This window comes from Pseudothermotoga hypogea DSM 11164 = NBRC 106472 (genome assembly GCF_000816145.1).
Classification (GTDB): domain Bacteria; phylum Thermotogota; class Thermotogae; order Thermotogales; family DSM-5069; genus Pseudothermotoga_A; species Pseudothermotoga_A hypogea.
Genome location: NZ_CP007141.1, coordinates 1,499,034 through 1,555,340, shown reverse-complemented (window position 1 = coordinate 1,555,340; position 56,307 = coordinate 1,499,034). Strand labels below are relative to the sequence as shown.

General features: G+C 50.0%; 61 protein-coding genes, 2 tRNA genes, 1 pseudogene and 1 riboswitch (2 of these 65 running past the window's edge). Of the genes and pseudogenes, 26 read left to right on the top strand and 38 right to left on the bottom strand.

Features of this window, described 5'->3' with window-relative positions; translation table 11 throughout:
• The 5 genes in view from AJ81_RS07640 to prfB are tightly spaced (at most 4 nt apart) and all read left to right on the top strand, a layout consistent with a single transcriptional unit that may run on beyond the window.
• Positions 1 to 861, top strand: the 3' portion of a protein-coding gene (locus AJ81_RS07640; RefSeq protein ID WP_144316864.1) for a hypothetical protein. It extends 555 nt beyond the left edge of the window; the window shows 861 of its 1,416 coding nt (coding positions 556–1,416); its start codon lies off the left edge, out of view; its stop codon occupies positions 859 to 861.
• A complete protein-coding gene (locus AJ81_RS07635) occupies positions 858 to 1,643 on the top strand; it encodes a TlyA family RNA methyltransferase (protein WP_231845466.1) in 786 nt (261 codons plus the stop codon). The genes AJ81_RS07640 and AJ81_RS07635 overlap by 4 nt, the downstream gene beginning before the upstream one ends.
• Positions 1,640 to 3,034 carry a hypothetical protein gene (locus AJ81_RS07630; protein ID WP_031504164.1) on the top strand — a complete coding sequence of 465 codons (1,395 nt, stop codon included), beginning with the start codon at positions 1,640 to 1,642 and terminating at the stop codon, positions 3,032 to 3,034. Before AJ81_RS07635 ends, AJ81_RS07630 begins: the two co-directional genes overlap by 4 nt.
• Positions 3,035 to 3,037: 3 nt before the next feature.
• Positions 3,038 to 5,626, top strand: coding sequence for a preprotein translocase subunit SecA (gene secA, locus AJ81_RS07625; RefSeq protein ID WP_031504166.1), 2,589 nt, complete (start codon positions 3,038 to 3,040; stop codon positions 5,624 to 5,626).
• 4 nt (positions 5,627 to 5,630) lie between these two features.
• Entirely contained in the window at positions 5,631 to 6,728 is a 1,098-nt protein-coding gene (prfB, locus tag AJ81_RS07620; RefSeq protein ID WP_031504167.1) for a peptide chain release factor 2, read from the top strand.
• A 49-nt stretch (positions 6,729 to 6,777) separates the two neighbouring features.
• Here the strand turns inward: prfB and AJ81_RS07615 are convergent, their stop codons facing one another.
• The 24 genes and pseudogenes from AJ81_RS07615 to AJ81_RS07510 form a co-directional block, all read right to left on the bottom strand.
• A complete protein-coding gene (locus AJ81_RS07615) occupies positions 6,778 to 7,809 on the bottom strand; it encodes an HD domain-containing phosphohydrolase (RefSeq protein WP_031504169.1) in 1,032 nt (343 codons plus the stop codon).
• An 11-nt stretch (positions 7,810 to 7,820) separates the two neighbouring features.
• Positions 7,821 to 8,264: a chemotaxis protein CheX gene (locus AJ81_RS07610; protein ID WP_031504171.1), complete on the bottom strand. Its 444-nt coding sequence runs from the start codon at positions 8,262 to 8,264 to the stop codon at positions 7,821 to 7,823.
• 3 nt (positions 8,265 to 8,267) lie between these two features.
• Entirely contained in the window at positions 8,268 to 8,744 is a 477-nt protein-coding gene (locus tag AJ81_RS07605) for a chemotaxis protein CheX (protein ID WP_031504173.1), read from the bottom strand.
• Positions 8,745 to 8,747: 3 nt separating this feature from the next.
• Positions 8,748 to 9,116, bottom strand: coding sequence for a response regulator (locus AJ81_RS07600; RefSeq protein ID WP_031504176.1), 369 nt, complete (start codon positions 9,114 to 9,116; stop codon positions 8,748 to 8,750).
• The gene (locus AJ81_RS07595) at positions 9,113 to 10,189 is read right to left on the bottom strand and encodes a protein-glutamate methylesterase/protein-glutamine glutaminase (protein WP_031504178.1); all 1,077 of its coding nucleotides are present in this window, start codon (positions 10,187 to 10,189) and stop codon (positions 9,113 to 9,115) included. Before AJ81_RS07595 ends, AJ81_RS07600 begins: the two co-directional genes overlap by 4 nt.
• A gap of 10 nt (positions 10,190 to 10,199) precedes the next feature.
• On the bottom strand, positions 10,200 to 11,672 hold the full coding sequence (locus AJ81_RS07590) for a chemotaxis protein CheW (RefSeq protein ID WP_031504180.1): 1,473 nt from the start codon (positions 11,670 to 11,672) through the stop codon (positions 10,200 to 10,202).
• Between the two features lie 3 nt (positions 11,673 to 11,675).
• The gene (locus AJ81_RS11115; RefSeq protein ID WP_456095378.1) at positions 11,676 to 12,776 is read right to left on the bottom strand and encodes a methyl-accepting chemotaxis protein; all 1,101 of its coding nucleotides are present in this window, start codon (positions 12,774 to 12,776) and stop codon (positions 11,676 to 11,678) included.
• Positions 12,756 to 13,226, bottom strand: a pseudogene (locus AJ81_RS11110) (methyl-accepting chemotaxis protein); the annotation flags it as partial. The pseudogene AJ81_RS11110 and the gene AJ81_RS11115, both read right to left, overlap by 21 nt.
• Before the next feature lie 438 nt (positions 13,227 to 13,664).
• Positions 13,665 to 16,067 carry a chemotaxis protein CheA gene (locus AJ81_RS07580; protein WP_031504183.1) on the bottom strand — a complete coding sequence of 801 codons (2,403 nt, stop codon included), beginning with the start codon at positions 16,065 to 16,067 and terminating at the stop codon, positions 13,665 to 13,667.
• Positions 16,064 to 16,444 (bottom strand): response regulator, encoded by a 381-nt coding sequence (locus AJ81_RS07575; RefSeq protein ID WP_031504186.1) that lies wholly within the window; start codon positions 16,442 to 16,444, stop codon positions 16,064 to 16,066. The genes AJ81_RS07580 and AJ81_RS07575 overlap by 4 nt, the downstream gene beginning before the upstream one ends.
• Positions 16,445 to 16,455: 11 nt before the next feature.
• Positions 16,456 to 17,292 (bottom strand): CheR family methyltransferase, encoded by an 837-nt coding sequence (locus AJ81_RS07570; RefSeq protein WP_031504188.1) that lies wholly within the window; start codon positions 17,290 to 17,292, stop codon positions 16,456 to 16,458.
• On the bottom strand, positions 17,289 to 18,335 hold the full coding sequence (locus AJ81_RS07565) for a HEAT repeat domain-containing protein (RefSeq protein WP_031504189.1): 1,047 nt from the start codon (positions 18,333 to 18,335) through the stop codon (positions 17,289 to 17,291). Before AJ81_RS07565 ends, AJ81_RS07570 begins: the two co-directional genes overlap by 4 nt.
• A gap of 13 nt (positions 18,336 to 18,348) precedes the next feature.
• Positions 18,349 to 19,839: an Hsp70 family protein gene (locus AJ81_RS07560; protein ID WP_051368755.1), complete on the bottom strand. Its 1,491-nt coding sequence runs from the start codon at positions 19,837 to 19,839 to the stop codon at positions 18,349 to 18,351.
• Position 19,840: 1 nt separating this feature from the next.
• Positions 19,841 to 20,143 carry a tetratricopeptide repeat protein gene (locus AJ81_RS07555; protein ID WP_031504191.1) on the bottom strand — a complete coding sequence of 101 codons (303 nt, stop codon included), beginning with the start codon at positions 20,141 to 20,143 and terminating at the stop codon, positions 19,841 to 19,843.
• Position 20,144: 1 nt separating this feature from the next.
• Entirely contained in the window at positions 20,145 to 20,915 is a 771-nt protein-coding gene (locus AJ81_RS07550; protein ID WP_031504194.1) for a ParA family protein, read from the bottom strand.
• Positions 20,916 to 21,170: 255 nt separating this feature from the next.
• A tRNA-Phe gene (locus tag AJ81_RS07545) sits at positions 21,171 to 21,246 on the bottom strand.
• Positions 21,247 to 21,253: 7 nt separating this feature from the next.
• A tRNA-Val gene (locus tag AJ81_RS07540) sits at positions 21,254 to 21,328 on the bottom strand.
• Positions 21,329 to 21,377: 49 nt separating this feature from the next.
• Entirely contained in the window at positions 21,378 to 22,316 is a 939-nt protein-coding gene (gene arcC, locus AJ81_RS07535) for a carbamate kinase (RefSeq protein WP_031504195.1), read from the bottom strand.
• A gap of 69 nt (positions 22,317 to 22,385) precedes the next feature.
• Positions 22,386 to 22,619: a 30S ribosomal protein S18 gene (rpsR, locus tag AJ81_RS07530; RefSeq protein ID WP_031504197.1), complete on the bottom strand. Its 234-nt coding sequence runs from the start codon at positions 22,617 to 22,619 to the stop codon at positions 22,386 to 22,388.
• A gap of 12 nt (positions 22,620 to 22,631) precedes the next feature.
• Positions 22,632 to 23,078, bottom strand: coding sequence for a single-stranded DNA-binding protein (locus tag AJ81_RS07525; RefSeq protein WP_031504200.1), 447 nt, complete (start codon positions 23,076 to 23,078; stop codon positions 22,632 to 22,634).
• 6 nt (positions 23,079 to 23,084) lie between these two features.
• Positions 23,085 to 23,429: a 30S ribosomal protein S6 gene (gene rpsF, locus AJ81_RS07520; RefSeq protein WP_031504202.1), complete on the bottom strand. Its 345-nt coding sequence runs from the start codon at positions 23,427 to 23,429 to the stop codon at positions 23,085 to 23,087.
• A 138-nt stretch (positions 23,430 to 23,567) separates the two neighbouring features.
• Positions 23,568 to 24,305: a hypothetical protein gene (locus AJ81_RS07515; RefSeq protein ID WP_039658581.1), complete on the bottom strand. Its 738-nt coding sequence runs from the start codon at positions 24,303 to 24,305 to the stop codon at positions 23,568 to 23,570.
• A 53-nt stretch (positions 24,306 to 24,358) separates the two neighbouring features.
• A complete protein-coding gene (locus AJ81_RS10835; RefSeq protein ID WP_157724364.1) occupies positions 24,359 to 24,517 on the bottom strand; it encodes a hypothetical protein in 159 nt (52 codons plus the stop codon).
• Between the two features lie 16 nt (positions 24,518 to 24,533).
• Positions 24,534 to 25,259 carry a hypothetical protein gene (locus tag AJ81_RS07510; protein ID WP_039658580.1) on the bottom strand — a complete coding sequence of 242 codons (726 nt, stop codon included), beginning with the start codon at positions 25,257 to 25,259 and terminating at the stop codon, positions 24,534 to 24,536.
• Between the two features lie 213 nt (positions 25,260 to 25,472).
• Between AJ81_RS07510 and AJ81_RS07505 the strand changes: the two genes are divergently transcribed.
• The 9 genes from AJ81_RS07505 (at position 25,473) to AJ81_RS07465 (ending at position 34,254) form a co-directional block, all read left to right on the top strand.
• Positions 25,473 to 26,477 (top strand): D-alanine--D-alanine ligase family protein, encoded by a 1,005-nt coding sequence (locus tag AJ81_RS07505; protein WP_051368754.1) that lies wholly within the window; start codon positions 25,473 to 25,475, stop codon positions 26,475 to 26,477.
• A 13-nt stretch (positions 26,478 to 26,490) separates the two neighbouring features.
• The gene (locus AJ81_RS07500; RefSeq protein WP_031504206.1) at positions 26,491 to 26,862 is read left to right on the top strand and encodes a CoA-binding protein; all 372 of its coding nucleotides are present in this window, start codon (positions 26,491 to 26,493) and stop codon (positions 26,860 to 26,862) included.
• Positions 26,863 to 27,224: 362 nt separating this feature from the next.
• On the top strand, positions 27,225 to 28,166 hold the full coding sequence (locus AJ81_RS07495) for a tripartite tricarboxylate transporter substrate binding protein (RefSeq protein WP_038059747.1): 942 nt from the start codon (positions 27,225 to 27,227) through the stop codon (positions 28,164 to 28,166).
• 61 nt (positions 28,167 to 28,227) lie between these two features.
• Entirely contained in the window at positions 28,228 to 29,748 is a 1,521-nt protein-coding gene (locus tag AJ81_RS07490; RefSeq protein WP_051368753.1) for a tripartite tricarboxylate transporter permease, read from the top strand.
• Positions 29,745 to 30,200: a tripartite tricarboxylate transporter TctB family protein gene (locus AJ81_RS07485; RefSeq protein ID WP_031504213.1), complete on the top strand. Its 456-nt coding sequence runs from the start codon at positions 29,745 to 29,747 to the stop codon at positions 30,198 to 30,200. The genes AJ81_RS07490 and AJ81_RS07485 overlap by 4 nt, the downstream gene beginning before the upstream one ends.
• 14 nt (positions 30,201 to 30,214) lie before the next feature.
• Positions 30,215 to 31,546, top strand: coding sequence for an NAD(P)-dependent malic enzyme (locus AJ81_RS07480; protein ID WP_031504214.1), 1,332 nt, complete (start codon positions 30,215 to 30,217; stop codon positions 31,544 to 31,546).
• A 10-nt stretch (positions 31,547 to 31,556) separates the two neighbouring features.
• Entirely contained in the window at positions 31,557 to 31,844 is a 288-nt protein-coding gene (locus AJ81_RS07475) for a UxaA family hydrolase (protein WP_031504216.1), read from the top strand.
• Positions 31,841 to 32,995, top strand: coding sequence for a UxaA family hydrolase (locus tag AJ81_RS07470; protein WP_031504219.1), 1,155 nt, complete (start codon positions 31,841 to 31,843; stop codon positions 32,993 to 32,995). Before AJ81_RS07475 ends, AJ81_RS07470 begins: the two co-directional genes overlap by 4 nt.
• 11 nt (positions 32,996 to 33,006) lie before the next feature.
• A complete protein-coding gene (locus AJ81_RS07465) occupies positions 33,007 to 34,254 on the top strand; it encodes a nickel-dependent lactate racemase family protein (RefSeq protein ID WP_031504220.1) in 1,248 nt (415 codons plus the stop codon).
• A 3-nt stretch (positions 34,255 to 34,257) separates the two neighbouring features.
• Here AJ81_RS07465 and AJ81_RS07460 read toward each other — a convergent pair whose 3' ends face one another.
• The 4 genes from AJ81_RS07460 to AJ81_RS07445 all read right to left on the bottom strand — a co-directional run bounded on the left by AJ81_RS07460 (position 34,258) and on the right by AJ81_RS07445 (position 36,731).
• Positions 34,258 to 34,920 (bottom strand): sensor histidine kinase, encoded by a 663-nt coding sequence (locus tag AJ81_RS07460; RefSeq protein ID WP_031504222.1) that lies wholly within the window; start codon positions 34,918 to 34,920, stop codon positions 34,258 to 34,260.
• A gap of 63 nt (positions 34,921 to 34,983) precedes the next feature.
• On the bottom strand, positions 34,984 to 35,526 hold the full coding sequence (locus AJ81_RS07455; RefSeq protein ID WP_031504224.1) for a hypothetical protein: 543 nt from the start codon (positions 35,524 to 35,526) through the stop codon (positions 34,984 to 34,986).
• A 2-nt stretch (positions 35,527 to 35,528) separates the two neighbouring features.
• Positions 35,529 to 36,203 (bottom strand): response regulator transcription factor, encoded by a 675-nt coding sequence (locus tag AJ81_RS07450; RefSeq protein WP_031504226.1) that lies wholly within the window; start codon positions 36,201 to 36,203, stop codon positions 35,529 to 35,531.
• Positions 36,204 to 36,215: 12 nt separating this feature from the next.
• Positions 36,216 to 36,731, bottom strand: coding sequence for a hypothetical protein (locus AJ81_RS07445; protein ID WP_031504228.1), 516 nt, complete (start codon positions 36,729 to 36,731; stop codon positions 36,216 to 36,218).
• A gap of 149 nt (positions 36,732 to 36,880) precedes the next feature.
• Positions 36,881 to 36,990, top strand: a riboswitch (TPP riboswitch).
• A 38-nt stretch (positions 36,991 to 37,028) separates the two neighbouring features.
• On the opposite strand from AJ81_RS07445, the gene AJ81_RS07440 reads away from it, so the two are divergent.
• From AJ81_RS07440 to AJ81_RS07425, 4 genes are read left to right on the top strand one after another with little or no spacing between them, the layout of a single operon-like run.
• Entirely contained in the window at positions 37,029 to 37,316 is a 288-nt protein-coding gene (locus AJ81_RS07440; protein ID WP_031504230.1) for a thiamine-binding protein, read from the top strand.
• Positions 37,291 to 38,040, top strand: a complete 750-nt coding sequence (locus AJ81_RS07435) for an ABC transporter permease (RefSeq protein WP_051368752.1) — start codon at positions 37,291 to 37,293, stop codon at positions 38,038 to 38,040. Before AJ81_RS07440 ends, AJ81_RS07435 begins: the two co-directional genes overlap by 26 nt.
• Before the next feature lie 2 nt (positions 38,041 to 38,042).
• On the top strand, positions 38,043 to 38,990 hold the full coding sequence (locus AJ81_RS07430) for an ABC transporter substrate-binding protein (RefSeq protein WP_031504234.1): 948 nt from the start codon (positions 38,043 to 38,045) through the stop codon (positions 38,988 to 38,990).
• Positions 38,912 to 39,697 carry an ABC transporter ATP-binding protein gene (locus tag AJ81_RS07425; protein ID WP_051368751.1) on the top strand — a complete coding sequence of 262 codons (786 nt, stop codon included), beginning with the start codon at positions 38,912 to 38,914 and terminating at the stop codon, positions 39,695 to 39,697. Before AJ81_RS07430 ends, AJ81_RS07425 begins: the two co-directional genes overlap by 79 nt.
• Here the strand turns inward: AJ81_RS07425 and AJ81_RS07420 are convergent.
• From AJ81_RS07420 to AJ81_RS07405, 4 genes are read right to left on the bottom strand one after another with little or no spacing between them, the layout of a single operon-like run.
• On the bottom strand, positions 39,683 to 42,694 hold the full coding sequence (locus tag AJ81_RS07420) for an efflux RND transporter permease subunit (protein ID WP_031504238.1): 3,012 nt from the start codon (positions 42,692 to 42,694) through the stop codon (positions 39,683 to 39,685). The genes AJ81_RS07425 and AJ81_RS07420 overlap by 15 nt on opposite strands.
• 23 nt (positions 42,695 to 42,717) lie before the next feature.
• Positions 42,718 to 43,395 (bottom strand): aspartate/glutamate racemase family protein, encoded by a 678-nt coding sequence (locus tag AJ81_RS07415; protein ID WP_031504239.1) that lies wholly within the window; start codon positions 43,393 to 43,395, stop codon positions 42,718 to 42,720.
• The gene (locus tag AJ81_RS07410) at positions 43,392 to 44,624 is read right to left on the bottom strand and encodes a PhoPQ-activated pathogenicity-related family protein (RefSeq protein ID WP_031504241.1); all 1,233 of its coding nucleotides are present in this window, start codon (positions 44,622 to 44,624) and stop codon (positions 43,392 to 43,394) included. The genes AJ81_RS07415 and AJ81_RS07410 overlap by 4 nt, the downstream gene beginning before the upstream one ends.
• 59 nt (positions 44,625 to 44,683) lie before the next feature.
• Positions 44,684 to 45,586, bottom strand: a complete 903-nt coding sequence (locus tag AJ81_RS07405; RefSeq protein ID WP_031504243.1) for a hypothetical protein — start codon at positions 45,584 to 45,586, stop codon at positions 44,684 to 44,686.
• Between the two features lie 151 nt (positions 45,587 to 45,737).
• On the opposite strand from AJ81_RS07405, the gene AJ81_RS07400 reads away from it, so the two are divergent.
• Together AJ81_RS07400 and AJ81_RS07395 are read left to right on the top strand one after the other, a co-directional pair.
• Positions 45,738 to 46,160 carry a prepilin-type N-terminal cleavage/methylation domain-containing protein gene (locus tag AJ81_RS07400; RefSeq protein WP_306452425.1) on the top strand — a complete coding sequence of 141 codons (423 nt, stop codon included), beginning with the start codon at positions 45,738 to 45,740 and terminating at the stop codon, positions 46,158 to 46,160.
• 209 nt (positions 46,161 to 46,369) lie between these two features.
• The gene (locus AJ81_RS07395; protein ID WP_038059749.1) at positions 46,370 to 46,651 is read left to right on the top strand and encodes a type II secretion system protein; all 282 of its coding nucleotides are present in this window, start codon (positions 46,370 to 46,372) and stop codon (positions 46,649 to 46,651) included.
• A 161-nt stretch (positions 46,652 to 46,812) separates the two neighbouring features.
• Here the strand turns inward: AJ81_RS07395 and panD are convergent, their stop codons facing one another.
• A complete protein-coding gene (gene panD, locus AJ81_RS07390) occupies positions 46,813 to 47,163 on the bottom strand; it encodes an aspartate 1-decarboxylase (RefSeq protein WP_031504247.1) in 351 nt (116 codons plus the stop codon).
• A 45-nt stretch (positions 47,164 to 47,208) separates the two neighbouring features.
• Between panD and AJ81_RS07385 the strand changes: the two genes are divergently transcribed.
• From AJ81_RS07385 to AJ81_RS07365, 5 genes are all read left to right on the top strand, one after another.
• Complete coding sequence (locus AJ81_RS07385) at positions 47,209 to 48,426, top strand: patatin-like phospholipase family protein (RefSeq protein WP_031504249.1); 1,218 nt, start codon at positions 47,209 to 47,211, stop codon at positions 48,424 to 48,426.
• A gap of 64 nt (positions 48,427 to 48,490) precedes the next feature.
• Positions 48,491 to 48,697, top strand: coding sequence for a hypothetical protein (locus tag AJ81_RS07380; RefSeq protein ID WP_031504251.1), 207 nt, complete (start codon positions 48,491 to 48,493; stop codon positions 48,695 to 48,697).
• Between the two features lie 100 nt (positions 48,698 to 48,797).
• Entirely contained in the window at positions 48,798 to 49,325 is a 528-nt protein-coding gene (locus AJ81_RS07375) for a PulJ/GspJ family protein (protein ID WP_081708860.1), read from the top strand.
• Positions 49,326 to 49,334: 9 nt separating this feature from the next.
• Positions 49,335 to 51,032: a DUF4900 domain-containing protein gene (locus AJ81_RS07370; RefSeq protein WP_031504255.1), complete on the top strand. Its 1,698-nt coding sequence runs from the start codon at positions 49,335 to 49,337 to the stop codon at positions 51,030 to 51,032.
• Positions 51,032 to 51,424: a type II secretion system protein gene (locus tag AJ81_RS07365; RefSeq protein WP_031504257.1), complete on the top strand. Its 393-nt coding sequence runs from the start codon at positions 51,032 to 51,034 to the stop codon at positions 51,422 to 51,424. The genes AJ81_RS07370 and AJ81_RS07365 overlap by 1 nt, the downstream gene beginning before the upstream one ends.
• A gap of 19 nt (positions 51,425 to 51,443) precedes the next feature.
• On the opposite strand, the gene AJ81_RS07360 is transcribed toward AJ81_RS07365, so the two are convergent.
• The 3 genes from AJ81_RS07360 to AJ81_RS07350 all read right to left on the bottom strand — a co-directional run bounded on the left by AJ81_RS07360 (position 51,444) and on the right by AJ81_RS07350 (position 53,380).
• Complete coding sequence (locus AJ81_RS07360; protein ID WP_051368749.1) at positions 51,444 to 51,872, bottom strand: hypothetical protein; 429 nt, start codon at positions 51,870 to 51,872, stop codon at positions 51,444 to 51,446.
• A gap of 4 nt (positions 51,873 to 51,876) precedes the next feature.
• On the bottom strand, positions 51,877 to 52,761 hold the full coding sequence (locus AJ81_RS07355) for a KaiC domain-containing protein (protein WP_031504261.1): 885 nt from the start codon (positions 52,759 to 52,761) through the stop codon (positions 51,877 to 51,879).
• A 73-nt stretch (positions 52,762 to 52,834) separates the two neighbouring features.
• On the bottom strand, positions 52,835 to 53,380 hold the full coding sequence (locus AJ81_RS07350; RefSeq protein WP_031504262.1) for an OmpH/Skp family outer membrane protein: 546 nt from the start codon (positions 53,378 to 53,380) through the stop codon (positions 52,835 to 52,837).
• Positions 53,381 to 53,516: 136 nt separating this feature from the next.
• Here AJ81_RS07350 and AJ81_RS07345 point away from each other — a divergent pair, with 136 nt between their 5' ends.
• On the top strand, positions 53,517 to 55,139 hold the full coding sequence (locus AJ81_RS07345) for a DUF4910 domain-containing protein (protein ID WP_031504263.1): 1,623 nt from the start codon (positions 53,517 to 53,519) through the stop codon (positions 55,137 to 55,139).
• Here the strand turns inward: AJ81_RS07345 and AJ81_RS07340 are convergent.
• Both AJ81_RS07340 and AJ81_RS07335 read right to left on the bottom strand, forming a co-directional pair.
• A complete protein-coding gene (locus AJ81_RS07340; RefSeq protein ID WP_031504265.1) occupies positions 55,132 to 56,007 on the bottom strand; it encodes a radical SAM protein in 876 nt (291 codons plus the stop codon). The genes AJ81_RS07345 and AJ81_RS07340 overlap by 8 nt on opposite strands.
• Positions 56,004 to 56,307, bottom strand: the end of a protein-coding gene (locus tag AJ81_RS07335) for an alpha/beta hydrolase (protein WP_231845489.1). Its footprint extends 614 nt past the window's final position; 304 of the gene's 918 nt are visible here — the last part of the coding sequence; its start codon lies off the right edge, out of view — the gene reads right to left on this strand; it ends in the stop codon at positions 56,004 to 56,006. Before AJ81_RS07335 ends, AJ81_RS07340 begins: the two co-directional genes overlap by 4 nt.

The window sequence follows — 56,307 nt, the reverse complement described above, 5'->3', positions numbered from 1 at the left end:
GAGAACCAACCCGTGCCGGTCAAGATCGAGGTGCCAGAGAGAATGGTGACACTCACGGTGGGCAACGAGCAAAAACTCGTCCCAGAAGGCTTCTACAACTTCTACGGCAGGATCTTTTACATCGATGAAGATACCAATCTTTCCACCACGGCGTTCTTCGAGAACGCTCAGATGGTCTACAAAACATCCAAGGGTTACGTCGTGCATAAAGATGGTGCGCTGTTCTTTCCCGATGGCAGAAAAGTGATTTTGGCAGAACCTTTCGACGTTGTGGACGATCACATAATCCCCTGGCGCGTGAACGTGAGATCGGAAGGTTCAAATTTTGCCACGACCGTCGTGGGCCGATTCGGTGATGTACTGGTTCTTTCTTGCGGAATGATCGCTCCGGTAGATCTTTCTTGGTTCATGCGCGTGAGTGGGCCAATAACCGAATGGGCACGGGCCGATCAGAGACTCTACGTGCTCGACATCGCAAGTTATGTGAGAGCCATCGATCTGAAGAATCGACGCACGCTCTGGGAAAGGTTTGTTCCAAACGGTTGGGGTATCGGGGTTTATGGAAATGAAATCTATGTTGGCTCTGGAGAAAGACTTCTTCGCTTCAACGAAAAGGGTGAACTGGTGGAAGAACTACCCTGTCAAGACCTCGGTGTCTCTTCGAAAGGTATAATTACTCTGGCGAAGACCGAGGGAAGGTTCGTCAGAGGCCAGAGCGGCAGCGTTTTGCTCGAAGGTTCTAAGGCCACAGTCTACACTGACCAAACCTTCGAGTTTGAAAATATTCGAAAGGTACGTTTCTTCGACTGGGGGATCGTGCTGGTTGAAGAGTCAGGATGCTGGGTGGTAGAAAAACGTTGAGACTCGACGAATTGATCCTGAAGAGAGGTTTCGCAAGGAGTCGTTCGCAAGCGGCCGATCTGATCAAACTCGGCAGAGTTTTCGTCAACGGCTCGCCCTGCACAAAGCCCGGTAAGTTCGTTGAAGAGAACGCGGACATCTTGATCTCTCAGGAGCGTTTCTACGTGAGCAGAGGGGGAGAAAAGCTCGAGAGCGCGTGGAAGGCTTTCAACATAGATTTCTCTGGCAAGACAGTTTGCGATATCGGTGCCTCGACGGGTGGCTTTACTCACTTTGCACTTTTGCGCGGCGCGGCGAAGGTTTTTGCCGTGGACGTCGGAGAGAACCAATTACACGAATCTTTGAGAGCTGACCCACGTGTGGTTGCGATCGAAAACTTCAACGCTCGATACCTGACAGAAGAGGTCCTCGGAGAGAAAGTCGACATCGTTCTGTGCGACGTTTCTTTCATCTCGCTCAAATTGATACTTCCAGCCATTGACAGAATTCTCAAACCAGAAGGGGAAGCGTTAGTACTTGTGAAACCACAATTCGAAGTCGGCAAGAGCGTCAAGCAGTCTGAATCTGCGCACATTGAGCTCTTGCTGGACATCGCGCGGTGTGCAGAGATGAACCATCTGCATCCCGCTGGACTTGCCGAATGTACGGTGCGAGGTGGGAAGGGTCAGATAGAATACTTTCTCCATCTGAAAAGAAAAGATACGAACAAGCTCGACGTCGAAACGGTCTCAAAGATTGTGGAAGCGTCTTGGACCCGATCGCGGGGCAGGGGTAAGGTATGAGACGATTCTGGTCAGTGTTTCTCGTTTTTCTATGTGTTTTCGCAGTTGCAGACGTGACGTCTTTCGTGCCAAGAGATTACGACTTTTTCGTGCTCCTGAAAGGTAACTCGCTGTATTACGACAAGTTGAGCAGTGTTCCACTGTTTCGATTCATGTTGAAGGACGATAGGATTGCGCTGGAAAGCCTTTTCGTTTCACTGTTGGAGAACACGTGCATCAGTGTCGGAGTGCCCATGAGTTCCGTGTACGAGGCGCTCGAGAACGATATACTATTCGCCGCAAAAGGTACCGAGTTCGCTCTCGAACAGTTCTTCTCACTGGATCTGAACTATTATCTTCAGGTGCTTCGGAACATAGGCAGCAACTCTATCATCGTGATGAAGTCTTCAAAACCCGAGCAATTGCTTCGCCTCATGGCGAAGTTGATGGACCTGAAAATGACAAAGAATGAAAAGATTTGGGTCCTTCACGACACGGACGTTGCGATTTTCGCTTCGGCGCACGAAGGTTATCTGGTAATTTCTGGTAGCCGAACGGCCCTCTTGAAGGCTATAGATGCCTACGATCTGGAACAGTTACAGATGAAAAGTGAAGAACCAGCGGTCAGGGAGTTGTTGAACCAATCTGCTTGGCTGTACGGGTTTTTTAAGAGAGACACGCTGCGCCTCAAAGGACCCTTCGTTTCGACGAACGATGTTGATACAGAGTACGTTACCATCTTGGGTGTTCCAAGCGGTGAGTCTTTGAAGATAGAGGTCCGCCAGCAGCTGAGATCGGCGACGGGCATGGAAAAGTACGTCTCTTCAGCCACGGGTATGCTCGGCATGCCGTTCATTGGGAACTTCGCATTTTCTGCCACCGCGGCGGGCCCAATGGATCTTGCAGATTCACTATCTCAGTGGTTCCAGGGCGCTCAGGACGAGGTGAAAAAGATCTACGAGATCGTCTCCTACATACTCAAATCGAGCACCGGGCGTGTCTACATGACGGGTGATCTGTTCGGGGATCAGATCCGACTGGTCACGATTTTCGAACTGTCTAAGGACCTGGACCTGTCGTTTCTGATCAAGTACGGTGCAAGGTCTTTCGGAAGTGAAATCAGACTGCCCATAATGGATGGTTTCCTGAGTTTCTTCCAGTCCGACAGACGTCTCATCATGACGAACATGAGCAAAGCACAGTACGACACAGTCGCGAACAGAAGACGAGTGAGAGATGACGTGACTTATCAATACATCTCGCGCAACTACGCAGGTCAAGATATACTCAGAGTGTTCGTCGACGTAGGTTCACTTCTGAGAGCCATGCTGGGCATCAACGCGGTTGGCAAATTCTTTTTGACCCAGCAGTTCGACGGTCAATCTTTCGTCTACAGAATGGAGGTCATGTGAGAGATGCTTTTCTTGGATAGAAACAAGATGCTTTTGAAGCGTTACAGAAAGATGGTTGAAAGAGTGAAGCAGAAAGAACAGGCTCTGCTGAAAGCGACGAACGCAGAACTGAGACAACGCGCGTTGCAACTGAAGCAAGCCGAGTTCGACGAATCTCTCATCTACGACGCCTTTGCGCTGGCGAGAATCATCTCCAAGCGCGTTTTGGGCATGTACCCGTTCGATGAACAATTGCTCGGCGCCTTCGCGCTGCACGAAGGTAAAGTGGCGGAGATGAAGACAGGTGAAGGAAAGACCCTCGTCGCAACGATGCCTTTATATTTCAACTCTCTCACGAAAAAGAACGTTCATCTGGTCACCGTGAACGATTATCTCGCTCGCCGTGACGCGCTCTGGATGGGTCCACTGTATCTGTTTCTGGGCCTGCGGGTCGGCGTGATAAACCAGCTCGGAAAATCTTACGAGGTCGTCTGGAAGAACCCTGAGTTGTTCGAGTCGGCGATCGAAGAAAACCTTTCTGTCTGGCCTGAAGACTTCGATGGCGAGTTTCTTAAGGACTCTATGAAGGATCCTCGTGCCGTTCAGGCTTTCGAGGTTCAACTGGTGGAGATCTCCAGAAGACAGGCGTACGAGTGCGACATCACGTACGGAACGAACAACGAGTTCGGCTTCGATTATCTCAGGGACAACCTCGTTTACGATCTCAGCGACAAAGTTCAGAGGGGACACTTCTACGCCATAGTCGACGAGGTCGACAGCATACTCATAGACGAAGCAAGAACGCCTCTGATCATATCTGGCCCTTCCAAAACCGGAGCATCCGTCTACAGACAGTTCGCATCGTTGGCGAAGAAGTTCGTCAAGGACGTGGATTTCACGGTGGACGAGAAGGTCAGGACCGTGGTCCTCACAGAGAAAGGCATCGAGAAGGCCGAAAAATTGATAGGTGTTGAGAATTTGTACAATCCTGCAAATGCGAACCAGTTGTACCACCTGTTGAACGCGCTTAAAGCACTGCATCTGTACAAGAGGGATGTCGATTATGTTGTGATGAACGGTGAGGTTGTCATCGTCGACGAGTTCACCGGAAGACTTTTGTTTGGGAGACGCTACAGTGGAGGTTTGCACCAGGCGATCGAGGCCAAAGAAGGCGTAGCCATAAAAGAAGAATCGATCACCTATGCGACCATAACCTTCCAGAACTACTTCAGAATGTACGAAAAATTGGCGGGCATGACTGGGACCGCCAAGACTGAAGAGGAAGAGTTCAAACAAATTTACAACATGGAAGTTGTCGTCATTCCGACGCACAAGCCCATGATAAGGACAGACCATGACGATGTGATCTACAGAACCCAAGCGGAGAAGTACGCCGCGATAATCAATGACATCGTCGAGCGTCACAAGAAGGGCCAACCCGTGCTCGTTGGGACGACGTCTATAGAGAAGAGCGAATTGCTGAGCAGCATGTTGAAGAAGCTTGGAATACCGCACCAAGTTTTGAACGCGAAGTACCACGAAAAAGAGGCGGAAATCATAGCCAAGGCCGGAGAAAAAGGTGCCGTCACGATCGCAACGAACATGGCCGGTCGTGGAACGGACATAAAGCTCGGTGAAGGCGTCGCAGAGCTCGGGGGACTGTGTGTCATAGGTACAGAAAGGCACGAGAGCCGACGCATCGACAACCAGCTGAGGGGACGCTCGGGTAGACAGGGCGATCCTGGTGAATCGAGGTTCTATCTGTCTCTCGAAGACGATCTACTGAGGATCTTCGGTGCCGAACAGCTCGAAAAGGTCATGAACGTTTTGAAGATAAAACCAGGAGAACCCATCGAACATCCTTTACTCACAAGGCTCGTCGAGATGGTACAGAAGAAGGTCGAGGGCATCAACTTCTCCATAAGAAAACACTTGATGGAAATGGATACCGTGCTGGACGCTCAGAGAAACTACGTCTACTCCCTGAGGGACTGGATTTTACAGGGAAAGAACATAGAAGAGCATCTGGACAGGTTCATGGAAGACTTTGTTGAGAGAAGAATCGAAAGTTATTGCAACGGCAGAGAATGGGACTTAGAGGGATTGAAAGCTTCTTTGCTCGTTCTACCAAGGGGTATAATCAACCTTGACGGAGCAAGGTTCGACTCCTCTGGGGAAGTGAAAGAGTATCTCTTGCAGCAGTTGAAGAAAGCGTACACTGCCAAAAAGGAAGAGATCGGAGAAGAGTACGATAGATTCTTGAGGTTTCTGATCCTGCGCGTTGTGGATGACAACTGGAGACAGTACTTGGAAGAAGTCGACCACGTCAAGGAAGCCGTCAATCTCAGAGCCTACGGTCAGAGAGATCCGATCATCGAGTTCAAGAAAGAGACCTACGCGATGTTCGACGAGATGATGTCCCGCGTGACGGACACGGTGATCGGCCTCATGTTCAGGGTCGTGAAAGTGGACGAAGAAAAAGCACAGCGAGAGGCAAAGAAAGACTTGGCAAACCTCAGGCTCGTTCATGAAGAGTTCAACATCGTTAACAGGGCCGAGCGAAGAAAGGTACAAAAAAACGAGAAAATAAAGCGTTTCAAAATAAAGAGGTGAAAGTATGATCGCTTACGAAACAAAAGTCAAGATAGACGAACTGAGAGACAAGTTCGAGGGTCTGTCCAAACTGGTGGAGCCGGAAAGTTTGAACAGAGAACTTGCGGAACTGGAAAAGGAGCTATCCAACAACGATGTCTGGAAAGATCCAAAGAGAGCTGCGGAAGTTTCCAAGAGAATACAGCACATCAAAGACCTGCTCACGGACTTCGAAAAGATCAAGAAGGGCTTCGAAGACGTCGATGTCGGTCTTGAACTGGCCGAGGAGGACAACGAGATAGCCCAGCATGTGGAACAGATCGTTGTTGAGCTGGAGAAGAACATAAAGCGTTTGGAACTGGAATTGATTTTGAACGATCCTTTGGACATCAACAACGCTTATCTTTCCGTGCACCCGGGTGCCGGGGGTACGGAGTCTCACGACTGGGCACAGATGCTTCTGAGAATGTACATGCGCTGGGCTGAAAGGAAGGGCTTTGGAGTTGAACTGCTCGACTTCCAGCCGGGCGAGGAGGCCGGAGTCAAGAGCGCCACGATCCTGATCAAAGGAGAGTACGCCTACGGTTTGTTGAAGCACGAACGTGGTGTACACAGACTGGTGAGGATATCACCCTTCGACGCATCTCGCAGGCGCCACACGTCTTTCGCATCTGTGAATGTGATACCTGAGATCGAAGACGACATAGAGATCGACATAAGGCCCGAGGACCTGAAGATAGAGACCTTCAGGGCGTCCGGCCACGGTGGTCAGTACGTGAACAAGACCGACTCGGCCGTGAGAATAACACACATTCCAACGGGTATCGTTGTGAGCTGTCAGAGTGAAAGATCTCAGCACCAGAACAAGGCTGTCGCTTTGAAGATGTTGAAGGCGAGACTGTATCAAATGGAACTCGCGAAGAGGAAAGAACAGCTCGAAGAAATTCAGGGAGAGCTCAAAGACATCGCTTGGGGAAATCAGATAAGATCTTACGTGTTGCACCCGTACAAGATGGTCAAAGATCACAGGACCGAAGTCGAAGTTGGCAACGCAGACGCCGTGCTCGATGGCGAACTCGATCCCTTCATAGAGGCCGAATTGCTGTACTTTGCGAAGAAATGACCCATAAACGATTCGCCCCTCGATTCGAGGGGCTTTTTGATACTTCACATTAGTTGGATGAGTTCCTGTTTCTACGAGCTTCTTCGTACTTTCTCCTTTCGAGGGCCATGAAGAATTTGCGATGCTCGAGGAACAGAGCAAAGATTTCCGGATCGAAGGCGTCCGCATCGGACTCCATGATTTTGATTGCGTCCTCTGGAGAATAAGCCTTCCTGTAATATCTATCGGAGGTCAACGCGTCGAAAACGTCGGCGATTTTCACGATTCTGGCCACCAATGGTATCTCGGTTTCTTTCAATCCATCCGGATAACCCTTTCCGTCCCACCGCTCGTGATGGGATCTGATCACCTCATGAGCGAATTTCAAAACGTCGTTCTCTGGATGCTTCATCAAAGATTGGACGAGAATCTGCGAACCGAAGATCGTGTGCTTCTTGACCGTTTCGAATTCTTCAGAGGTCAGTCTATCCGGTTTCTGCAGTATGGATTCGGGTATCAATATCTTTCCTATGTCGTGCAGAACCGCACCCGCCGACAAGCCGTTTATGAAGTCCACGTTCGTCAAGTCTTCCTGCTCGGCGTACAGCTTAGCGAGCAAGCTCGCCAACAGTTGGACGTTTTTCGAATGTCTCCCCGTGTATCGATCCCTCATGTCCAACATCTCAACGAAGGAATCTATCAGGACGTCGAAAGTGATCAGTTTCAATTTTTGGAGACCTGAAGTCACGGAAGCAACGAGTCTCTTAGGACTTATCGGTTTGATCAAGACCTCATCGGCACCGATTTGTAATGCTCGCACAACGTCCTCATCGTCCCCCAGGGATGTGACTACGAAAATGTAGGGATACAGATGCTTGAAGTTTGTTCTCACTTGCCTTATGAGTTCGAAACCGTCCATGTTCGGCATGAGTAGATCGACAAGCAGTATCCTGTAGCTCGCCGGATCCGAGCTGAACGCATGATAAGCTTCGAGTCCATCTTGGCAAGATCTCGCCGTGAACCCGGCGCTCAAGAGCGACTTCTCCAAGTATTTTCTGTAGTAGGCATCGTCTTCAGCGATGAGAACCGACACCATCCCCATCTTTCTTCCTCCTACGTTACGCTCAAGCTCACCACAAGAGAACTGCTCGGTGTATCGAAGATCATCCTGTAGCAAGGAGCCGTGTTCAAAAGCATCTTCGCATTTTTACCGAATACCGCCGTGGGCGGAGTTGTCACGGCATCTGGTGAAATACGGGTCAACATGTTTCCGCACGTCATGTTTGCAAGTTCCAGCAAGGCACTCAGGCCAATCTCCGAAAGCATGTCCACGTTGTAACCGGGCATTAAACAATTCAGGGCATACTTCGCGAACGCTTCGCTGAATTCAAAACCGAGAATCCCCTTCTCTTCTCCTTTCTTGTTCACAAGTCCTATGACGACACACAAAGGGCTGTTGACCAGGTGCAAAGAATCCTTCGAAAGTCTCACTCCTGAAACTTGTACGTTCATGCTCACGAGCACTTGCTTGGCAATGTTTGCAAGTTCATCGATCATTCGTTAAACCTCCTTCAGCGCGATGTTCAGCCTTGAGACGAGACCTTCCGACTCGAAGAGTATGTTGTGGGCATTCATTTTGAAATTGAAGAAAGTCAGGTCCTTTCCGAGAAAGGAACTTGGTGGTGATAGTCTCACATTGGCATCCTTCAAATGATTGTTTATCCGCGTGATGGCATTGCCAGCGACCATGTTGCCAAACTCGCCCACGGCGAGCAACAAGTCATCATCTGAAGGTTGCTCCCCACCCAGAGCTTCGTACACGATCGCGGACAACTCCTTGGGCATGGCTACGATCATTCTACCAGAGATCATGCCGGAGAAACCTACGATCGTGACCGCTCCGGAATACTTGAACGCAGGGCTCATCATCTTTTCTACTCCTTTGATGATCAGTTCCTTGTTGGTCAGATTCTTGTACACGCTGCACATGGACTTGATGAAGCTTTCCAGAACCAACTTTTCGATGCTCTTGTCCATAGATCAAGCCCCCAAGACTTTTCCGAGCGCCTCCAAGAGTTGCTCCGCTTTGAACGGTTTCTGGAGTGAATGCTTTATCCCAAGACTCTGGGCCTGAGAAATTAGAGAATCGTCCCCCATCGCGCTCAGAAGAAGGATTTTGACCCTGCTGTTCCTTTTAAGAATTTCTCTTGCCGCCTCCAGTCCATCCATCACCGGCATCGTCACATCCAAAGTGATGATATCAGGTTCAAGTTTTTGCGCCATTTCCACGGCTTCTTTGCCATTCGAAGCTTCACCAACGACAGAGAATTCACTGTTGCCAGCGAGCGCCTTCTTCACCAAGTTTCTCACCAGTGGTGAATCGTCGACGACGAGCACCTTTTTGCTCATCCTCTCCTCACCCCCACTTTGCGCAGGATTCGGCTCGCTATCTCGTAGGAAGGCAATACTTCGCAAGCTCCACCACGCCTTATCGCTTCCGCTGGCATTCCAAAAACTATGGCTGTTTCTTCCGATTCGGCTATCGTGTAGCCACCGGCTTGTTTTATCTTCACCATCGCGTTGGCACCATCGTCTCCCATACCTGTCATGAGTACACCCACCGTCTTCGGTCCGAAATGCTCGAGGACTGATTCCATCATCACGTCCGCAGAGGGCATGAACATGTGTTTGGGGATTCGAGAGAGCCAGATCTTCAAACCACCGTCAGCCCTGCGGAGCTTCAGGTGGAATCCACCCTTGCCGACGTACACCACTCCGGGTGTGACCTGCATGCCGTCGGACGCTTCCACAACCTTGAGCTGGCAATATTGATCGAGCCTTTCTGCGTACTGAGCTGTGAACGAGGGTGGCATGTGTTGGACGAGGAACACCGCGGCGTTCAAGTCCGCTGGAAGCTGTGGGAGCACATCGTAGATGGTTTTCGGTCCTCCTGTCGATATTCCTATGGCCACCGCGTAGAAATCCACCGAGACAGGAGAAGGTGTCACGATCTTCTTGGAGGTGTCGATCTTCACTTTGCTTTTCGCGGAAGCCAATCTCCGCATCACTTTCGTGCTCCTCGAGGCTTCGTATGCAGCCTTTATCTTGTATATGATCTCGTCCCGTACCGCTCCTATGTTCAAGGAGACCGTGCCACCGGGTTTGGGAACGTAGTCGAACGCGCCAAGTTCCAACGCTTCGAACGCCGTCACTGAACCTTCCTGCGTGAGGGAAGACACCACGACCACCGGTGCTATCTCTTCTTCAACTATGATCTGAAGAGCGGTCAAACCATCCATCTTTGGCATGTTGACGTCCATGGTTATCACGTCAGGTTGCAGTTTGCGTGCCTTCTCAACGGCGTCCTCGCCATCCCTGGCGGTGTCGATCACCACCAGGGATGGGTCGGACTCAATGAGACTCTTGAGCGTCTTCCTCATGAGCGCGGAATCGTCCGCGACCAAGACTCTGATCTTCGGCAAAAAGATCACCTCATTTCAAACGTCTCAACTTCTTCGACTGCTGATCTTCTTTGCCACTCGCTTTCTCAGCCACGTTCGTCACCGTTTGCTTTTCTCTCTCGCTCAGCACCTTGGACATCTGCAACAACAAAACCACCTGTTCACCAATGCGCGCGATCTTCGAGATGAACCTGGCAGACTCGCTTTCAGTCAACGTGTCTGGTAGATCACTTATCGCACTGACCGGGATGCGCCGCACGCCCACCACTGAATCCACGATGAAGGCTATCTTCTTGCCATCGCTTTCAGTGACAACGACACGTTCCATCTGCTTGTTCTTCTCAACGGTGAGCAATCCGAATTTCTTTCTTAGATCCACCACGGGTACGATCTCCCCACGCAAATTCATGAGCCCCTCGAGGTATTCCGGAGCCCTGGGTACTTTTGCGACCGACGTCAATCTGTTTATTTCTCTGATTTCTTCGATTTGAACACCGTAATCCTCACCACCCACGTTGAAAATGACGTACTGCTTCTCTTCCTCGCTCGCCAGCCTTTCGACTGTTTCTTCTTGTTCTTGTTGCCGAGTACCCACAACTCTGTTCGCCAAGAGTTGCTCGTGATCAATCACCAGAATCATTTCATCGTCGTTCTGAATGACTCCGACGAGCTCCTTCGTCTTCTCACGTTCCAGCGTGGGTGGTGGAAGAACCTTCGATTCGTCAATCCTCAGCACTTCCCTTATCCTGTCCACCACGACCCCAACGAGTGAACCTCCCGCTCTGAGTACTATCACCTTCGTGAACTCGTCCGTCTTTGTCGCAGAAAGGTCCAGCAGTCTTCTCATGTCAACGATCGGTAAGACACTCTTCCTCAGTTCTATCAGGCCCATCATGTATTCAGGTGCGCTTGGGATTGGTGTTGGCTCGACGTACCTGATGATCTCCTGCACCCCGGTGATCTTGAATGCGTAGATTCCCCCAGAGAGTTCGAAGGACACCAACTGTGTGTAGTTCTCCGTTTTCGTAACTGTCGTTTCCGTGCTTTTCTCTTGTAATCCACTGGAACTTCGTCCTTCGAACTTCTTCGTACCCTCCTCGAACAGTTCATCGATGTCGAAAAGCAAGCACATTCCAGCGTTAGTTCGCAACACCCTCTTCACGAATTTGCTCTCGGCCATGGCATCCTGTTGTTCACTCTCCGTCGACCTGATGACCTGAGCCGTTCTGTCGACCAGCACACCGAGCGTCTTACCGTCCCGTGTCAGTACAACAACCTTCGACAACGAAGGATCATGTTCTGGCAATCCAAGGAGTTTCCTGAGATTGATTATGGGCAGCACCTCACCTCGGAGGTTCATCACACCTTCGATGTGCGCAGGAGCCAGTGGGATCCGTGTGATCTTACTCGCTTTGACGATCTCCCTGACGTTCGCCACTGAGACGGCGTACGTCTCTTCTCCGAGGATGAAAGTGACGTACTGTTCCAAAGTGGAGGTGCTCATACTTTACACCCCCGCTTCCGACTGAAGCTCATCTGCTATAGCGGCGATCTCCTCAATTGCTTTCGCCAGTTCCTCGATACCTTTGGCTTGCTCACTCGCACCTTTGGACGCTTCTTCGATCGCAGACGCGGACTCTTGAGCAGCTGCGTTGATCTGCTCGATCGCTTTGTTCGTTTCTTCTATTGCCGATGCGATCTGGTCTATTTCCTTGTTGACATTCTCGAATGCGCCCAAGAGCTTCTCAAGCGCTTGTCTCGTTTGCTCTATGATTTTTGTGGTTTCCTTGGCTCTGTTCACTTCACCCATGGACGTTCTCACAGATTCGTTTATGTCCGCAGAGACTGTGGCAACGAGGTACTGCATGTTGCTCACCAGATCCTTGATCTGTTCAGCGTTGGAACCAGATTCGTTGGCGAGGTTTCTTATGTCGTTCGCCACCACGGCGAACCCCTTACCATACTCGCCAGCGCGTGCGGCTTCGATGAATCCGTTCACCGCGAGCATGTTCGTCTGTATGGTCACCCTGTCGATCGTGTCAACGGTTTTGGTTATCCTTCGAGCCCTGCTCTCGAGCTCTGAGACGTTCTTGGCAGCGTCACCATAACGCTGGGCCGCCTCTCCTATGTTGGATATCAGCTTCTCGATGTTGACCCTGTTGTCCGCAAATTTTTGGATGAACTCGCGCAAGAGCTTCACGTCTGAGCTTACCAAGCTCTGGAGGTCACTGACTCTCTTCATGAGGTCCGAAGCGATCTCTCTGCCTTTCTCCGTGGCCTCCGACAGCAACTGTGCACCTTTGCTGAGCTGTTCTATACCAGAACTGATCTGCTGCGCAGCAGAAGATAGTACTTCGATGTTCGAAGACAGTTCTTCGGCTGCCGCCGCGACCGTCTCGGAAGATTTGCTGGTATCGGTGGACGTCTTCAGTTCCTCTGCGAGCTCGACCAATTCCTGTGTTGCGGTCTTGATCTCCGCGAACGCTTTCACCTGTTGTTCAACGGCCTTGGAGGATTCCACCGCGGCAGAGCTTATCTGTTCTGAACCGCTCGCCACCTGTTCTGCGGCCGCCAGCAGTTCCTTCGCAACTCGGGCCACTTCGTCCATGTCCTTTTGGATTTTGAGGAAGTGGTTGATGAGTTCGTCAAAGCTCTTGGCGATCTCTTTGAGTTCCTCGGTTATTTGGATACCGAGCTCGGATTGTTGCTTAGATTCATCTGAGATTCTCTGTATGTCGGCCACGGTTTGTTTCACCGCGTTGGCGATTTCGTCGACCACGTTCGTTATTTCCTTTGCAGCTCTCTCGGACACCTCCGCCAATCCTCTGACTTCGTCAGCGACGACGGCGAAACCACTACCGTGTTCGCCGGCCCTCGCAGCCTCTATCGCTGCGTTCAAAGCGAGCAAGTTCGTTTGATCCGCGATCATCACGACTGTCTTGACGATTTGACCGATCTTGTTGGATTCCTCTTCAAGTTTCTCGATGAGTTTGGCAGATTCTTTGTTCTTCTCTACGGTGTGCTCGACTGCTTCGATCAAGCCTCGCACGTTCTCCATCATGATCGAGGTGGCCTCACGGGCGTTGTTCGCATCCGCCATCATCTGCTTGATGACTTCCTGTATGTTCGTGGCACTCGCGGAAATCTGTGCCACCGCAGCCCTCGTTTCGTCCGCTGCACTCGAAGATTCCTCGGCTCCCGCAGCGATCTGTTCGACGGCTCTGGAGAGTTCTTCTGCAGCTGCCGATGCCTGTTCGACCCCGGAGAGGAGTTGTTCCGATGCGCCCGCTATCCTTTCGGCGAGCGCTTGACGTTTGGCTAAGGTTCTTGCTCTGGCACGCTCTTGCGCACGTTTCTTAGCTTCTTCCCTTCTGGCCTTGAGTTCCTCTTCGTCTTCGCGCAATCTTATTCCAGTTCCCTTTGGTTTTTCCTCGGCCTTCTTTTCCTCACTCTCTGGCACTTCCAGTCTTTTCCTTTCCATCCGTTCACCCCTCCTTCAAGTGATGAGACCTTCCGGATTGAGTATCAGAACCACAGAACCATCCCCCATCACGGTCGCACCGCTGATCAAATTCGAAGCGCGCGCCTGCTCTGGAACGCTCTTCACGAGATAGTCACTCTCTTCGAGGAACACATCGACTATGACACCGAACGTTGAGTTTGCTCCTTGCACGACCAAGATGGGTACGAGGTCGAACAAGAATTGCTTTTGAGACAGCTCAACGTGGTCCTGTGTGAGCAACTCTTCGGCGAACACGACGGGGATCGCATCACCACGTATGTTTGCGAAGAAGGAATCTCTGTAGGAGTACAAACGGTTGAGGGGCACCTTCAAAATCTCCTTGACGGTGTCTGTTGGGATGATGTATTTTTCTTCGCCGATCTTGACGAGCAAACCCTTGATCGCCATGAGCGAGAGGGGAATCATCATCGACACGGTTGAACCTTTGCCAAGCTCAGTCCTGATTGCCACTCTGCCTCCGATGCTCTCGATGTTGGTTTTCACAACGTCCATTCCGACACCACGGCCCGACAGATCTGTCACTCTTTCGGCTGTGGAAAATCCCGGCAGAAAGATCAGCTGCAGGACCTGTTCGTCGCTCATCCTCAAAGCTTCCTCTTGATCGACGATGCCCCTGTCTATGGCCTTCATCCTCACTCTTGAAACATCTATACCCCTGCCGTCGTCTTCCACCTCGACGAAAGCGAAGTTACCCTTGTAGAAAGCTCTGAGGACCACCTTGCCCTCTTCGTTCTTGCCAAGCCTTTTTCTCTCTTCGGGTGGCTCTATCCCATGATCGACCGCGTTCCTGACCAAGTGAGTCAAAGGATCGCTGAGCAGTTCCAGAACAGACCTGTCGAGCTCGACGTCTTCACCTTCTGTGACGAGCGACACTCTCTTGTTGAGCGATTTTGCCAGATCCCTGACGGTTCGCTTGTAGCGTTGAAACAGCTCTCCAACAGGCGTCATTCTCAAAGACAGCACCGCGGTTTGAAAGTCATAAGACAGCCTTTCAAACCTCATACTCAGGGCCTTGAGATCGGACTGAAGTTCAGGGAGTCTCGATGTGATGGCGGCGAGGAAGTATTTCAACGAGTTCTTCAACGTGATCAGTTCTCCAACGAGATTCACCATCAGATCCAGTTTGGATTTGTTCACCCTCACCGTTTGCGCTACGACTTTCTCGGGGGTGGTTTGTGAACTGATCGGTTGAGATACTTGATCGGCCGCAACCTTCTTGCCACTCAACCAGCTCAGAAACTCGTCGGCCAGAGCCTTGAGCCTTTGAAAGTCGTCTGACTCACCGGCCTCGATCATCTTGTCGACGAGCTCGATCTTCTCTGGATGGCCTATCATTAAGAGACCAGCTTTCAAAGGCTCGGCGATCCTTCTGAGTTCCGTTCTATCGCCTGCGCGTGTTTCGATCAAGAACTCCGCATACTGGACCAGTTGAGAGGCAATGTTGAAGAAAGCTTCCTTGGTTGCGAGATCTTCGACACTTTCTTCCTCTCCTTGTTCTACATTTGTCGCTGAGATCTCCTTCGGCGCGAACAGTGCCTCGATTTCCTTGTCTTCCACAATCGAACCTGTCCTCAAAGCGCTGGCAAGTTTTTTCAGCACATCGATCCCTTCAAAGACGGACTGTAGATCCATCTGAGCATTCTCTTTGATCGTCCTTTGAATCTGATCTTCCAAAGCGTGGGATATCCTTTCGATGCTCTTGACGGGTTCGGTCAATGTCGAATCACCACAAATGGAGAGCAGCAACCGCGCTCCACCCTTTATGCTGTGCATGTATCTCATGAGATCCCTCAACAGACCAACATCTTGAGATTTCTCCAGTTCGACCATCGTGATCTCAGCACCATGGAGGTTCTCCTCCAGCTCGTCCAAAAAGTCGGAGAACGCTTCCCTGCTGAATTCTTCAGTCACGATACTCGGTTGATCGGACTGAGGCTGTTGTGGTTCCTTTTGTTTTTCCTCGAAGTAACTGTTTGCGCGATCGACGATTTCTTTCTCACCGAGATCTTCGAGCATTAGTTCCAATTCACCGCCACTGTACGTTGAAACGGTTGCCGCGATTTTGTCGAAGACGATCTTACAGAAATCAGCGGCATCGAGCAACAGATCTATGAGCTCGGGCTTTATGGCTGCCCCTTCGTCCCTGATCCGTTTCAAGATGGATTCAACCGCGTGCGTGACATCGACTATCAAGCTGAGGTTCGCAAAACCCGCGAGCCCCTTCAGCGAGTGGAACACTCTGAACACGTCGTTGACGGATTCTTTGGTCTTGGTCTGCTCGAGCATTATGAGCTTGTCCTCTAACCCCTTCAAAAGTTCTGAAGATTCCTCGAGAACCCCCTTGAGTATCTCGACGTCGTCCTCTTTGAACTTCATACCCTGTCACCGTCCCGCACGACCATGCGAATGCTCGCCACGAGGATCGAAGGTTTCACAGGCTTGATGAGATAGAAGTTCGCCCCGGCTTTCAGTGCCTCCATTTGCTCTTCGGGCCTGTCTATGGTCGTCACCACCACCACTGGAATGTGCGCCAGTTCCGGCGTGGATCTGATTTTCTTCAGCATCGTGAGACCGTCCATGTTGGGCATGTTTATGTCCGTGACGATGCATTTTATGTCTGGATGTCTGTACAACTTTTCGATCGCATCGGCCCCGTCGATGGCTTCCACGACCTCGTAGCGCGAGGCACGAAGAACATAGGCATGAAAATCGCGCGTCATCTTCGAGTCATCCACGATCAAGATCCTCGCCATGCTTCAACACCTCACAGAGGCTTTCGATAGACCAAGCCATTTCCCATTCTTCTGAGTTCAAAGAGCGTGGTGATCCTGCTCAACGATTCTGAATGTCCCAAGAAGATGTAGCCACCGGGCTTCATCATCAGAAAGAAAGTCTCCACGACTCTGCGCCTGGAGTCGTCGGAGAAGTATATCAGCACGTTCCTACAGAAGATGAAGTCGAAGTCTCTTCCCAAACTCAACAGCTGGTCACGATCGAGCAGGTTCATCTTGTAGAACGTGACGTACTTTTTGACCTCGTCCGATACCGCGTAGCCTTGCTCCGCCTGCTTGAAGTACTTCTTCAAATACAGCTTGGGCACGTCCTTCACCGATCTTTGATCGTAAATTGCCCTCTGCGCTTTCTCGAGTGCGTCGTCGTCTATATCAACGGCCACGATTTTGAACGTGCAATCGCTGTCGAGCATTTCAGAACATATGATCGACAGAGTGTAAGGCTCCTCACCGGATGAACATCCCGCCGACAGCACCTTTACGAATTTGGTTTTCGTCCGTTCAACATACTCAGGTAGACAATACTCCGCGAAGATCTGAAGCTGTGGAAACTCCCTGAAGAAGTAAGTTTCGTTGACAGCCACGTCGTTTATCAGCTTGGCGAACTCTTCGCCTCCGCGATCGAAGTATCTGAGAAGTTTGACATACTCTTCGACGCTCTTGATGGATCGTTCCGCCAAGCGTTTCTCAACTCTTTTCTTCAAAAGGTAGATCTTCTCGTCAGGTATGTAGATTCCAGTCTTTGTGTGGATAAGATCCCTGATTTCTTTGAATTCAGCAAAACCAAAGCTCACCGACACGGCGATCATTCCCTTTCCACGTTTTCGAACCTCTCGATCACCAACTCCGCCGCTGCCCTGAGATCTTCATCCACTGCTGACGCGCAGATGTGCTTGAGATCATCGAGGTAATCCACCCACGAGAACTGGTCGATCAGCTCGACGGCGGCGAGCTGGATCATGGGATCGTTGCTGTACAGATAGTTGACGATCTCTCTTTTCACGTGGTCTGGATTCAACCTCGCCATGAGAAGGAGCACTTCGTACTTGTTCGGGGAAGGTATGTCCGAAGCGAAGATGCGCCTGAGGAATTCGAACATTCTGTCCTTCTGTTCCGCGCTGAGTTCTGTTGTATCCAAGATCGCCGCGAACAGATCCAAAAACTCTTTGAGCGCTATGTCCCACTTCTTTTCGGCCAAGTCGATCAGTGAGCTCAAGTTCTTCAATGTTCTTGGGAAACTCGCAAGAAACCTGAGATAAGCCATCAAGGTGATGTCGTCGATCCTCTCGAGCTCAGGGAAAAGCTGAACGACTCTCTCAGCAATTCTTTCATCCGCCATCTTCGATAGTGCTCTGATGCACGTTGCCAATAGAAATTCGTTGTCACCCTCGGCGAGCAACTTGAGTATGCAATCCGTGTACTTTTTGCTTTGCAGTTCACCCAGATATTCAACGGCGGCTATCACGTTGTTCAATTCGACATCTTCCAGACCGACGGCTATGAGATCCTCAACGGAAGGATCGCCCACCACGTAATGCAGACTGTCCAGCGCGAGCTTACGCACATCTTTGTCTGGATCGTGCAACAGTTTCGTCAGTTCTTCCTTCGACAGATCCCACATCTCCGCCATCAGCAGCACAGCAGCGTTTCTGACGTATGCTTCGCTGTCTTTGAAGAGTTTCGCGACCTTCACAGGTACTTGCGGGAACTTGAATTGCTTGAGTTTGTCGAAGGCAGCCTCCCTGATGAGCACATCGTCGCTCTTGAGAGCCTCGATCAGTACATCCACATCCTCAGGCGAAGAGACCTTTTCGATCTCGGTGAGTTTTCTGAGTTTCTCATCGTTCTGCATACAGCCTTCCCCCTCACAAGACCTCGATACCCCACAACTGTTCCATCCTCCGCGGGTCGGGTGTTGGCACCCTCATCTGGGCAAACTGTCCGTGGATGGTCACATCCTGAGCCTCACCGCTGTTGATGTCTTCGGCTGTCACGGTCAAGGTCCCATCGTGTGTGATGGAAAAACTGACGGCGATGTTCGCCTCACCCTTTTTCCAGAGCCTTCCAGAGGAGAATTTGAAGTCTCCCAGTTCCACCAACTCTTCATCGTGTTTCTGCAGAACCTTTATCACGACGTGATCCTGATCGTCCTCGGTGTTGGTAAAGATCCTTGTCGACGTGGTTGGATAGATAGTTCCGCGCTCGATGATGGGAACGAACTGGCCATTGTCATCCAAGATGCCAAGCGAATGTGGAAGTACGTCCTTCAACTCGATGCTGTTCAACCTTCCTTCCAGCATCGCGGCCATCTTTGCTGCACCGACGGCAACCACCTCGTCTGGGTTTATCCCTCCGAGTTTCTGCGAGTTTGGAAACATTCTTGAAACCAGTTCTCTGAATGCGGGCATCCTGGAGATCCCACCAGAGAAAATGACGATGTTCACGTCTTCGCTTCGAACGTTGGCTTGTGTCAAAACGTCGTCTATCAGTTGTTGCGCCCTGAGCAACAGGGAGCGGGTCAAGTTCTCGAATCTCTCCCTCGACAGCACGACGTTCACATGAACAGGCCCATACTCCGGTGAGAGAGCTATGTAAGGTATGACGATGCTGGTTTCGAGAACGCTTGAAAGATCTATCTTCGCCTGTTCAGCGTGCGTGTATATCTGCTGTAACGCTATGGGATCTTTGGACAAATCGATCGACTTTTCGTTCCGCATGGTCTCCAAAATCCACCTGGTCAGCACTTCGTCGAAGTCGAAGCCTCCAAGATTCGTGCTACCACCAGTGGCGAGCACTTCGTAAAGACCTTTCTGCTGACGCATCAAGGTTATGTCAAAGGTACCTCCGCCAAAATCGAGCACGAGTATCATCTTTTCGTGCTGATCTTCTGGTTCGTAAGCCAGAGCAGCGGCGGTGGGTTCGTTCAACAGTTTCACCACTTCCAAGCCTGCGAGTTTCGCCGCCAATACCACCGCTTGTCGTTGGTTGTCGTCGAAATAAGCTGGTACGGTAACGACGGCTTTTTCGACTTCTTTTCCGAGATACTCCGAGGCGAACTTCTTGCACTTTCTGAACACGAACGAAGCGATCTCCGAGGGCGTGAACGTTTGATCGAAGATCGTGTACGTTCGACTCGTTCCCATCACACGCTTCACGCGAAGGATGGTTCTATCAGGTTTAATGAGCGCCTGAGATTTTGCCAACTCGCCCACGACCACTTGTTTTTCGTTCTTGAAGTAAACGACCGTTGGTGTTATGCGAGAACCACGCTCATTGACGATGATCTGGGTTCTCAATGAACTGTCCACGTAAGCCACCAACGTGTTCGTTGTACCGAAATCTATACCAACGATCATCTCATCGCTCCTCCTTCAGCGCTTTCAAGTTCTCCTTTATTTGCTCGTTGGATGGGTCGATGGAGAGTGCCTCCTTTAGAAACTCGATCGCTTTGTCCACGAAGCCATGTTCTGCGAGTATAGCCGCGGCGTTGTTGAGAGCTTTGACCTTGTGAGGTCCGCTCATGTTTATCACCATCATGTACAAATGAAAGGCCATGAGCCACTCGCCGTTCTCTTCAAGCTCAACGGCGCTTCTGAAAAGTTGTTCTTCGGATGGCTCCGAAAGAAACAGATCCAAACCTCTACCCAGCCTCTTCGACATCTCAAGTCAGCCTCCGCAGGATCTCTTGGCTGATCTTCGTCAGGTCCTCACTCGCCCTACTCTTGGGTGCATAGCGATGAACGGGCAAGCCGTGACTCGATGCTTCGACAACTTTGATGTCGTTTCTCAGCGTTGGAAACAGAAGCTTTTCACCGAAGGTGGTCCTGAGCTCGTTCAACACGTCGTTGCATACACGCGCCCTTGCTGAGATCGAAATTGGTATCAAACCGAGCAATTTGAGGTAGGGCGAGAGCGTTGTGTTGACTTTGTAGTAGAAGTTGATCATCTGTGCCAGACCAACGAGGGAGAAAAAGTCGAACCTCACGGGTATCAAAAGGTAGTCAGAAGCGACGAGTGCATTCAAGACTGTTAACCCTAAAGAAGGTGGGGTGTCTATGAAAATGAAATCGAAGTCTCTGTCAAGCTCCATGAGGAAGTCTTTCAAGACACTTTCCTTGTTTGTGAGCGATGCGAGTTCTTCCTCCAGAAGCACTGTCTTGGAGTTGGAAGGCAGTATGGACAATCCTTGCTGGCGAAGAATAACCTGACTGTCCACACTCTGTTTTTTCAGATACTCACTGATTGCTTCGAAGACGCCTTTCTTTATTTTGATCGGTTCAAAACCGGCGTGGGTCGTAGCATGGGCTTGAGCGTCGAGATCGATGAGCAAGCTTCTGTAGCCCATATCCACGAACAGAGCAGCGATGTTGTAACATAGTGTGGTTTTCCCAGTTCCTCCCTTGAGATTGGCAAAACTAAGAGTCTTTGCCATGGAGGCATCAATTCCTCCAAACAAGACGGATAAGTAAGAGAGTCAACCAGATTCTATAATACGAAACAAACAAAAAAAGACAATTGAGTTACCAAAACGTTAACTAAATAATCTTAACATCATCCTACTGAACTTCCCCCAAAGAGTGGGCCCATTCCGATCATTACTACTGAGCCACACACTAAATAGAAAAACAACCAAAGTCCAGAATACTTAAGCGAGTCAAACAAAAAGCCCGGCGTGCGCCGGGCTCGTTGGTGGCCAGGGGCGGAATCGAACCGCCGACACCTGGATTTTCAGTCCAGTGCTCTACCAACTGAGCTACCTGGCCACTCCTTTGGTGGGTGCGGCAGGACTCGAACCTACGACCTTCTGCTCGTAAGGCAGACGCTCTTCCTCTGAGCTACGCACCCACCGTTCCTTCATAAATATACCACACGAATTTGCCTTTGAGAAGACCCCTCATTCACGGACGATTCTCGTACCTGTTTCACCAGAGAGAGCTTCTTTGAGCTTCTTCATGTCCGTTATCAGACAGGTTCTGCTGGTGGCCGTGACAAAATCGATCGCCGCTTCTATCTTCGGTCCCATGCTTCCTGCAGGGAAATGGCCTTCCTTCAAGTATTTCAAGGCTTCTTCAACAGTGAGTTTGTCCACGAAAGTTTGATTCGGCTTGCCATAGTTGAGCGCGACTTTTTCAACCCCCGTCAGAATGATCAACTCGTCTGCGTTGATCTCTATCGCCAAGAGTGCACTCGCTCTATCTTTGTCTATCACCGCTTCGACACCTTTCAAAACGCCGTTCTCTCTCACGACGGGTATTCCGCCTCCACCAGCCGCGACAACGATGACACCGTTCTTCAGAAGCATCCGCACGACTTCTTTTTCCACTATGTCCAGAGGCTTAGGTGAAGGTACGACCCTTCTCCAACCACGGCCCGCGTCTTCCTTCATGATCCAACCTTTCTCCATCATGAGTTTCCTGGCCTCTTCTTCCGTGTAGAACGGTCCAACGGGTTTGGAAGGTTTCTTGAACGCCTCGTCGTTCTTGTCGACAACTATCTGCGTGATCAATGCCGCAACTTCTCTGTTCAAGCCTCTCTCTGCGAGTCGGTTCCTCAAGGCCTGGACGATCATGTAACCCAGACTTCCTTGAGTCTGCGCGTCGTTCACGTCGATGGGAAAAGGAGGAATGACTTCTTTTGCCATCTCCTGCTGGATGAGTATGTTCCCCACCTGCGGACCGTTCCCGTGCGTGATCACGATGTCGTATTCATCGAGCATGTCGACGAGATAGCCCATCGCCTCTTTGATAGCGCTGAGCATGTTCTCTGCTGTGGGTCTTTCTCCGGGTCTGTTCACCGCGTTCCCACCGATGGCAACCACGGCGAGTTTCTTCATCTTCATTCCCTCCCAGAACAAACGGAGGGACTCAAAGTCCCTCCCGTTAAGAATCGATTGTCGAGTGTTTCACATCTTGATGTACGGCAAAAGAGCCATGTGTCTTGCACGCTTTATGGCGACTTTGATCATCCTCTGATGTTTCGCGCAGTTGCCGGTCACACGTTTGGGTATGATTTTGCCTTTTTCGTTCAGATAATCGCTCAGGAGTCTGATGTCTTTGTAATCCACGTACTCGATCTTCATTTCGCAGAGCCTACATTTCTTGATTCTCTTCCTTCTCCTTCTCCTCTGCTGGTCCACACGGACACCTCCTCAGAACGGTGGCTTATCTTCGTCTTCACTGTCCAGTTCTTCTTCAGGACCGAAGATATCTTCGGGATTGACGATCGGTTCTTCGAACTTCTCGATCTCTTCGACGGTTTCTTCCATTGCTGCTTTCTTCTCCATGAACCTGATGTCCCTCGCCCAGATCTCAGGTGTGGTCATGTTCGCCCCGTCGCGGGACTGCCACTTGTTTATCCTCAGCTCTCCCTCGACCAAGACCAGTTGGCCTTTCTTCAGATACAACCTCACGAAGTCCGCGAGTTTGTTGAACGCCACTATCCTTATGAAATCCGTCGTTCTCTGGCCGTCTGAGGACCTCGGGGGCCTGTCGACGGCGAGGGTGAAGGACGCGACCGCAGAGCCTGTGGTCGTCATGCGCGTATCTGGATCTCTCGTGAGCCGACCCACCAAGATCACGCGGTTGTAATACGGCACGACGGATTACTCCCTCTGCTCGACGTTGCTCGTTTGTGCCACTTTCTTTTCTTTCTTCTCGAGGTCTTCTCTTCTGAAGGTCTGCCAGCGAATTATCTGTGGTGTGACGCGGTAAAATTCCTCGAGTCTGTTCACGTTCGCTGGATCAGCCGTGAACAAGATCACAGTGTAGTCTCCTTCACTCTGGTGGGCGATGGGATAAGCGAGCCTCCTCAAGCCCCATCTGCTGACCTCTCTGATCTGACCACTCACACGTTCTGTGATGATGCTTTTGACCTTCTCCACGAAAGCCTCACGTTCTTCCTCGCTCAGTCGTGGATCGATGATGAACATCGTCTCGTAGATCCTCATTCACCGACCTCCTCCCTCGGCCTTTTTGGTCTTGCCTGCTGGCAAGACGGGAGCATCCTCTATTTAAATGCGAGCTCCTCACGGCAGGACATTATACACGAAGAAATGTTAAATTGGTGTGAATATCCAAGCGGTGGCTCAGTGGTTTTCGAGTTGTCGTATCATCAGTTGGATCGTTTCGATCACTTGCTCTTTGTTCTTGCTCTGCGGTGGCAGTCTATTCAGAAAATCCTCGGCGTAACAGTAGAACGCGTTCGTCATGTCCGGATGGTTCATCGCAAACAGTCTCACGGGAGGATCTTTCTTGAACACGAGCACACCGATCTGGTCTTTCACTGCTGTGTGCACGCTGGCACTCATGCTCCTTGGAGAGATGCACAACTGATAGTTCTCGTACTTTTTCAACAGAGAAAGTAAATGTTTCAGATGATCCACGTATTCTTCAACCGTGTAGAACAGGATACCGCCAGATTCGGGCAGTTCCACGACGCCTTTGGCGGCTTTCACTTGTTCGACGTCGGGCAGTGCGACGATGTGAATGTGTGAATGTTGCTTCAGATTCCTTTCGAACGAAGCGGTTCGTTTTCTCCAGTGTGAGAGGATCTGCTCGGAGTCTTTCAACGAATTTCGTTCCAAGATCCTCCCCAAGACCTCACCTGGCATGGTGACCAGTGGCAGACCATCGCTGATCACAAGACACGTTGCGGATTGATCTTCGAAGTCTTCCAAGAGTGAAAACATCTCCTGTGAACCAACTTGCGGTATGCGCATGAGTGGTCGGCACGTGTTCAAAAATTGCTGGTACTCTTGTCCGAACAATTCAACCACGTGTGGTTCCGTCGTTAGGAGGTTCACAGTTTGTGGGTAAGTCTTCAAACGCCGCGCAGGTGAGGGCCACCACCAACTTCGGCACGACGAAGAGAGTCCTCCTAAAATAGCGGTATGCGCATGAGTGGTCGGCACGTGTTCAAAAATTGCTGGTACTCTTGTTCGAACAATTCAACCACGTGTGGTTCCGTCGTTAGGAGGTTCACAGTTTGTGGGAAGTCTTCAAACGCCGCGCAGGTGAGGGCCACCAACTTCGGCACGACGAAGAGAGTCCTCCTAAAATAGTGTTACTCTGTACTTGGGGTTGTAGTAAGGTGTCACAGAACCCGTCATGTAGAGGGGTAGCCAGAACTCTATCGCACGGAGCATTTCTGAAATATCCCTGCTCAACGTGTGAACCATGTTGATCTTCCAGCCTCTCTTGGTGAGCTCGATCATCGTCGCGCCGAGTCGCAAGGCGTACTCTCTGTCGACGAGGAACCAATCGACGCTCTCATCGCTGTACAAGAGTATTGTGCCTGGTTCTTTCGAATTCATCGCGTGGAGGAGGAACTTCATCGCTGCACGTTGCTTTCCTTCTTTACCAAAGAAAACCTCGAAGTTAGCCGTTTGTCCTTCCAGAGTCATCGTAGGAAACTGCACCTGAGCCTGGGGGATCCTGAACAACCCTACCTTGCTCAGAAAACCACCTATCACTCGAGTATCGGGTATGGGTGCATCCATCAGCCATCTCTTCACGAGTTCTTTGAGTTCCTCCTTTTCGAGTGCCTCCGGAACACAGCCTGTGATCTCACATATGGCAAGCTTTTGGTGCTCCATCTTGGCGTGTTCCACCAAATAAGAAGCGATCATTTCGATGTAACCGCTGTCTTTCGCGGGAATTCTCGAACCCGACCTCCAACGGCTGATCAGGGAAGGGTCCACCGACAAGGCTTTGGCGAGCGCACTGTTCGAAACGCTCAACACGCTCATCAAAAGGCTGAGTTTCTTACCGAAGTCCATGTGATTCCCCCCTCTTGAAGAATTTATACCATGGCAAGCGATTTTTGTCATAGCTTAAGAAGAATCACAGACCACGAAGGTGGCTTCATCCTGTCTTTTCTCTACGACTGGCTCATGTCTCTTGTTTGTTGAAAAAAAGACAACGAATCATCCACTTAATGAAAAATCTTTTACGTTCGAAGGGATGATAATCGAGTTGAAGAAAACCTGGAGGTGGTCTCTACGAAAGTTGGGTTAGCGTACAACGTACAGCGTGGTGTGAGGCCCGATGTGGAGGATTGGGAAGCGGAGTACGATTCGATGGAAGTCGTGATGGACATCAAGCAGTCCATTGAGAGTGGTGGCCACGAAGTCGTTCTGATGGAAGCCGTGCCTGAGAAGTTCATCCCAACGCTGCTGAACGAGAGGGTAGACATCGTCTACAACTTCGCTGAGGGCACTTTCGGAAGGGCAAGAGAAGCTCAAGTGCCTGCTATCCTGAGTTTCTATGGCATTCCCTACACTGGCTCGGACGCCACCACGTTGGCCGTGTGTCTCGACAAAGCCTTGACCAAGCAGGTACTTCTGACCAAAGACATACGAACACCGAGGTTCCAGGTGATACGCTCTTTGAATGACAAGCTCAGGAAGAACATGAGATTTCCATTGATACTGAAGTTGAACGCGGAAGGTTCTTCAAAGGGTATTTCCGAGACGGGCCTGGTTCATGACATGGTCGAGTACAGGAAAGAAATCGAGAGATTGTTCTCCATTTACAACGAGCCAGTTCTCGTGGAGGAGTACATAAGAGGTAAAGAGTTCACGATAGGGGTTCTACAAGAAGGAAACAAATACAGGGTTCTGCCCATCATGGAGATACACTTCAAACATGGAAAAGAATTCTACAGTTACAAGGTCAAGAAGAATTCCGACTACTACGTCGACTACACCTGTCCAGCGAAGATAGACCCTGTGCTTGAGAGAAAGCTCACCAGCATGGCAATAAAGGTTTGCAAGAGTCTGGACATAAAGGACGTGGCGAGGATAGATTTGAGAGTTTCGCAGGAGGACGGGAATCCATATTTCTTGGAGATCAATCCCCTTCCCGGTATGGTGAGAGGCTTTTCCGACCTGCCCAGGATCGCGGAAGCTGCTGGTTTCACTTATGAAGAGCTCGTATTGCACATATTGGAGAACGCGATGCAACGTTATGGACTCATCCAACCCATCCATGTGTGACGGGGGTGAAACATTGGAGTTGAACGGCGTGAAGAGGATAGCTGTCGTCGGAGCGAGTGAAGACAGAAGAAAATACGGAAACAAGATCGTTCGAGATCTTCTTTCAAAAGGTTTTGAAGTTTATCCTGTCAATCCAAGATCCGAAGCCATAGAGGGCGTCAGGTGCTACAGAGACATCGAAGAACTTCCCAGGGATGTGGATCTCATAGTCTTTGTGGTCCCACCAGATGTGGGCATTCAGGTGGCGGACAAGGCGATCAAACTTGGTTTCAACCGTCTCTGGTTCCAACCGGGTGCGGGTTCAAAGCAGATAGAAGATCTGGTCAAGAACAACGGTGTCGAGTACTCCATAGGCCGTTGCATAATGGTGGAGACGAGTTTTTGAAGTTTGCCGAACATTCGCGAGTGTGCTTACAGATCCGAGCACACTCCCATCGAGTTTGGTGTTATCTTTCACGAAATCAAACTCGCGAGCTCATCTTTTTCTTGCCACATCATAATGAGAATTTCTCCCTCAAGAAAAGTGAAGCGTCTGGACAGTAGGTTTTTGTAAGTTGTTCAAGCAGCGAGACGACAGGAAAACACGGATAAACTGAGTAGGATAACCTCAAGCCCCGAAACGGGGCTTTTTGTGCTGTTCATCGCCCCATCTGGCATGAGTGTCAAAAAAACGAAGTTGCTTGATTCTTTGGATGTGAATTCGCTATAATGTAAGCAGTACAAACCTTTCGTGAGGAGGTAAAGAGTATGAAAGTCCGTATGCTGGTGGTTCTGTTTGCACTGTTTGCAGTGACTTTCGTCCTTGCAGAGAAATACCCAAGCAAACCCATCACGTACGTCATCTGCTTCGCCCCCGGTGGAGAATCTGACATCACAGCGCGATTGCAGCAGCCGTACCTGGAGAAGATCTTGGGAGTACCCATCGTGATAACGTACAAGGAAGGTGGAGGAGGCGCCGTCGGTTGGACAGAGCTCGTGACCCGTGCCAAACCTGATGGCTATACCATCTACGGAACGAACTTGCCGCACACCATCCTTCAACCGCTTCAGGGTGGCGTTGGTTACAAGACCGAGCAGATAAACAACATCTACTTCTTCCAGTCCACCCCGTGTGTACTCGCGGTGAGAATCGACAGCCCAATTAACACATTCGAAGACTTCGTTGAGTACGCGAAAAAGAAAGGTATGGTCACTCTGGGAGGCAGTGGACAGCCTTCTGCGAACAGTTTTGCAACCGTGAGGCTCGCAAAACTCACAGGTTTGAACATCACCTATGTTCCTTTCTCAGGTTCAGGTACAGCCGTTCCAGCGCTGCTCGGTGGACACGTCGATGGTCTGATGACCTACACGACGATGGCGATACAGTACAAGGACAAGATGAAGGTTATCGCCGTGGCGACCGAAGAGAGGATCCCACTGTTCCCAGATGTCCCAACCTTTAGAGAACTCGGAATAGACTTGGTTGAGAAAGCGTACAGGGGAGTTGCTGTGCCTCCTGGAACACCAGAGGATGTGAAACGAGTACTCGAGGCCGCCTTCAGGGAAGTCAACAACAATCCTGAGTTCGTTGCGAAGATGCTTGAAATGGGCTTCGTCATCGAGAACTACGATGAAGCTGCCTCTGCGAAGCTCGTGTCAGAGTTGATACCGTACTACAAGCAGCTGTGGGAAGAGACTCAGGGAAAGTGATCGTTCCCTCCCGCACCCCACGAGGGTGCGGGTTTTTTGTTTGAAAGGGGGAAGAATCTACATGTCGAGTCTTCAATACCTCGCCTACGGTTTTGCCCATCTGTTCGTCGTGAAAACTCTTTTGTTGATGTTGGGAGGCGTCTGCGTTGGCCTTGTGATCGGTGCGCTTCCAGGTCTGAGCGCGACGATGGGTGTGGCTTTGTTTCTCCCTATAACTTACTGGCTCTCGGCTTCGGACAGTCTGGTCTTTCTGGGTTCACTCTACATGGCCGCGATATACGGTGGTTCGTTCTCGGCGATACTGCTCAGAACACCGGGTACTCCATCCAACATAGGCACTACCTTCGATGGTTATCCCATGTCTAAGCAAGGTAGAGGGTGGGAAGCAATCCTTACCGCGACCTTTTCATCACTCTATGGTGGTCTGTTCGGTCTGTTCATGTTTTTGATCTTCGCGCCCATGCTCGCGCGTGTTGCTCTCAAGTTCGGACCTCCCGAGTACTTCTGGCTCGGAATATTTGGTCTGACAGTGATCTCTTCACTGTCGCGTGGCAACACCCTCAAGGGCTTCATCGGTGGTTTGATAGGTGTGCTGCTCAGCACGATAGGTGTTGCACCCGTTGGGGGCAACGTGCGTTTCACCTTCAACATACCCGAGTTGATCGGTGGTGTGGGTTTGATCCCGGCGCTGGTCGGTTTGTTCTGTATACCCCAGGTCATCGAGATGATACTGAACAGATCAAAACAACAGTTGTATCAGGAGGCTAAGGTGCAGAAAGGTTTGCTCTGGAAAACGTTCGTCAACGTGATGAAGAGACAGATCGATCTGCTCAGAGCCTCAGTCATCGGTTTCATCATAGGTGTGTTGCCGGGCGCGGGCGGAAACATAGCGAACCTCGTTGCGTACAGTGAAGCTGTGAGAGCTTCGAAGCATCCAGAAAAGTTTGGAACTGGTATTCCTGAAGGTGTGATAGCCACGGAGGCTTCGAACAACGCCGTGGTGGGTGGAGGCTTTGTACCATTGATGACGCTCGGAGTTCCTGGCACACCCGTGGATGCGATCCTGTACGGAGCTTTGTTAATGCAAGGTTTAAGGCCAGGCGCCGAGTTGTTCACAACAAGGGCTGATGTGGTTTACACCTTCGTCGCAGGTGTCATCCTTGCGACTTTCGTCATGGTGCCGGTTGGTCTGGCCTTCGGAAGGGGAATGGCAAAGCTCATAACCAAAATCCCTCTCAGCTTGCTCGCACCGACGATCATCTTCTTGACCATGATTGGATCTTATTGCGTGAGTAACAACATCTCTGATGTGTACATGATGCTCATGCTTGGTCTTCTCGGGTTTCTGCTGAGAAAACTTGGTTTCGAAGCGGGTCCCATAACTTTGGGCTTGATATTGGGTCCCATAATCGAATCAGGCTTGGTTCAAGGTTTGTTGATAGGAAAAAAGTATCCACAGCCTTGGTTGATCTTCATCACCAGGCCGTTGTGCTGGGTGTTCATCCTGCTCTCCGTGTTTTTCTTGCTGTGGCCTGTGATCATGAAAAAACGCATGGTTATTCCGGGTGGTGATCAAAAATGATTGCTGAGATATTGACCCCAATTGTTATCTTGATCCTCAGTGTCGTTCTTTTCGGTCAAACAACGCAGTACAACTATTTATCCGCCGTGTTTCCTCGATTTGTCCTTGGACTCTTGGTGATCTTGAGTGTGATCCTACTGATCAGAGCGCTCGTGCTTTTCAAAAAGCGGGGTCCGAGCGCCGCAAGGTCCATTTCCTTGAAAGATTTCTTCTATATCTTTCTCGTTGCGATTCTGAGCTTTCTCTGGGTGTACATGATGGATTGGGTTTTGGGCTTTCTGTTGGGAAGTATCGTGTTCGGTATCGTCATATTCGCGATACTGGCCGGAAGGAGTTTGAAAGTAAAGCATTTTGTTCTTTACTCGCTCGGTTACTGTGCGATCGTTTTCATTTTTTGGTACGCTCTCGGCAGACTCCTGCATGTACCTCTCCCGAGAGGACTATTCTTTTAATGGAGGTGTAGAAAATGGACTACAAGAAGAACGTCGAAGAACTGTTGAAGAAAGCTCAGAAACCGTCCGAGGAGGCATTGAAGTTGCACCCCTTTTACAGAGGAAAGATACAGACCGCACCGAAAGTACCAGTGAGATCGTACGACGATTTCGCGATCTGGTACACACCAGGTGTTGCGAAGGTCTGTCAGGAGATAGTGAAAGATCCTTCGAAAGTTTACGAATACACAAACAAAGAGAACACGATCGCAATAGTCACCGATGGTACGAGGATACTCGGCCTGGGGGACATAGGTCCAGAGGCAGGCTTGCCTGTGATGGAGGGTAAGGCCTTGCTCTTCAAATACTTGGGTGGAGTGGATGCTATACCTCTCTGCGTGGGGACCAAAGAGATCGAAGAGATCGTTCAGTTCTGCAAATGGCTCTCACCCAGCATTTCTGGTATAAACTTGGAGGACGTAGAAAAGCCGAAATGCTTTGCTCTACTCGAAAGACTCCAAGAAGAACTCTCCATCCCCGTGTTTCACGACGATCAGCAAGGAACCGCGACTATCACGTTGGCAGGATTGATCAACGCGTTGAGGATAGTTGGTAAGAAGATAAACGAGGTGAAGATCACCCTCATAGGAGCTGGCAGTGCCAACTACGCCTTCGCAAGGCTTTTAGAGAAGATGGGTGTGGATCTCGGCAACGTGCTGGTCGTCGATTCGAAGGGAATAATAACGAAAGATCGTGCAGAGCAACTCGATCCCATCACAAAACGCATGTGGATCAAGACCAACGCAGACAACGTCAGTGGAGGCATAGAAGAATCGTTGATCGGCGCGGACGTGTGCATCGCTTATTCGAAGAGTGGACCGGGTGTGATCAAACCCGAATGGATCAAGAAGATGAACAAAGATGCCATCGTCTTCGCTGGAGCGAACCCCGTGCCAGAAATATGGCCTTGGGAAGCGAAAGAAGCTGGAGCAAGGATCGTTGCGACCGGCAGGAGCGATTTTCCAAATCAGGTGAACAATTCTCTTGGTTTCCCAGCGATCTTCAGAGGCGTGCTCGATGTTCGCGCAACGAAAGTGACCGACGAGATGTGCATCGCGGCTGCTCAGGCTATAGCGGACTTCGCATACAGGAAAGGAATCCATGAAGAGTACATAGTGCCCACGATGGAGGAGAGCGAGGTCTACGTCGAAGAGGCCTTCGCCGTGGCGAAGAAAGCGATTGAACAAAATGTTGCGAGAAATCCGCTTTCCGACGAAGAGCTCTTGAAGAAGATCAAAGAAAGAATCAACATGGGCAGAGAGATGGAGAAAGTCTTGGTTCAGTCTCGCTTGATAAAACTTCCGTGAGGTGAAGACGATGGACGCCATAGCGTTTTCAAAGAAGGACAACGTGGCGACCGCGATAAAAGACCTTTCCAAGGGGCAGCGAGTCACTGTGGCTCTGGGAGAAGAAAAGCTCACAGTGGAGTTGCTCGAAGATGTGCCGTTCGGGCACAAATTTGCCCTGGTCGATATTCCTCAGGGTGTCCAAGTGGTGAAGTACGGTGAACCGATCGGAGTTGCCACGATGGATATCAAGAAAGGCCAATACGTCCACGTTCACAACGTTACGGGCCAGCGCGGTGTGAGGGGGCGTCGATCGTGAAACTGAAAGGATTTCTCAGGCCAGACGGCAAGATAGGTTTTCGCAACCATTTCTTGGTCGTTCCAACGGTGATCTGCGCGACGAGGACAGCGGAAGAGATCGCGAGCAATTTTCCAAACGTTGTGTATCTGCACAACCAGCACGGTTGTAACCACATGAAGGACGACGAGAAGAAAGTTGTGAACGTGTTGAAGGGGATGGCGTGCAATCCGAACGTCGCTGGTGTGTTGTTCGTCGGACTGGGCTGTGAAACGGTTCCCACCATGAAGATCTTCGAATCGGTGCGTGCGACGGGGAAACCTGCCGAATGTCTGATCATACAGGAAGAGGGTGGCACGCTCAGAACGATTGAAAAAGGCGTTCGAATCTTACAGAGGATGATGGAACAGTGTGAGATTAAAGAAATTGAAGTGGATCTTTCCAGCGTCACTGTCGCAATCGAATGTGGTGGCTCGGACACGACCTCTGGAATCGCTTCCAATCCCGTTGTCGGGTACGTGGCGGACAAACTCATCGATTTGGGTGCGACCGTGGTCTTCTCAGAAACCACAGAAATCATCGGTGCGGAGCACCTTTTGGCCAGGCGCGCCGTGAACGAAGAGGTGGCGAAAAAGCTGCTTGAACTTGTGGACAGGTGTGAGCGAAGCGCTCTCGCAGGTGGTGAAGACATCCGCGGTGTCAATCCGACGCCTGGAAACATTCGTGGAGGCTTGACCACTCTGGAGGAAAAATCGCTTGGAGCCATCTACAAAGCTGGGACGAAACCCATAAAGAAAGTCCTCGAGTACGCTGAACCCATACCAACGGGTGGACTCTATTTCATGGATAGTCCAGGGCATGACGTTGAGTCGGTCAGCGGTATGGTCGCCGGCGGGGCACAGGTTGTGATCTTCACAACGGGCCGAGGTACACCCACAGGTTGTCCCATAGCACCCGTGATCAAAGTCACGGCGAACGCGAAGACCTACAGCAGGATGAGCGACAACATAGACGTCGACGTGAGCGACGTGCTCGAAGGAAAGACGACCATCCAGCAGGCCGGAGAAAGACTGTTCCACAAGTTGATCGAAGTTCTGAACGGCAAATTGACCAAAAGTGAGATGCTGAGACACCACGAGTTCGGCATCTACCTCACACAACCCACCCTGTGAGGTGAGCTATCATGAAAGTCTCTCTGAAATACGGTGAAAAACAGCTACAAATCGACGTTCCGGATCACACAGAGATTCTTTCGCCCAAAACAGAGTTTCCGGGCGTCGATGATCCGTTCGGCGAAGTCCGCAGGGCTTTGGACAATCCCATAGCGAGTCCTACGTTGACGCAAATCGTTGAAAACATGAAACCAAGGAAGATCGCCATATTGGTGAGCGACCTGACGCGTCCGAGTCCTTCGCACATCATCGTTCCTCCGATTCTGGACGAACTGAGTAGGGCGGGCGTGAAACGTGAACAGATAAAGATCGTCTTCGCACTTGGTTTTCACAGGAAGATGAGCGAAGAGGAGATGAAAAAAGCCGTCGGTGAAGAAGCGTTCGAACATTACGACTGTATCAACCACGACATCAATGAGTGCGTGTACATCGGTGAGACGAGTCGGGGAACTCCCGTGGACGTCTTCAGACTAGTCGCTGAGTCGGACTTGATCATCGCCACGGGTAATCTTGAACTACACTGGTTCGTCGGCTACAGTGGCGGTTATAAAGCACTTCTTCCGGGTGTGTGCAGCAAGAGGACCATCGAGAAAAACCATTCGCTCATGCTTTCAGAAGGCGCCGTCGCTGGAAACATCAACAGCCCAGTGAGGCTCGACATAGAAGAGGCCGGTGCCATGACCAACGTCAAGTTCATCGTGAACGTAGTGCTCAACAGCAAGAAAGAGATTGTGAAAGCGGTCGCGGGCCACCCCATAACCGCGCATCGTGAGGGCGTGAAGTACATAGATGCGATGTACAAGGTTCCGATAAAGAAGAAGTACGACGTTGTGATCGTTTCGTGCGGTGGTTTTCCGAAGGACATAAACCTCTATCAAGCGCAAAAGGGTTTGGACAATGCGTCGCATGCGGTGAAGGACAACGGCACAATCGTACTTATAGCAGAGTGCAGAGAAGGTTTTGGGGAACGAACTTTCGAAGAGTGGATGAGAAAAGCAAAAAGCCCAGACGAACCGTTGCAGTGGATAAGGTCCAACTTCGTGCTGGGAGGCCACAAAGCTGTGGGCTTCTGCAGAGTTCTCAAGAAGACCGACATCTTTCTGTGTTCGAGCATGGACGAGAACGTTGTGAGAGAGATATTCATGACACCCTTCAGCGATCCACAGAGAGCGGTCGATGCGGCGCTCGAAAAACATGGAAAGTCAGCGTCGATTCTGTTCATGCCATACGCGAACTCCACCCTGCCTGTGCTCGAATGACTTTCACTTTGGCAGGATCATGACGAACTTGTTGACCCCGTCTTCACATTCGTAGTAAACCTGCGCCCTGTGCAGATCAGCTATGGCCTTCACCACGGCCAAACCGAGGCCAAAGCCCTCGGTTCTTGCGTTGCTCGATCTGAAGAACTTGAGAAAAATCTTGTCTCGATCCTGTTCTGGGATGGGATCTCCGTAATTGCAAACTTCCACTTTCACAGTTTCTCCGCTCTCTTCGACGTGCAAAGTGATAGGTTTTTCTGAACTGGAGTACTTACACGCGTTGTCGAGAAGATTGGCGAAGGCGTGTATCAACAGTGGACCAACGCACTTTACTTTTATCTCCTTGATCGAGTCGATCAGGAACTCCTTGTTGTTGTACTTCTGTGAAACTTGGTCTATGCTCTCGAGTATCAAGCTCGACAGGTCTTCCTCTTCGAAGTTCTTCGCCGAGGTGTGTTGCGTTCTCGCGATGAGCAACAGTTGTGATGTGATCTCGACCATCCTGTCGATGTTGTGCTTGATCTTCTCCATCTCGATCTTCACGTTGTCGGGTAGATCCTCCGTCAAGAGCACTTCGAGCCTTGTTTTGGCACTGGCGAGGGGATTTCTCAGCTGGTGGGATATAGTGGTTGCGAAGTCTCTCAGTTCTTCCATGGTTCTGTTCAATCTGTCTATGGCTTCGTTCAGCTGGGTCTGTAATATCTCGGCCTCCTTACTCGTGGGTTCTATCTATATCTTTTCCAGCATGCCTTTCGAAACCAGCTGCATCTGTTCACCGATCATCTCTATGGGTGTAGTCAGCTTACGAGTCAGCCTTCGACCAAAGAACAGTACAAGAAAAGTGAGCGGCACCAGTACCGCCATCAGAGTTATCGACAAGGAAGCGAGAAAACTGAAATGATCCTTCAAATTTCGTGTGACGATCACTTCCAGATCGTCCCTGATCAACTTCACATAACGCTGAGAGTGGATCGTGTGAAAGCCTTCGGTCTTCGGCACCACGAAATCGTCCGGGAGGTTGTAACTCGCTATTGTTCTACCCTGTTCGGTGACGTGGAACGCGTAGTTCTTCTTTCCGAATATGGCAACTGGCTGACCTTCGGGCTTTTCGAGAAATCTGAGCAGATCGTTCGTGAACACGAGCATCTCTTGGTCTATCCTTTTGATCGCGAGGCTGTGGAGCAAGAGGATCAACACGGCGGACATGACGACCATGGAAACGACGAATATCGAAAGGTAATACTTCTCGATGGCATGCCTCAATGTGGGCATGCTCACGCCTCCGTTCTGAGCCTGTAGCCGATCCCAGGGACGCTCTCGAGGAATTTGTCGTAACCGAAGGGCTTGAGCTTGCTCCTCAGATAGAGTACATAAACATCGACCACGTTGCTTTTGGTCTCTCGCTCGTTTCCCCAAACGCGTTCGAGGATCTCTTCACGACTGAATACCACGTTTGGATCGCGCATGAAGAGTTCCAGTAGATCGAATTCTCTTCTGCTCAGTTTCAGCTCAGCGCCTTTGACCGTCACTTTGCGTGTTCTGCTGTTCAGCTGAATGTCTTTGAAGCTGAGGACTTCCCCTCTCAAAAGGTGGCTTCTTCTTATGAGGCTTTGAACGCGTGCGAGCAACTCTCTGAAATCGAAAGGTTTGGTCAAATAGTCGTCCGCACCGCTGCTCAGACCAGTTACTTTGTCGTCCACAGAATCCAAAGCTGTCAGCATCAACACGGGTGTTTGAACGTTGGTTTCTCTGAGCGTCTGGACGAACTCGAAACCATCCACACCAGGAAGCAACACGTCCAAAACGATGCAGTCGTAATTTCCTTCCAACGCCATGTCAAGACCCGTATCGCCATCGAAGGCGAGCTGCACCGAGTAACCTTCCTTTTCGAGTCCTCTCTTTATGGAATTCGCTAAGTCTTCGTTGTCCTCCACAACGAGTATCCTCATCCTGACCACCCGCTACTTCTGCTGTTTCTTGAGAATTTCTTGCTGGACCTGTTTGAAAACTTCCGGCGACGAATCGATCCTCAGAATCGCGGGTGTCTTCATGCTCACGAACGCCATGTTCTTGTTGTTTCCAACCACCCAACTGTCGGATCGATACACTCCGAACAACACATTCTTTCCTATGGACATCACCGTCAACGATATGGCCTCTCTCAAACCGACGGTGTAAGTGAATGGTTTGATTTGAATGGGTTTCTTTGACAGTATCCTGGCTTTCGATGTGGAGATGGTATATTCGTATTTCAAGCTGAGAACGATCCACACGAGCTTGTTTTCAACGAGTGTCAGGTACGCTGCGACCACGTCTTTTTCGTTCGTCAGATTGATCGCGTCAAGGATCGTGAGATTGATTTGAGAAAAATCGAGCGTCTCATACAAAGACGCGTTGAGTACGACTCTCTCCATGAAATCCTGTGTCACAGACAGGATCGATACCAGTAAGAAACAGAAGACAACAATTCTTCTCATTCTACCACCATCACATGTTATCAGATCTCTCATTAAAAAGACATTAGAATCTGAACAGTTCGAAAGCCAAAGCTATTTTACCGCAACTCGTAGCGTGGTTGAACGCTGAGTTCTGGATGTGTTATAATAAGCATGGGAAAAGTGAATATCTTCGAACTCTGGGGAGCTCCTGATCCGGGGCTGAGAGGAGGGCGGAAGTCCTCGACCCATTGAACCTGATCCGGGTAATGCCGGCGTAGGGAGAGTGAGAAATCTCAGCCCGTCGCCGACGGGTTTTTTGCTTTGGGAGGTGTTGGTATGAAGATCACATGTTCGATCAGACTGTTGCCTTTGAAGGCGGAAAGCAAAGATCAAATCTACGGACTCGTGGACGAAGCGATCGGTGTTATAGCTAACAGTGGGTTGAAGTACCTGGTTGGGCCATCTGAAACCACCGTCGAAGGTGAGTTCTCCCAGCTACTCAAGCTCATCGAAGAAATCTACAAAAAGATAACACCGCTGTGCGACAGATACGTTTTGGAAGTTGCCTTCGACTGCGCAAAGAGTGGTGTGAACATTGATGAAAAGATCGCGAAGTATCGTTGAGCTCATCAGTGTTGCGACTCTGATCTTTCTCTGGCAAATAGTTCCCGTGCCGACGTATTTGTTGCCGAAACCTTCGCAGATCTTGCTTGAGCTCCTGAGAAACCAAGATGTTCTTCTGAGACACACTTCTGTGACGCTGTACGAAGCGATAGCTGGTTATTTTCTCGCGTTGCTCTTAGGTGTTGCGATCGCCTCGCTCATGTTCCTCGTTGAGAGCGTAGCAAGAACCTTGCTCCCAATCATAGTGTTCACACAGACGATCCCCATCACGGTGGTGGCGCCCATCGTCGCCATATGGTTCGGCTTTGGAATCGGTACGAAGATAGGCACCGTGGCCTTTCTGTGTTTCTTTCCCATCGTTGTGAACACTTACGAGGGGTTCAAAACCGTTGACAGAGAGAAACTCGAGTTTCTCAAAGCTCACGGTGCGAAGTGGTACCACAAGCTCGAGCATCTCTACCTACCACACACCGTTCCTTACACGATCGCGGGCATGAAGGTCGCGATCACCTACTCTTTGACGGCCGCAGTCATTGCCGAATGGATGGGTGCACAGGCAGGGCTCGGCATCTATATCATAAGAGCCTTGAACTCTTTCAGGGTCGACAGGGTCTTCACGGCTGTTTTCATCATCATCGTGTTCACGCTCACGCTGTTCTATACGCTTCAGTTTCTTCAAAGAAAACTCTTTCCATGGGCAACAAAGCTCGAGGGAGGTGGCTGAAGGTGAAGAAGGTCTGGCTTGTTTTGTTGCTTGCCTGCACGATTTCGTTCGCACAACAGATCGTCGTCGTGCTGGACTGGTATCCCAACACGAACCACACGGGTCTGTACGTGGCACTCGAAAAGGGTTACTTCGCTCAGGAAGGTTTGAACGTTTCCATAGTTGAACCAGCGAAGATGAGTGCCGAACAAATGGTGGCGAGTGGCAACGCGCATTTCGGCGTGAGTTTTCAGGAGTTCGTGACCTACGCACGCGCCCAAGGTCTTCCGGTGGTTTCGATCGCGGCCGTCATTCAGCACAACACGAGTGGTTTCGCTTGGTTGAGAAATTCTGGCATCTCTTCTCCAAAAGATTGGGAAGGCAAGGTCTACGGCGCCTGGGGCACGGAGATAGAAGAAGTCATACTCAAAACAATTGCGAAAAAGTACGGTATCGATTGGTCGAAGGTGAAGATGCAAACCGTCGGACAGCTCGACTTCGTGACGGGTTTGAGACAGAGGATTTTCGATTTCCAATGGGTCTTCTACGGTTGGGAAGTGATCGCGGCGAAGCTCGCGGGCCTCGATGTGGAGTTTTTGGCACTGAAAGACATTGATGAAACCTTCGACTACTATACGCCCGTGCTGATCACCAGCGAGAAACTGATCCAACAATCGCCAGATTTGGTCAGAAAGTTTCTGAGAGCGGTGAGCAAGGGTTATCTCTACGCAATGAAGAATCCGGAAGAGTCGGCGAAGATATTGCTCAAGCATGCTCCAGAGCTCGACGAAAGATTGGTCATCGAATCGCAGCGGTATTTGTCTTCGAAGTACTGGGAAGATTCACCGAAGTGGGGATGGCAGGATGAGAAAATCTGGAGGAGGTTCTACGCGTGGATGAGAGAGAACAACTTGGTTCCAGAACTTCAGATAGAGAAGGCGTTCACGAACGAGTTCTTGCCCTCGGAGTGAAGAATCTTGTAGTTTCTTACGATCGCTTGTTGGTGATAGATGGTGTCGATCTGTGGGTCGAGCGCGGTGAAATCGTGGCCGTGCTCGGCCCCTCTGGTTGTGGCAAAACGACGTTGTTGAAGGCCATCTTGGGTTTGGTGGACTACACCGGCGAAGTCTTATTGAACAGCGAGAGAGTAGGATACATGCCGCAGCGGGACACACTGTTCGAATGGATGAATTGTATCGACAACGTTTCTCTGCCGCTTCGCTTGAACGGTATGAGCAAGCGCGAAGCGAGAACCATGGCCATGGAGTATTTGAAAAAGGTTCAGCTCGAAGATTGGGCCTACAGATGGGTATACGAACTTTCCGGCGGTATGAGGCAAAGAGTCTCACTCGCACGCGCTTTAGTCACTGGCGCAAAGATATTGTTGATGGACGAACCTTTCAGCTCTGTGGATGCACAGACTCGAAGAAGTTTACAGCTGTTGTTTTCCGAGCTTGTGGCGAGAGAGAACATAACCGTCTTACTCGTGACGCACAGCGTTGAGGAGGCCGTCTTTCTCGCAGACAGGATCGTTTTACTTTCACAGAGACCTGCAAGGGTCAGAAGGATCTTCGATGTGGAATTGAAAAAACCAAGAACCATCGAGATCCTCGACGAGCCCATTTACCAAAAGCTGGTTTCGCGGATCTATCAGGAGATATTCTCAAGCTCGAGTTGATCTTTTCAGCAACAGCTCGAGCAACATCGGAACGACATACAGTGTGAAAAGTGTCGTGATGCTCAAGCCTAAGATGATCGTCCACGCGATTGGCGATTCGAGCTCTGAACCTTCAGCCCTGCTGAGTGCGACGGGAAGCAGAGCCAAGATCGTGGTGAGGCTGGTCATCAAGATGGGCCTGAGCCTCAACGAAGCCGATTCTGTGATGATCGTTCTGAACGAAACTTCTTTCGCTTCACGTCTTCTTTGAAGTACGAAGCTCACCATCACAATGGCGTTGTTCACCACGGTACCGACCAACGTCAGACTCCCCACCAGTACGGGAAGGTTCAACTCGTAATTGAAGATGAGCATTGTGAGTGTGAGTGCCACCAACGCGATCGGCACGGACATGAATATGATGAACGGCACGACGAGAGATTCGAACTGGGCCGCCAGAAACATGTAGACGAGTATCGCGGCGATGATTATGATGGTTCTGAATTCAGAGAAGAGCGTGTCCATCGAGTTCTTCTGCCCGGAGAACTCGTGGTCCACTTTCAGTTTCAAATCGTTGATGGTTTCCTCTGCGATTCGTGTCAACTTCGACACGGAGAATTGCGATTCCGTAACGTCCACGTACACCACACGTTCTCCGTTCATGTGCGAAATGGATGTCAAGGTCTGTCTTTTCTCAACGTTCGCGATCACGTCCAGCGGTATCTGTTGATTCCTCATGTTCTTGAACACAACGCCCCCAACGTCTTCAACCGTTCCAAGGCTGGAGACCTTCAAAAAGACTGGTAAACTTCCTTCCTCGGTTGAAACGATGCCGATGGCCTGTCCGACCGTTCGACGCTGAAATTCCATGAGCAATTGGCCCGGAAGCAAACCTGAGAAGATCGCTTTGGTTCTGTCTATATCAACCATCATGGTTTGCAGAGTGGCTTTACCACGGACTGCGACCTGACCGATACCCTTCTGCTTCAACGCATCGCTGAGTCTTTCAGCCTCTTTCAAGAGAAGGTCTATGTCTTTTCCCCTCAGAACTATCGTGAGAGGATATCCGAACAACTCTGACATGAAGTCCGATTCGCCAACGCTCAACGTGGCACCTTGGATTTGAAATTTCTGAAGTTCTGAGAGCAACGCCTTCTTGTTCTCAACGTACTCTGTCCTTTTGCCACCGAACCAAACGTAGATCGTTCCCTTGTCTTCGCTCGCGCCGCCAACGATCTGTGAAAGTTCGCTCGTTATTCCAACTTCACAATAGACGTGTTGCACGTTGAACTTTTCTTTCCTCTCGAGAATGAATTTCTCTAATTCGGAAACGACCTGAGACGTCTTTTCATAACCGGCCTGCTCGTTCATCTTCACAACGATCGATAGAGTGTTCGATTCGAACTTCGGTGTGAAGCTTCTCGGTCTGTTCATCAACACGAAGACACTGAACAGCAAGATCACCAGAACTAACGGAAGCACCACGACTTTTCTGTCCAGCAAACGCTCCAGAGAGTTTTTGTAAGTGATCCTGAATTTCTCGTACGCTTCGATCTTTCTCGACATGATCCACTTCGATCCTGCCGGCACGAGCACACCCGCCACGGCCAAAGACGCACCCAACGCCAACGAAAGCGTGGCTGCGAAGTACTTGAACATCGTTGCAGCAAAGCTTTCTGTGAACAACAGTGGCACGAACACTATGACGGTCGTCGCGGTGGAAGCGAAGATCGCACCGAAAACTTCCTTGGTACCCCGAGAAGCGGCTTCAAGATAATCTTGACCTTCGCTCTTGTGCCTGAAGATGTTTTCGAACACCACGATCGCGTTGTCAACGAGCATCCCCACGGCCATCGTGAGTCCTCCGAGTGTGAGGAGATCGAAGTTCAGTTTGAAGAAGTACATCAAAACTATCGCGATGATCAGTGAAACAGGGATGCTCAAAGAAACGATCAGCGTGTTGAAGATGTTCGGAACGAATATCGCAACCACGATGGAAGCGCACAGCAATCCCAAGAGCAAGTTCTTCAACAAGTTGTTCACAGCCCTCTGCGTGTAGAGTGATTGGTCTATCAAAGGTGTGTAAGAAACTTTCAACTGCTTCAACAGATTCTTGATTTGTCTCACACTCTCGACAGTGTTCGCGCCCGATCTTTTCCTGACCGCCACAACGTTCGTCGAATGACCGTTGACCCTCACGACCCCACGGACTTCTTCTTCCACCACTTCGATGGACGCCACTTGTCCCAGCCTGATCGGCACCAGCAACTTGGGAAGTTGCCCGCTCATCGCTGTCTGGTAGGTCAGGCCCCTGAAACCCACGATCGCATTTCTCAGTTCTTCCAAGTTCCTAAAGCGTGCATCAACCGTGATGGGATAAACGTTACCGTTTTCATCTTTGACCTGGCCCATCGGATAGATCGCGTTGCCAGAGAGAAACATCTCCATGAGTGAAAGATCGAGTCCAAGCTGTTCAACCTTTTCTGGATCGAGCCTCACGACAACGCGTTTGCTTGCTTTGCCAAGCACCTCAACGCCCGCCACATCTGGAAGTCTCTTTATTTGATCAACGAACGATTCCACATCCTGTTCTGTTGAGAACACGAAAACCGGCAACAACGAAGGATCGAACTCCACGACGGAAGGCTTCACTTGTTCCGGTAAATTCGCTTGTGCGAGGCTCAGATATCTCTCGAGCCGAGACGAGGCAGAAAGTACGTCCACACCCCAAGCGTATTCGATGAGAATGAAGGAAAAACCGGGTTGAGATACGGAAGTGAACCTCTTTACCCCGGGGACTGTAGCGATGATGCGCTCCAAAGGTTCGGTGACGAGTTGTTCGACTTCTTCAGTACCGGCACCCATGTAAGTGGCGAAAACTGCAGCGTAGGGATATTCAAGGTTTGGAATGAGCTCGAGGTGGAGTCTTCGAAGGGCAATCACACCCAGCGCTGCGATGGCGAGCAGCAGCATGAAAACCGCGACAGGTCTTTTGGAGGCTTGCCTTGCAACGTTCATTTTTTGGTCTCACCTCCTGCGTCTCATCTCAGCCTCCCACCGCACATTTCCACGATCATCTTCGCCCACAGTTCGTTCAGATCGACGAGCTTGAGCCTGTTGCTGCATGCCACGACGGGAAGTTCCGTGCAAGCGAGAAGAACATATCCGTCCAAATGAGGTTCGACCTTCTCGAGCCAGACTTTCCTTGCCTCCTCGAGCTTTCCAGCTTTCACAGAATAGATCACGTTCATCACGGCATCCTGCACGGATAAATCTGGCACCTTCAGCTCGAAGCCCACCTCTCTTGCCACCTTCTGGTACATTCCACTCGCTATGAGTCCCTTGGTCCCGGTGAGCCACGCGCTCTTCACACCCACGCTTGCCAGTTTTTCCAGAGCCAGCTTCGGCAAGTTCAGAATCGGTATGTTCACCTGCCCTTGCACCTTTCCCAAAAAGGCGTGAGCGGTGTTGCAGACGAAGAGTGCGAAATCGGCTCCAGCTTTTTCCAGCCTCTTCACCGAGTCGACCAAGTACGGTGTGGGATCTTCGCCGTTGTGCAAGATGGCGGTCGTTCTGTCAGGAACTGAGGTGTTGAAATCGACGATCATTCTTATGTGATCTTGATCCTTTTCAGCGTATGTCGATTCGACGACCTTCTTCAAGAAATCCACCGTCGAGAGCGAACCCATGCCTCCAACTATACCAGCGATTTTCCTCATTTGTACACCCCCGGAGTGCACACGCTCAGTGTCAGACCTTCGATTTCGAGCACGATCTCAGCATAATACGCCACGTGCCTGCCTTGAGGTGGTTCCACCGAGATCGAGTATACACCCGCATCGGGCAGGATTGGAAATCTCAACCAGAGAGATTTTCTGAAATCGGTCGTGTCAGAAACGGCCCTGTGCAAGTAAACTTGACGAATCACAGGATCATCCTTTATCACGATAGTTCCATCGGAGATTTCAAAACTGATCTGGGGAAGTACATTCTTCAGCACGAGTTTGAAGAAGCTTGAAAGATTGTCCACCACGTAGGGTATGTTCTTTATCCCATGGGGATTGTTCGGCACGTACAGCAGATAGTTCTTCCCTGGAAGGTCGAAGAAGTACAGCATGCTGGAATATATGGTCCAGTACTCATCGTTGGTGGCGTTCACGATGTACTTCGGCATCGTGAGACGATCTCTATAACTGTACGGATCAACCATCTTCAGAAGTTTTTGTCCAACCTCGGTACGCACGTATTCGGGCAAACCCCTCTCAACGTACGGTGAAATGCTTCTACTGTATTCACCGTACATCTTCATCTGTTGGGCGAGTTGTTTTTCAAAGTTCAAATTGTCGAAAACGATCGGTGCTATGGCGAAGACTCGATCGTCCAGCACCGCAGTCAACCAAGTTGTCCAACCACGTTTTGAAGCACCTGTGACGAAGAACTTTTCAACGTTCAGCATTTCTTGTGCCATGTCCATCGCAGCCACGGCCGATGTAGTCATCGGGAAAAGCAATGGCCAGGTTGGATCGTTCGTTTCACCGTACTGAACGAAGGTGTGTGCGATGAGATCGTCTTCCCTCAAGCCGAAGATGGGCTGATTCGGAACGTCCCCCAGTACGATGAAGGGTGCTCCAAACTTTTCTGCAATCCAGAGGAAATCTTCGACTTCTTTAGCTCTCGTTGGATCGAAGTCTCCCGTGATGAGCAACACCGCGGTGTTCTCGAACTCGACTTTTGGAGGTATAACGATCAGAACGTCGTGCTTCCACTCGAACCCGCGCCACGTTTGACTCTTCAAAAGTACGTGGATCATCTTGAACCCGTTCTCCGAGACTTTTTCGGAAACTACTTTGTATGAAACATCTTTGTGGGTTCGAACGTACTCGAACAATTCTTGACCTATCGCGACACATGTCAGTACCACGATGAACCACACAAAGATTTTTTTCATACCAGCACCTCCGTCAAGATTATACACCCTGCGGACGTTGAGAACGTTCGTGGAAGGTCTCACATCCTGAACGAGAAGATCGTTCCGATGGCGGCGGGCAAGAACTGTTCGAAGTTTTCCTCGCTCGAAAGGTAAGTGAGGGTAATGGCAACTTGGTCTACTACGAGGTGAGCTTGGAGTGCTTTGAAGTTCATCTGGTTCTGAGTGAAAGAAAAGATCCTCCAGAAGAATTCGTTGCCTTCAACCAAATTCTTCCTCGAAGAGAACAGCTTGTACTGGTTCAGTTTTGACAGCGTGTTTTTCTCAACCAGATTCGCATATTCGTCGACTTTCATACGTTTTGGAAGCTTTTCCTGAACGATCTGAATGTAACCCACCTTTGCTTGGTCCAGTGCTATGAAAGAACCGATCTCTCCTTCTTCAACTTCCGCAGGTTGGAAAGGTTCGTAAAGCATGAGCTTGTAGCCGTGCTTTTCATCCACGTGGTTGAACCACGTTGGACCTTTGAGACTTTGAACGGTCAACAACGCTGGGACCAAGTAGGTGTAGAATTCTTCTTCGGGCGCAAAGTAACTCGAAACGTACGCTTTGGCCAAGCGAAGAAAGATGAGCTGAAAAGATTGAACGATCCTGCCGGAAGTTTCGATGGAGAACCAGCGAAAGAAACAGTCGACGTTCGCGATCTTGATTTTGCCAGTGCTTCTTTCGTTCATCGCTGCTTGTTTCGTGGAGAGGGCAAGTTGATCGAGAGTCACGTTCGGACCAACCTCGAAAGACATTATCTGTATCGTGCTCGCCGCGTTCATCACCCTGAACAAACCGATCTCACCTGGCCTGATGGGTTGACTCACGAAGAACGGTTCGTACACACTGAGTGCCAGATCCATCGCGGGAGAAATGTAGAGCAACTGAGCAAAGATACAGTTCGCCAACACTACCAACAACAGTCCGCACCTCTTCACGGCGACCACCTCACAGTAAGGAGTTTAGCACTCTTGTCATGAACAGCGAAAAAAGTTGTTTGGTGGAACTACACAGTTACGCAATAATGAACTTGCATTTTTCCAACGGTTGGGTGTATAATTAAAACAAAACCGAACGGAGGTGAAACGTATGAAGAAAATCAGAAAAATGGTGAGAGGTTTCACGTTGATCGAACTTTTGATCGTCTTGGCAGTCATCGCGGCATTGCTGGCGATAGCGACCCCAGTCGCGCTGAACGCAGTGGCGCAGGCGAAGGCAACACAGGTGGCGTCGAACCTGAGGAACATTAGATCGGCTGCAGAAAGCTTCGTTATGATTAACAAAACCGCAACGGGTTTAAGCATTGATAACCTCAAGACTCAGGGTTATCTCACGAACACGGCTGGCTTGGAAAACTACAGGATAACAGCAACGCAGGCTGCAACGGTTGTGACTGCCCAAATAGTGTACACAGGTGGTGTTGATATCGATAAGCTGAGAGGCATATTACCAGAAGCAACCCGTACTGGCAACAACGTAACTTACAGCTTCAGCATCCCGATCTGGTGGTGAGCGTCATTAAAGAAACTCAACCGGCGGTCTCGCCGGTTTTTTTCATTTTACCCTTAAGCTCGATACCCATATCGTTGAAGGGCGAGAGGCTAACCTCACAATTTTCCTCGAAACAAAATTCCTTGTGTAAAGCCCATAAAAGAGTTGTATTTTCCCAAGGCCATGGTTTATAATGAATTGATCGATACCGACGGAAAGGTTCGGGAAAAATGCTTAAAGCCTTCACCTTGATCGAACTTCTGACCGTTTTAGCTGTAATTGCGATTCTTCTCACCATAGTGACATCCTTCGCCGTGAACGCGGTACACCAAGCAAGAGCAACACGAGTTGCGATGAACCTGAGAAACATCAGAGCCGCCGCTGAAAGCTACGTTTCGGTCGAAAAACCACCCACGCAGACGAACTTCGATCTGAACTTTCTTGTGAGTAAGAGCTATCTCACGAGCGTGCAGGAACTTGCCCATTACACTCTCTGCCACCAGAAACGATGAAGCTTATCATGTCACCATAACTTACAGCGGAGTTGTGGATTATAGCAGGTTGCAGAGCGTTCTACCGGGAGCAACCGTCACCGAAACGGGTGTAAGCTATAGCTTCGTCGTACCCATCTGGTGGTGAAGTGGAAAAAATGAAAGCAGAAGAATGACAGCTCTCACTTCAGCCCCACCACCTTGTTCCCTTCTCCCAATATCGCGACCTTCGGTCCTCGGTATTCGTTCTCGTCGAACAGACCAAAGCTCATGATGATGATTTTGTCCCCGACTTCCACCAGGCGCGCTGCGGCGCCGTTCAAGGCTATCGTTCCACTTCCTGCTTTCCCTTTGATCACGTAAGTTTCGAACCTTGCACCGTTGTTCACGTCCGCAACCAAGACGAACTCGTTCTCTTTCAAGTCCACCGCCTTCATGAGCTCCTCATCTATTTCTATGCTCCCCTCGTATTCGAGGTTCTTTCCAGTCACGGTGGCCATGTGAAGTTTCGATTTCAGCATCAAGCGCATCATCGTGCACACCTCCGTAGAAATTATAATCTTTTTGGGTGACAGATCGTGAGCGCGTTCTTGGCGGCTGCGACCAGCGTGGCTTTGGTGCTTTCAGGTGGTGGGGCGCGGGGGGCTTACCAAATAGGTGTGTGGAAAGCTTTGAGAGAGTTGAACATCGATATCGTTGCCGTGTATGGAACTTCCGTTGGAGCCATCAACGGGGCACTCATCGCCTATGGCGATTACGACTTTGCTGAAAAAGCCTGGCTCGAGGTCGAATTCGAACAGGTGATGAACGTACCCGAAGAGATGAAAAAGATCTTGAGCGGTGGCATATTCGAACTCAACATCTTCAAAGCCTTTGAAGTGGCGAAGAATCTTGTCGAGTCTGGTGGCATAGACATCACGCCTCTTCGGGAGAAACTGAAGCTCTTGCTGCCCGAGGAGAAGATAAGAAGTTCTAAGGTTCACTATGGCTTGGTGACCTACTGCATCAGTGATTTGAAGCCTTACATGTTGTACATAGAAGAGATCCCCGAAGGCATGCTGGCAGATTACATACTCTCGAGTGCGAACTTTCCACTCTTCAAAAGAGAAGAGATCGCAGGCAAGTTGTTCATCGATGGTGGAATCTACAGCAACGTTCCTGTGCGCATGGCGGTTGAGAAAGGCTGGGAAAACATCTTGGTCGTCGATATCGGAACGATCGGTCTGGCGGATATTCTTGATTATCTGAGAATCTTTCGCGAGAGAACTCGGATCGGGTACATCAGACCGAGGGAACATTTCGGAAACGTGCTGAACTTCGATAGGGAAGTGATCAGGAAATACTTCGTTGAAGGTTATCTCGACACGCTCGCGTACTTTGGAAAACTTTACGGGGAACAGTATTACCTTTCGAGCGAAGAGGACGTTTTGAAACAGCTCTATGCGAAGCTCGACGCGAAAGAGAGAGACATCGCAGGTTTCTTGCTGGGATTGAAACTTCCAAGCGAACTGTCGGCGGAACAGCAGTACGAATCTTTCATACTTCCTCGTTTGAGGCTCGAAACGCTCTCTTTTTTCGATGAACCCAAGAAGGTGCCGATCAAACTTTTGGAGAGTCTGGCAAAGGTGTTGAACGTCGACAGATTGAAAATTTACACGCCTTTGGAATTACTCGAAGCGATCGTCCACAGCACTGAACCTGAGAATTTGCTCAGCAAAGTTGCCATCCAGATCAGATACAGAAAACTTTTAGACTTCGTGATCTTCGTCTACAAGAATGCGACAAGGAAAATGTAATCGTGAGAGTTCCAAGCAGTTCAAATTTTTTCGCGTTTGAACGATAAAAGAACAGGTGATTCATATGAGGATCGACGGTGTGTCGAACAATCGTATCGCTTTGAACTTCATTTCTGCACCGAAACAACCACAAGAAGTAGCATTGGTGAGCAAAGAAGATTTTCTGAAGCTTCTGAGTTTCGCCTTCTACCAACAGAACGGTTTGAACGTGAAGTTGGTTCGCATCGCGGTGGAAAACTACACTAAAGCACGTATGGACCTTTTGGCTTGAAAGCAAACGAAGCTCGACGTGCTTCGAACACGAATCGACCGTTGTTTTGGGGAAAAACTGTACACCTTATGTAATAATCAAGATATGTCCGTGCTAAAATATGGTAAAATCAAAAAAGTCTTCGGTGGTGAAGAGTGTGCGGGGGTTTACTTTGACGGAAGTGCTCGTCGTTATGATAGTCCTCTCAATAGCTCTCTCTATAGTCGTGCTTCTCATGACGAGCGTCTACAGAGGTTCAATCGTGTCTTTCGACAGAATAACCGTTCAGGATGAACTGACCATGATAGATGCAGCCATCCGCAGGGAATTGCTGAAGGTTGGGCCAACGATAGAAGGATTGACGGTACAAAGCACTTCTGTTGAATTCTACGTGATCGTTCCTTTCTCAAAACAGCTCTACGGAACTTACGCTTCTGCCACCAGACTAAGTTACAGGCTCATATTCCTGAACAAGAAACTCGAACTTCAGATCAGCGATGACGCTGGATATATGAAAAGGATTGTGCTCGGTGAACTTGATGACTGTCGGTTCGAGGGGCAAGGGAAGTTGATAAGGTACAGTCTAACAAAGAAGAACGTGACGTTGGGTAAGCTTGATTCCTCGGTGGTGCTCTATAACTTGAAGTGAGGTGAAACGGTGAGAAAGGGCCACGTTCTGGTTCTCACCTTGGTTCTGTTGATCATCGTTTCAATCTTCGTTGTTGCCATACTCACAAACTTATCTGCCTACGTTAAAAGAGTTAGCCTCCAAAATGCTAAGAATCTCTCACACCTGGGTGCGCACAATTTACTCCAGCTGTCTGTGGCGTTCCTGAAGCCAAGCTTCAGCGGTGTGAGGGGTGTGGTATTGCCTTGGGTGAACGGCAACGTTTCGAGTAACGTGGGTTGGTGGGACAGGTTCAAGAACTGGTTGTTCAGCCAGTCTGACGGTGATTTCTGGCGCAACTTCTTTCAGAGAGTCAACGAGAACAGATATTTCGATCTGAGTGCCGTGAACAAGTTCAACGAAGCTCTAGCATCCTTTGGCCTCAGCGGTTCGACGGTCGTCGTGCCCATTACAGGGACATACATGGTGGGTGGAAATCCGTACTCGGTTCTGGTGGTCAGCCGAAATTCGGTCGGAAAGATGGAAAGTTACGCCTTGGCCGTTTTAGCGATAGATTTTTTGAACAAGTATGCGTATTTCACTGAAAGGGAGACTCGTCCCGGTGGTGGGAAGATATACTTCGTCACGCGAGACTTGATAGATGGTCCGATGAGATCCAACGACACGATAAACATTTGGGGAAATCCAATTTTCAGATCGACTGTTGAGGTAGGAGACGTAAACATAGTCTCCGGAAGCCCCAGCTTCGAAATGGGATGGAAACGTTTAATCCAGCAGGACATCGAAGATTACAACATGACCAAGATAAAGCAGAACTACGCCAACGATCTGGAGGCTTTGGTCAAACCGATGAACCAGTTCGTGACAAGTGATGCGGAGTCAGGCATAAAGTTGAATCTTAAAGGAAAAACGATACAAGTTGGAAATAACACCAGAACGGCACAAAAACTCATCGTCGAGTTCAAGAGCGCTCAAGGTCAGGGAGCAGACCATTTCATCAGGGTTTTGGTTGAGTACAGGCAAGGGTATACGACTGGCATAGATAATCTCTTCACCATCAAACCAAGAGAAGGAGCACAGCAAATAACCATCCATGGCGAGAACGCGAGAAAATGGCTCGATCTAACTGGAATCATCCCAGGCAATCCATCCGAGTACAACAAGGACGTGGACTTCAACGGCGTGCTCATGAGTGACCTGACGATCGCCTTGACCAACCGTTCCAACAACGACAAACCGATGTACGTCGACGGAAGGTACACGATATATTCCAAGGAGAATGTAGAGATCTACGATCACATTGTGTACGAAGATTTTCGCGATCTCTTTCCATACAACAGGATCGATGGCATCGTCGTCGATAACAATTTGGTTGAACGGATGAAAAACGCAACACGAACAGATTTTCTCAACATCGTCGCCGACAAGTACGTTTTGGTCAAAGAGAAACAAAGGAATCTCAAAATCACGGCGAGTATCTACTCATTCGACCAGAGTTTTCAAGTTGAAGGCTACGATCAGGGTAGTCCTGCCGGTCAACTCACGATCTTTGGCTCTTTGATGCAGTATTACCGTGGACCTGTTGGGACGTTTAGTGGAGATAGGATTCAAACAGGCTACTACAAGAACTACATTTACGATTACAAGATCTTGGAGGGCATCAGCGCGATAGGTACGCCCGCAAAACGTGAAGGATTTGTCTTGCTTGCGATCAGGGGGATCTACTGATGAAGATCGGTATGAGCCTCGTTGAGGTACTCATCAGTTTGGTCTTGATCGCCATAACTGTCGTCTTCGCCTTCGAGACGATCACGAATTCTTTGAACATGGTCAACAAGTGGGAACTGGAGATCAAAACCATGTCGCTTTTGAAATTCGCACAAAGCTACCTGGCTGAGTACAGGATAGGTACACAGCTGCCAAGCAACATAGCTGAAATCATCAACACTTCTTTCCATGGTCCCAACTCCACTAACGTGTTTCCACGAATTCACACTTTGCAAGCCACGACAACGATCTTGAATCCTTCCGGTTCCACCATCATTTACAGGCTCGTGCAGATTGAGATCCGAAAGACACCGAACATCTCTGAGAACTTCGTTCTATTGTTTGGTCTTTGATACTTCGAACCTGGAACTTTCAGCCCGGCTCACCGGCCGACAATCCTTCGATCAACGTGTCGGTGTTTTGCTCCTGTTTCACCAGCCTGTACGCGAACTTTGCGACGGCTCCAGCCGTGTGCGTTTTGAGTTCGCCCTTCTCTTCCTCAGAGAGTTTGTCGAGGTCTGCGAGTTTCTCTTTCACGACGTCAACGTTAGCCCTCAACATGTTCCTCACAGATGCAGTCGACACACCCAGATACTCCGCTATCTCCTTTTCAGTCTTCATGTATTCTTCTTTCAATACAACCGCGATGCAAGCGCGGGCGAGCGATGCGAGCCACGTCAAATTTCTATGTTGAGCGAGCTTACTGAGCCCTCCGAGGAGCTCTATCGATCTGAGTAGGACCTTCGTGGCGAGTTGTTCGATCTGCTTTCCAGTGTTGGACGGCCTTGGTTCCAGTATCATCCCATCACCTCCCACCGATGGGACTGAGAATTTTCACCAAACCTGTTTCGGTGATCTCCATGATGTACGTTCGCGTGTCGTGACCTGAAAGTCTACAGCCGTCGATTCTGAACAGTCTGACGATGTCTCCAACTTGCTTTCCATACATCTTTGACTTGTACTGGCTGTCTACGAGTTCTTTCGCGAAAACGAAGCAACCATCCACGATGTGGCTCACCGCGTAACCTCCTGCGGCTTCCGCTGTGAGCTCTTCGTGTCCGCTCCGCTTCTGTGAGACGAACAGTGCCGTTTGGTACCACTTTTTCATGAAGTTGAAAAGTCTTCTGACGATCGCCCGTGCTGCGACTTCTTTGTTCTCGTAGAGTCCCGTGACTGAATCGATCACGACGAACCTCACCTTGTACTGCTTTATAACGTAAGCGAGCGTCGTGAGCAAGTCTGGCACGTTTTCTCTGAGCGATCCATGGGAAGCTGCGTCGATGAGTACGATGTTCTTCTCGATCTTTGCTGGTTCGTGCCCCATGGCTACCGCTCGCATTTCCAACCCCTTAGCCACGAAAACTGCGGGTGATTCGACTGTGACGAAGGCCACTTTCTCACCGCGCGCTGCCTGAGCGACGGCGAACTGTTCAACGAAGAGGGATTTTCCGGTGTCCGAAATACCCGTCACGTTGAAGACGGCATAAGCGGGAATGCCTCCGAGGGACTTTTTGACGGGTTTGCCGTCCTTGACCTCGACCGTGAAGAACAACTCGTCCAGACCCTCTATACCTGTAGGGACACCCGTGATCTTAGGTGCTTGTTTAACGGCTTCGCCCATAACGATGATGCTCTCTTCGACGACTCTCGGTTCAACTTGAGACTCGTAGTTCTCGTAGCGTTCCGTCACGCTACATCACCTCCAACCTTTATTAAAACAAAAAAGAGCCGGCTGAGCCGGCGCGTTGTGGGGATGGTGCGATTCACTTTACGTACTCTTCGAGCGCGTCTATGAACTCTTCGTCCAAGAACGCTGGTCCTCTGAAACCTACCTTAGGCCCTGCGAACATCTCAGCCCTTCTGAGTTTGTAAGTTTGCATCAACCTCTGAAGCTGTTCTACGTTGATCGTCTTTTCTATCTCTTCTCTCATCTGTTGCATGATCTCCGCACGCTTTTGGTTCAGTTCCCTCACTCTGGCTCTGAACTCGTACACGCTCATGTTCTTGGCGTTCTCGTACAGTTCTTCGTACTGCTTCTGTAACTGTTCAAGTTTTGCATTCGCATCCTTGATCACGTTGAGTATCCTTTGAGCTTGTTCTTTTGTCAAGTTCATCTCTTTGAACATTTCTTCGTAGGTGAGCTGTTGTCTTGCTTGATACCTTGGAGCTAAGGTTTGTCTGTAAGCTGGCATGTTTTTCATGAAAGGAGCCTGAAACCTGGCCTGTGGAAGGTTTGAAAATCTTCCTGCTGCGAAGATCATTGTTGAGAAAATCACCAGTGCCACTGTCAAAACCATGAACCTTTTCACTCTAACCACCTCCTGAAGTTTTGTGTTTCCATTTCTATTGTCCTGTCATGAAAGATTTTTGTTTTGGTTTTTAAGAAAACTCTAATCTTTCGGATCACGTTCGTTCGCTCTTAGAATCTTTGTGGGAGGGTGCGAGATGGACGGGCAAGAGATCATCGACACGGTGAGGTTCATAAGCCAATTCCACAGGGCAAGGGGTAGCGACGAATACAAGCTTCTGCTCGAAAGGCTGAAGGAACTTTTACTATCTTGGGGGATAGAAGAACGGCAGATAGAAACGATCGAGTATTCGACGGGTGGGGTTCGCTACGGAAACTTCGATTCGACGATGGTTTGGAACGTGAAGGATGCTGAACTCTGGCTGGAAAAACCCAGAACGTTTCTGAGCAGTTTCAAAAATTGCAAGACTTCGGTGCTCTTCGGAAGCCATTCGACGAACGGTTGGAAGAGTCTCGAGTTGGTGGATGAAACTTACACGGGCGATTTGAGAGACAAGGCTGTTCTGGTACAGATGAACCCGTCCAAAGCGTTCAAGCAGTTCGTCGAGGAACGTGGCGCGAAGTGTTTGTTGGTCTATTTCATGAGAGCCCAGGACGAGTCGATCGGAAGAACGCCGGCACAGATGCCAGACACGGTGAATTATCTTTCGCTTCCCCACACGCTCAAGGCAAGTCAACACAAAAGTTTCGGTTTCTCACTCACCTATAGACAGTACGAACTTCTGAAGAGCTTGACCAACAAAAATTTCAAAGTGAGATTGTTCGTGGACGCATCGTTGAACGTTGGAACGTTGCAGGTTCTGAGGGTGCGCTTTGAGGGTGCTATGAAAAAGAGAATCGGCATCGTGGCGCATCTTTGTCATCCAAGTCCAGGGGCGAACGACAACGCCTCAGGTTCTGCGCTCGCGCTCCATCTTTGTAGAGAACTGAAGCAGAAAACCTTAGGTTTTGGTGTGGACGTGATACTGCTTCCCGAATTCTACGGGAGTCTTCCCTACGCGTCTCAGAACAACGACTACGAGTTCGTGATCAATCTGGACATGGTGGGGGAAGATCAGCAGAAGACAGGTTCCACCATGATGCTGCACGAAACTCCGCCGTTGCTGAACACGATCTACGATGAACTTCTCTATGATTCCATGATGCTTTTCGCACCCACGAGTTCCGATTCGTTCAGCAGAAGATTTTACCGAAGCACGTTCAAATCCGGTTCGGACCATTCGGTGTTCGAGAACTACGCTGTTCCTTCACCTTTCCTCGGTCAGTGGCCCGACAGGTACTATCACACCAATGAAGACACTCCTGACAAGTGTGATCCTGAGATGTTCGAATGGGTTGGCAAGGCGGTGCTGAGAACTGTGGAACTCGCGCCTTCGTTGCCAGACTACATCGTCGAACAGGCGTTTGGAAGGGTGAGGGGTTTCTTGAAAAAAATAGTTGGAAAGCCTGGAAGCGATATCATAGAAAGTGTTGTGAAAAGGGCGCACGGGGAAAAGATCGAGCCCGTAGAACCAAAACTTCATATATTCGCTGCGGCTGAAGGTCCTCTGGGTTACGAATGGTTCGACAAGGCTGGTGAGCTCTCTGAAAAGCGAGAGATCGTCAACCTCGGAGAGGTCATACAGCTCGCCGCAAGGTACACACAAGATTACGACGCCACGGTCACATTCGCTTCGACGTATTTGAACGTGGATGCGAAGACGACTCAGGATGTGATCGATTTACTGCTGAAGAACGAATTTTTGAGACGTATCAACTGACGATCTTCAGACCCAGCGCTTTGGCTTTCTCGACAACTTTTATGAACTCTTCTCGAGTGATGCGTCTGTTCAACTCCATGTAATGGTGCGCTTTGAAGGTAGGATAGTACTGCGTCATGATGTTCACTGGGATGTCCGAAGAAACGGAGACGATGAGCTGCAACACCTTCTCACTTGAAGATGGGTCGTTCGGCATGATCAAGTGTCTCACGAAGACTCCCCGTGTGGCCACCCCATTTTCGATCTTCAGAGGTCCGACTTGTCTGTACATCTCTTCGAGCGCGCGCTTTGCGACGCTGGTGTAGTTGGAAACCTTTGAGTATCTCAAAGCCTTTTCGTCGTCTCCGTACTTGAAGTCGGGCATGTAGATGTCCACGATGCCTTCCAGAAGTTTCAGTGTCTCGATCGATTCGTAACCACCGCAGTTGTAGACGATGGGAAGTTTCAAACCTTTCTGCCAAGCTCGAGACACGGCATCGACTATCATAGGCACTTGGTGTGTTGGACTGACCAAGTTGATGTTTTCGCATCCCATCCTTTGCAGTTTGAGCATGATCTTTGAAAGTTCTTCCACATCGATCTCTTCACCCACACCCATTTGACTGATCTCCCAGTTCTGGCAAAAAACGCAGTTGAGGTTGCAGTTGGTGAAGAATATAGTTCCAGAACCATTGTTTCCCACGAGAAAGCTTTCTTCACCGAAATGTGGTCCGAAACTGGAAACGATCGGCCTGGCGCCCGTCTTGCACGCACCGTTCTTCGAGACGAACCTGTTCACCTTGCAGTTCCTCGGACAGAGCGTGCAGGTTTCCATGATTTCGTACAACCTTTGTATCCTTCTTTCAAGTTCGGCACCGCTCAGTCTCATTTCTTTTCTTCCAGTTCGACCCTCCTGAGCAGTTCGAGCTGTCTTCTCAATTCCCTCACGTCCATGTTCCTCAAGATGAACTTGCACACGGCGTACTGGAAGGGAAGCCATGTGACGTGACCTGAGGGTATCACGTAGCGCTTGGGCTTTCCAAGCGCTTCCCAAAGAAGCTTTCTGCTTCTCTTTGGAAGTGCCCTGTCGAAGAGAGCTTCTATGAAGATTATCTTCTCTTTCTTCACGAACTTTGCGTAAGCGAGCGGATCGAGTTTCAAATATGGATGGATGTCTGAGCGTTGCATT

Coding starts and splice junctions, on each gene's coding strand:
- AJ81_RS07485 (WP_031504213.1), top strand. CDS start 29,745: ATGATTGCTGAGATATTGACCCCAATTGTTATCTTGATCCTCAGTGTC.
- AJ81_RS07495 (WP_038059747.1), top strand. CDS start 27,225: ATGAAAGTCCGTATGCTGGTGGTTCTGTTTGCACTGTTTGCAGTGACT.
- AJ81_RS07365 (WP_031504257.1), top strand. CDS start 51,032: ATGAAGATCGGTATGAGCCTCGTTGAGGTACTCATCAGTTTGGTCTTG.
- AJ81_RS07605 (WP_031504173.1), bottom strand. CDS start 8,744: ATGGACAAGAGCATCGAAAAGTTGGTTCTGGAAAGCTTCATCAAGTCC.
- AJ81_RS07550 (WP_031504194.1), bottom strand. CDS start 20,915: ATGGCAAAGACTCTTAGTTTTGCCAATCTCAAGGGAGGAACTGGGAAA.
- AJ81_RS07465 (WP_031504220.1), top strand. CDS start 33,007: ATGAAAGTCTCTCTGAAATACGGTGAAAAACAGCTACAAATCGACGTT.
- arcC (WP_031504195.1), bottom strand. CDS start 22,316: ATGAAGAAACTCGCCGTGGTTGCCATCGGTGGGAACGCGGTGAACAGA.
- prfB (WP_031504167.1), top strand. CDS start 5,631: ATGATCGCTTACGAAACAAAAGTCAAGATAGACGAACTGAGAGACAAG.
- AJ81_RS07630 (WP_031504164.1), top strand. CDS start 1,640: ATGAGACGATTCTGGTCAGTGTTTCTCGTTTTTCTATGTGTTTTCGCA.
- AJ81_RS07555 (WP_031504191.1), bottom strand. CDS start 20,143: ATGTCGAAGAGGCTGGGTAGAGGTTTGGATCTGTTTCTTTCGGAGCCA.
- AJ81_RS07575 (WP_031504186.1), bottom strand. CDS start 16,444: ATGGCGAGGATCTTGATCGTGGATGACTCGAAGATGACGCGCGATTTT.
- AJ81_RS07345 (WP_031504263.1), top strand. CDS start 53,517: ATGGACGGGCAAGAGATCATCGACACGGTGAGGTTCATAAGCCAATTC.
- secA (WP_031504166.1), top strand. CDS start 3,038: ATGCTTTTCTTGGATAGAAACAAGATGCTTTTGAAGCGTTACAGAAAG.
- AJ81_RS11115 (WP_456095378.1), bottom strand. CDS start 12,776: ATGGACGAAGTGGCCCGAGTTGCGAAGGAACTGCTGGCGGCCGCAGAA.
- AJ81_RS07580 (WP_031504183.1), bottom strand. CDS start 16,067: ATGAAGTTCAAAGAGGACGACGTCGAGATACTCAAGGGGGTTCTCGAG.
- AJ81_RS07450 (WP_031504226.1), bottom strand. CDS start 36,203: ATGAGGATACTCGTTGTGGAGGACAACGAAGACTTAGCGAATTCCATA.
- AJ81_RS07395 (WP_038059749.1), top strand. CDS start 46,370: ATGCTTAAAGCCTTCACCTTGATCGAACTTCTGACCGTTTTAGCTGTA.
- AJ81_RS07560 (WP_051368755.1), bottom strand. CDS start 19,839: ATGATCGTTGGTATAGATTTCGGTACAACGAACACGTTGGTGGCTTAC.
- AJ81_RS07360 (WP_051368749.1), bottom strand. CDS start 51,872: ATGATACTGGAACCAAGGCCGTCCAACACTGGAAAGCAGATCGAACAA.
- AJ81_RS07565 (WP_031504189.1), bottom strand. CDS start 18,335: ATGCAGAACGATGAGAAACTCAGAAAACTCACCGAGATCGAAAAGGTC.
- AJ81_RS07590 (WP_031504180.1), bottom strand. CDS start 11,672: ATGAGCACCTCCACTTTGGAACAGTACGTCACTTTCATCCTCGGAGAA.
- AJ81_RS07600 (WP_031504176.1), bottom strand. CDS start 9,116: ATGAGCAAAAAGGTGCTCGTCGTCGACGATTCACCACTGGTGAGAAAC.
- AJ81_RS07480 (WP_031504214.1), top strand. CDS start 30,215: ATGGACTACAAGAAGAACGTCGAAGAACTGTTGAAGAAAGCTCAGAAA.
- AJ81_RS07455 (WP_031504224.1), bottom strand. CDS start 35,526: ATGCCCACATTGAGGCATGCCATCGAGAAGTATTACCTTTCGATATTC.
- AJ81_RS07340 (WP_031504265.1), bottom strand. CDS start 56,007: ATGAGACTGAGCGGTGCCGAACTTGAAAGAAGGATACAAAGGTTGTAC.
- AJ81_RS07510 (WP_039658580.1), bottom strand. CDS start 25,259: ATGGACTTCGGTAAGAAACTCAGCCTTTTGATGAGCGTGTTGAGCGTT.
- AJ81_RS07400 (WP_306452425.1), top strand. CDS start 45,738: ATGAAGAAAATCAGAAAAATGGTGAGAGGTTTCACGTTGATCGAACTT.
- AJ81_RS07435 (WP_051368752.1), top strand. CDS start 37,291: ATGAAAAGATCGCGAAGTATCGTTGAGCTCATCAGTGTTGCGACTCTG.
- AJ81_RS07490 (WP_051368753.1), top strand. CDS start 28,228: ATGTCGAGTCTTCAATACCTCGCCTACGGTTTTGCCCATCTGTTCGTC.
- rpsF (WP_031504202.1), bottom strand. CDS start 23,429: ATGAGGATCTACGAGACGATGTTCATCATCGATCCACGACTGAGCGAG.
- AJ81_RS07445 (WP_031504228.1), bottom strand. CDS start 36,731: ATGAGAAGAATTGTTGTCTTCTGTTTCTTACTGGTATCGATCCTGTCT.
- AJ81_RS07440 (WP_031504230.1), top strand. CDS start 37,029: ATGAAGATCACATGTTCGATCAGACTGTTGCCTTTGAAGGCGGAAAGC.
- AJ81_RS07475 (WP_031504216.1), top strand. CDS start 31,557: ATGGACGCCATAGCGTTTTCAAAGAAGGACAACGTGGCGACCGCGATA.
- panD (WP_031504247.1), bottom strand. CDS start 47,163: ATGATGCGCTTGATGCTGAAATCGAAACTTCACATGGCCACCGTGACT.
- AJ81_RS07615 (WP_031504169.1), bottom strand. CDS start 7,809: ATGGGGATGGTGTCGGTTCTCATCGCTGAAGACGATGCCTACTACAGA.
- AJ81_RS07380 (WP_031504251.1), top strand. CDS start 48,491: ATGAGGATCGACGGTGTGTCGAACAATCGTATCGCTTTGAACTTCATT.
- AJ81_RS07415 (WP_031504239.1), bottom strand. CDS start 43,395: ATGAGGAAAATCGCTGGTATAGTTGGAGGCATGGGTTCGCTCTCGACG.
- AJ81_RS07570 (WP_031504188.1), bottom strand. CDS start 17,292: ATGATCGCCGTGTCGGTGAGCTTTGGTTTTGCTGAATTCAAAGAAATC.
- AJ81_RS07420 (WP_031504238.1), bottom strand. CDS start 42,694: ATGAACGTTGCAAGGCAAGCCTCCAAAAGACCTGTCGCGGTTTTCATG.
- AJ81_RS07610 (WP_031504171.1), bottom strand. CDS start 8,264: ATGATCGATGAACTTGCAAACATTGCCAAGCAAGTGCTCGTGAGCATG.
- AJ81_RS07375 (WP_081708860.1), top strand. CDS start 48,798: ATGGTAAAATCAAAAAAGTCTTCGGTGGTGAAGAGTGTGCGGGGGTTT.
- AJ81_RS07410 (WP_031504241.1), bottom strand. CDS start 44,624: ATGAAAAAAATCTTTGTGTGGTTCATCGTGGTACTGACATGTGTCGCG.